At 41.0% G+C, this 57,671-nt stretch carries 41 protein-coding genes and 1 tRNA gene (1 of these 42 only partly in view); 25 read left to right on the plus strand and 17 right to left on the minus strand.

Annotated elements, in window-relative coordinates; translation table 11 throughout:
- Positions 1 to 15: 15 nt before the first annotated feature.
- Both CQ839_RS10930 and CQ839_RS10935 read right to left on the minus strand, forming a co-directional pair.
- On the minus strand, positions 16 to 693 hold the full coding sequence (locus CQ839_RS10930) for a HEAT repeat domain-containing protein (RefSeq protein WP_103668395.1): 678 nt from the start codon (positions 691 to 693) through the stop codon (positions 16 to 18).
- A gap of 15 nt (positions 694 to 708) precedes the next feature.
- Entirely contained in the window at positions 709 to 951 is a 243-nt protein-coding gene (locus tag CQ839_RS10935; RefSeq protein WP_103668314.1) for a hypothetical protein, read from the minus strand.
- A 181-nt stretch (positions 952 to 1,132) separates the two neighbouring features.
- Between CQ839_RS10935 and CQ839_RS10940 the strand changes: the two genes are divergently transcribed.
- The 5 genes from CQ839_RS10940 to CQ839_RS10960 all read left to right on the plus strand — a co-directional run bounded on the left by CQ839_RS10940 (position 1,133) and on the right by CQ839_RS10960 (position 5,788).
- Positions 1,133 to 1,537: a DUF3119 family protein gene (locus tag CQ839_RS10940; RefSeq protein WP_103668315.1), complete on the plus strand. Its 405-nt coding sequence runs from the start codon at positions 1,133 to 1,135 to the stop codon at positions 1,535 to 1,537.
- 155 nt (positions 1,538 to 1,692) lie between these two features.
- Positions 1,693 to 2,967: an FGGY-family carbohydrate kinase gene (locus tag CQ839_RS10945; RefSeq protein WP_103668316.1), complete on the plus strand. Its 1,275-nt coding sequence runs from the start codon at positions 1,693 to 1,695 to the stop codon at positions 2,965 to 2,967.
- 191 nt (positions 2,968 to 3,158) lie between these two features.
- Complete coding sequence (locus CQ839_RS10950) at positions 3,159 to 3,839, plus strand: hypothetical protein (protein WP_103668317.1); 681 nt, start codon at positions 3,159 to 3,161, stop codon at positions 3,837 to 3,839.
- A gap of 157 nt (positions 3,840 to 3,996) precedes the next feature.
- Complete coding sequence (locus CQ839_RS10955; RefSeq protein WP_103668318.1) at positions 3,997 to 4,347, plus strand: DUF1830 domain-containing protein; 351 nt, start codon at positions 3,997 to 3,999, stop codon at positions 4,345 to 4,347.
- Between the two features lie 133 nt (positions 4,348 to 4,480).
- Complete coding sequence (locus tag CQ839_RS10960) at positions 4,481 to 5,788, plus strand: homoserine dehydrogenase (RefSeq protein WP_103668319.1); 1,308 nt, start codon at positions 4,481 to 4,483, stop codon at positions 5,786 to 5,788.
- Between the two features lie 133 nt (positions 5,789 to 5,921).
- Here CQ839_RS10960 and CQ839_RS10965 read toward each other — a convergent pair whose 3' ends face one another.
- Positions 5,922 to 6,725 (minus strand): glycosyltransferase family 2 protein, encoded by an 804-nt coding sequence (locus CQ839_RS10965; RefSeq protein ID WP_103668320.1) that lies wholly within the window; start codon positions 6,723 to 6,725, stop codon positions 5,922 to 5,924.
- Between the two features lie 343 nt (positions 6,726 to 7,068).
- Between CQ839_RS10965 and CQ839_RS10970 the strand changes: the two genes are divergently transcribed.
- The 9 genes from CQ839_RS10970 to CQ839_RS11005 all read left to right on the plus strand — a co-directional run bounded on the left by CQ839_RS10970 (position 7,069) and on the right by CQ839_RS11005 (position 18,622).
- Positions 7,069 to 8,271: a glycosyltransferase family 4 protein gene (locus tag CQ839_RS10970; RefSeq protein ID WP_258040699.1), complete on the plus strand. Its 1,203-nt coding sequence runs from the start codon at positions 7,069 to 7,071 to the stop codon at positions 8,269 to 8,271.
- A gap of 61 nt (positions 8,272 to 8,332) precedes the next feature.
- On the plus strand, positions 8,333 to 9,640 hold the full coding sequence (locus CQ839_RS10975; RefSeq protein WP_103668321.1) for an efflux RND transporter periplasmic adaptor subunit: 1,308 nt from the start codon (positions 8,333 to 8,335) through the stop codon (positions 9,638 to 9,640).
- Positions 9,641 to 9,704: 64 nt separating this feature from the next.
- On the plus strand, positions 9,705 to 10,538 hold the full coding sequence (locus CQ839_RS10980; protein ID WP_103668322.1) for a 2OG-Fe(II) oxygenase: 834 nt from the start codon (positions 9,705 to 9,707) through the stop codon (positions 10,536 to 10,538).
- A gap of 268 nt (positions 10,539 to 10,806) precedes the next feature.
- The gene (locus CQ839_RS10985; RefSeq protein WP_219817771.1) at positions 10,807 to 12,135 is read left to right on the plus strand and encodes a M48 family metallopeptidase; all 1,329 of its coding nucleotides are present in this window, start codon (positions 10,807 to 10,809) and stop codon (positions 12,133 to 12,135) included.
- Positions 12,132 to 15,308 carry a glycosyltransferase family 39 protein gene (locus CQ839_RS10990; RefSeq protein ID WP_103668324.1) on the plus strand — a complete coding sequence of 1,059 codons (3,177 nt, stop codon included), beginning with the start codon at positions 12,132 to 12,134 and terminating at the stop codon, positions 15,306 to 15,308. The genes CQ839_RS10985 and CQ839_RS10990 overlap by 4 nt, the downstream gene beginning before the upstream one ends.
- A gap of 59 nt (positions 15,309 to 15,367) precedes the next feature.
- Complete coding sequence (locus tag CQ839_RS10995; protein ID WP_103668325.1) at positions 15,368 to 16,321, plus strand: lysylphosphatidylglycerol synthase transmembrane domain-containing protein; 954 nt, start codon at positions 15,368 to 15,370, stop codon at positions 16,319 to 16,321.
- A gap of 25 nt (positions 16,322 to 16,346) precedes the next feature.
- The gene (locus CQ839_RS11000; RefSeq protein ID WP_103668326.1) at positions 16,347 to 17,429 is read left to right on the plus strand and encodes a hypothetical protein; all 1,083 of its coding nucleotides are present in this window, start codon (positions 16,347 to 16,349) and stop codon (positions 17,427 to 17,429) included.
- Between the two features lie 21 nt (positions 17,430 to 17,450).
- Entirely contained in the window at positions 17,451 to 17,711 is a 261-nt protein-coding gene (locus tag CQ839_RS24810) for a hypothetical protein (RefSeq protein WP_146048726.1), read from the plus strand.
- 71 nt (positions 17,712 to 17,782) lie between these two features.
- Positions 17,783 to 18,622 (plus strand): glycosyltransferase family A protein, encoded by an 840-nt coding sequence (locus CQ839_RS11005; protein ID WP_103668327.1) that lies wholly within the window; start codon positions 17,783 to 17,785, stop codon positions 18,620 to 18,622.
- A gap of 3 nt (positions 18,623 to 18,625) precedes the next feature.
- Here the strand turns inward: CQ839_RS11005 and CQ839_RS11010 are convergent, their stop codons facing one another.
- From CQ839_RS11010 to CQ839_RS11025, 4 genes are all read right to left on the minus strand, one after another.
- On the minus strand, positions 18,626 to 19,873 hold the full coding sequence (locus CQ839_RS11010; RefSeq protein WP_103668328.1) for a dihydroorotase: 1,248 nt from the start codon (positions 19,871 to 19,873) through the stop codon (positions 18,626 to 18,628).
- A gap of 84 nt (positions 19,874 to 19,957) precedes the next feature.
- Complete coding sequence (locus CQ839_RS11015; RefSeq protein WP_103668329.1) at positions 19,958 to 20,977, minus strand: hypothetical protein; 1,020 nt, start codon at positions 20,975 to 20,977, stop codon at positions 19,958 to 19,960.
- A 155-nt stretch (positions 20,978 to 21,132) separates the two neighbouring features.
- Positions 21,133 to 21,552 (minus strand): large conductance mechanosensitive channel protein MscL, encoded by a 420-nt coding sequence (mscL, locus tag CQ839_RS11020; protein WP_103668330.1) that lies wholly within the window; start codon positions 21,550 to 21,552, stop codon positions 21,133 to 21,135.
- Between the two features lie 175 nt (positions 21,553 to 21,727).
- Positions 21,728 to 22,156: a hypothetical protein gene (locus tag CQ839_RS11025; RefSeq protein ID WP_103668331.1), complete on the minus strand. Its 429-nt coding sequence runs from the start codon at positions 22,154 to 22,156 to the stop codon at positions 21,728 to 21,730.
- Positions 22,157 to 22,601: 445 nt separating this feature from the next.
- On the opposite strand from CQ839_RS11025, the gene CQ839_RS11030 reads away from it, so the two are divergent.
- The gene (locus CQ839_RS11030) at positions 22,602 to 23,417 is read left to right on the plus strand and encodes a mechanosensitive ion channel family protein (protein ID WP_103668332.1); all 816 of its coding nucleotides are present in this window, start codon (positions 22,602 to 22,604) and stop codon (positions 23,415 to 23,417) included.
- A gap of 54 nt (positions 23,418 to 23,471) precedes the next feature.
- Positions 23,472 to 24,377, plus strand: a complete 906-nt coding sequence (locus CQ839_RS11035; RefSeq protein ID WP_103668333.1) for an LD-carboxypeptidase — start codon at positions 23,472 to 23,474, stop codon at positions 24,375 to 24,377.
- A 143-nt stretch (positions 24,378 to 24,520) separates the two neighbouring features.
- On the opposite strand, the gene surE is transcribed toward CQ839_RS11035, so the two are convergent.
- The 3 genes from surE to hisH form a co-directional block, all read right to left on the minus strand.
- Entirely contained in the window at positions 24,521 to 25,297 is a 777-nt protein-coding gene (surE, locus tag CQ839_RS11040; protein WP_103668334.1) for a 5'/3'-nucleotidase SurE, read from the minus strand.
- A gap of 166 nt (positions 25,298 to 25,463) precedes the next feature.
- Positions 25,464 to 25,991: a DUF2808 domain-containing protein gene (locus CQ839_RS11045; RefSeq protein ID WP_103668335.1), complete on the minus strand. Its 528-nt coding sequence runs from the start codon at positions 25,989 to 25,991 to the stop codon at positions 25,464 to 25,466.
- Between the two features lie 26 nt (positions 25,992 to 26,017).
- Positions 26,018 to 26,641, minus strand: a complete 624-nt coding sequence (gene hisH, locus CQ839_RS11050; RefSeq protein ID WP_103668336.1) for an imidazole glycerol phosphate synthase subunit HisH — start codon at positions 26,639 to 26,641, stop codon at positions 26,018 to 26,020.
- 109 nt (positions 26,642 to 26,750) lie between these two features.
- On the opposite strand from hisH, the gene CQ839_RS11055 reads away from it, so the two are divergent.
- The 7 genes from CQ839_RS11055 (at position 26,751) to CQ839_RS11085 (ending at position 51,356) form a co-directional block, all read left to right on the plus strand.
- Positions 26,751 to 27,197: a hypothetical protein gene (locus tag CQ839_RS11055; protein WP_103668337.1), complete on the plus strand. Its 447-nt coding sequence runs from the start codon at positions 26,751 to 26,753 to the stop codon at positions 27,195 to 27,197.
- Between the two features lie 329 nt (positions 27,198 to 27,526).
- Entirely contained in the window at positions 27,527 to 34,609 is a 7,083-nt protein-coding gene (locus CQ839_RS11060) for a PAS domain S-box protein (RefSeq protein WP_146048727.1), read from the plus strand.
- Positions 34,606 to 42,840: a PAS domain S-box protein gene (locus tag CQ839_RS11065; protein WP_103668339.1), complete on the plus strand. Its 8,235-nt coding sequence runs from the start codon at positions 34,606 to 34,608 to the stop codon at positions 42,838 to 42,840. Before CQ839_RS11060 ends, CQ839_RS11065 begins: the two co-directional genes overlap by 4 nt.
- Positions 42,841 to 42,904: 64 nt before the next feature.
- The gene (locus tag CQ839_RS11070) at positions 42,905 to 44,419 is read left to right on the plus strand and encodes a response regulator (RefSeq protein WP_103668340.1); all 1,515 of its coding nucleotides are present in this window, start codon (positions 42,905 to 42,907) and stop codon (positions 44,417 to 44,419) included.
- Positions 44,420 to 44,509: 90 nt separating this feature from the next.
- The gene (locus CQ839_RS11075) at positions 44,510 to 45,700 is read left to right on the plus strand and encodes a hybrid sensor histidine kinase/response regulator (RefSeq protein WP_103668341.1); all 1,191 of its coding nucleotides are present in this window, start codon (positions 44,510 to 44,512) and stop codon (positions 45,698 to 45,700) included.
- Between the two features lie 237 nt (positions 45,701 to 45,937).
- Positions 45,938 to 49,366: a PAS domain S-box protein gene (locus CQ839_RS11080; RefSeq protein ID WP_103668342.1), complete on the plus strand. Its 3,429-nt coding sequence runs from the start codon at positions 45,938 to 45,940 to the stop codon at positions 49,364 to 49,366.
- 247 nt (positions 49,367 to 49,613) lie between these two features.
- Entirely contained in the window at positions 49,614 to 51,356 is a 1,743-nt protein-coding gene (locus tag CQ839_RS11085; RefSeq protein WP_103668343.1) for a bifunctional diguanylate cyclase/phosphodiesterase, read from the plus strand.
- 83 nt (positions 51,357 to 51,439) lie between these two features.
- On the opposite strand, the gene CQ839_RS11090 is transcribed toward CQ839_RS11085, so the two are convergent.
- The 4 genes from CQ839_RS11090 to CQ839_RS11105 all read right to left on the minus strand — a co-directional run bounded on the left by CQ839_RS11090 (position 51,440) and on the right by CQ839_RS11105 (position 54,031).
- Positions 51,440 to 52,510: a response regulator gene (locus CQ839_RS11090; RefSeq protein ID WP_103668344.1), complete on the minus strand. Its 1,071-nt coding sequence runs from the start codon at positions 52,508 to 52,510 to the stop codon at positions 51,440 to 51,442.
- A gap of 357 nt (positions 52,511 to 52,867) precedes the next feature.
- Positions 52,868 to 53,251: a DUF1636 domain-containing protein gene (locus tag CQ839_RS11095; protein ID WP_103668345.1), complete on the minus strand. Its 384-nt coding sequence runs from the start codon at positions 53,249 to 53,251 to the stop codon at positions 52,868 to 52,870.
- 95 nt (positions 53,252 to 53,346) lie between these two features.
- The gene (locus CQ839_RS11100; protein WP_103668346.1) at positions 53,347 to 53,625 is read right to left on the minus strand and encodes a DUF2973 domain-containing protein; all 279 of its coding nucleotides are present in this window, start codon (positions 53,623 to 53,625) and stop codon (positions 53,347 to 53,349) included.
- 88 nt (positions 53,626 to 53,713) lie between these two features.
- On the minus strand, positions 53,714 to 54,031 hold the full coding sequence (locus CQ839_RS11105) for a DUF2605 domain-containing protein (RefSeq protein WP_103668347.1): 318 nt from the start codon (positions 54,029 to 54,031) through the stop codon (positions 53,714 to 53,716).
- Positions 54,032 to 54,143: 112 nt separating this feature from the next.
- On the opposite strand from CQ839_RS11105, the gene mazG reads away from it, so the two are divergent.
- Entirely contained in the window at positions 54,144 to 54,965 is an 822-nt protein-coding gene (gene mazG / locus CQ839_RS11110) for a nucleoside triphosphate pyrophosphohydrolase (protein ID WP_103668348.1), read from the plus strand.
- 27 nt (positions 54,966 to 54,992) lie between these two features.
- Here the strand turns inward: mazG and CQ839_RS11115 are convergent, their stop codons facing one another.
- Positions 54,993 to 55,172 carry a hypothetical protein gene (locus tag CQ839_RS11115; RefSeq protein ID WP_103668349.1) on the minus strand — a complete coding sequence of 60 codons (180 nt, stop codon included), beginning with the start codon at positions 55,170 to 55,172 and terminating at the stop codon, positions 54,993 to 54,995.
- 97 nt (positions 55,173 to 55,269) lie between these two features.
- A tRNA-Leu gene (locus CQ839_RS11120) sits at positions 55,270 to 55,350 on the minus strand.
- A gap of 203 nt (positions 55,351 to 55,553) precedes the next feature.
- On the opposite strand from CQ839_RS11120, the gene CQ839_RS11125 reads away from it, so the two are divergent.
- Positions 55,554 to 56,474: an alpha/beta hydrolase gene (locus tag CQ839_RS11125; RefSeq protein ID WP_103668350.1), complete on the plus strand. Its 921-nt coding sequence runs from the start codon at positions 55,554 to 55,556 to the stop codon at positions 56,472 to 56,474.
- Between the two features lie 76 nt (positions 56,475 to 56,550).
- Here the strand turns inward: CQ839_RS11125 and gatB are convergent, their stop codons facing one another.
- Positions 56,551 to 57,671, minus strand: partial view of an Asp-tRNA(Asn)/Glu-tRNA(Gln) amidotransferase subunit GatB gene (gatB, locus tag CQ839_RS11130; RefSeq protein WP_103668351.1) — the 3' portion only. 352 nt of this gene lie beyond the right edge of the window; only the last 1,121 of its 1,473 coding nucleotides appear in the window; the start codon falls outside the window, past its right edge; it ends in the stop codon at positions 56,551 to 56,553.

The following is a 57,671-nucleotide window of genomic DNA, read 5'->3' on the forward strand; positions in this document are numbered from 1 at the left end:
GCGCTCTTTTTTGTTTTATACAGAGTCTAAGAACGATCGCGTTGCTTCAGCAACTTGGGGCATGGGATCATTGGCAAGCTTTTCTAGAGCAACTTTGGCATCAGAGCCACCAAGCTGTACTAGTGACTGGGCAACTCGATGTCGGATTTGCCAATCGGGATCTTCGATGAGCGGTAACAAGAGTGACACTGATGCGGGATTACCAAGATCTCCCAGAGAACCGATCGCAGCAATTTTAACGAGTTCATTAGGACTTTGTAATGCTTCGGTAAGTAACTCAAACCCTTGAGGATTGCCTAGCTCGCCGATCGCAGCAATGATGCTAAATTGAAACATCCAGTCGTTGGTGGACTCGTAGGCGGTTTTTAGTAGATCAAATGATTGGGTTAGTTGTAGAGAACCAAGTGACGCTGCTGCCGCCGCACGGACATCAATTTCAGGATCGATTGATAGGCGATCGCTTAAAATTTCTAAGGATTTTTCTAAATTAACTGTACCGACTGTGCCAATTTGACTCACTGCATCATATCGGATACGCGCATAGGGATCGATCGCAGCGATCGAGAGTAAAGTAAATCTCTCAGAAATGGGAAGAGAGCGACTAGCATGGAGGGCTTTCATCCGAACACCCATATCATCTGTAGCTAGTTGCTCTCTTAAGGATTCAAACTGAGTTTCTAATGTTTCGCTCACAAGAAAATCTCGCAATTAATACGCTAACGTTTCTAGTGTCTCACGTAAGTAGCTACGCACGAGATCATCAAGAACGCTTTCTTGTACTGCGACAACATCTTTGGGATCGCCTTTGGGGTCTCCGTTTCGAGAACGCTGCCATTTGTCAAATCCTGAACTGGTTGCGATCGCTTGTTTGAGGTGACTCCAGACTTTAGGATCTTTAGCGGCTTCATGCAAAGGGAGATCCAAGTCATTCGCTGTTGAGGATAAGTTCATAGACATTTCCTAAGCTTATATAGAGATTACAGGGGAAAGATAATGTAGCGATTAGTGAAGAGCGAACTAAACTAAAGCACACAATTAACTTGTTAACATTCATCCTATCATTCCAATAAGTTAGCCATAGATTTAAAATTAAATGTATATCTATAGATAGAAATCAATAATTTAAATCATTATGACTACTTCAAACCCTTTTGTTGACCCAAATATTGCATCACAGGCTACAGAATTAAGCCCAAACTATGCAATATCCGTTGTAATTGTGTTGGCAGGATTGCCACTTATATTGGTTCAACCGATTGCTGCGGGTGTAGTTGCAATTTTTGGATTGTTTTTAGTTTATCAAACGTCTACGATTCGATTAGTATTTACCGCAACAGATTTAGATGTTTATCGATCGCAAGAGAAATTCCGTACTTTCCCTTATCAAGAGTGGCAAGATTGGAAGGTTTTTTGGTTTGGGTTTCCGATTTTGTTTTATTTTAAAGAAGTAAAAAGTATTCATTTCTTGCCAGTTTTATTTGATCCACAAATGCTAAAAACTTGTTTAGAAAAATATATTCCTTTAAAAAAATCTTAGTAAAACCCAGAGAATAGGAGTGACCCGAAGCTTCGCTCCTATTCTCTATAGCTATCAAAACCGAATAAGAGAATGGCGACGCTTTGCGCCGCCATTCTCTTATTCGGTTTTGATTTTGTCCTAATACAAGCGGCGACAATTATATTAAGAAATTTATGAACTACTTTGTGGGGATTGACTTTGGGACTTCGGGCGTAAGAGCAATCGCTATTAATATAGATGGCGAAATCTTGGCGATCTCTCGTACTGAATATGACATTCGTGATTACGAAACATGGCAAACAGCACTTTATGAAGTAATTGCTAGTTTGCCAAAGGAAATTAGACAAACTACGAAAAAAATAGTCATTGATGGGACTTCCTCAACTGTTTTAATTTGCGATCGCGATGGGAAAGCGATCGCACCACCAATGATCTATAGCGATGCCTGTGGTCAAGAAGTTATAGATCAAGTGAAAAAAATTGCGCCATCGCAACATTCGGTTTGTAGCTCGACTTCGAGTTTTGCCAAGTTAGTTTCATTGCTTGAGAATGAAGGGCGCAGCCCTTCATTCTCAAGTTTGTATTTGCTGCATCAAGCTGATTGGCTGGGTTATCTGCTACATGGCAAATTGGGCGTGAGTGATTATCACAATGCTCTGAAATTGGGTTACGATTCTAATCTTTTAGACTATCCTGATTGGCTAAAAGATTGGGTGTTAAAAAATCCTGTTGTCATTTTGCCAGAAGTATTTGCGCCTAGTAAAACTGTAGGAATAATTCAGGAAGCGATTGCCTCAAAATTAAATTTGCCCCTTGATTGTGAGATCGGTGCGGGAACAACTGATAGTAATGCTGCTTTTTTAGCTAGTGTTGGGACGATGAAACCAGAGATCGGTACAGCGGTTACTTCGCTAGGCTCGACGATGGTGTTGAAAGTCTTGAGCGATCGCCCGATCAATGATGCCAGTTACGGTATTTATAGTCATCGGTTTGAAACGGATTTCGGGTGTTTATGGTTAGTAGGTGGGGCTTCAAATGTTGGCGGTGCGGTATTGCGACAATTTTTTACGGATCGGCAGTTACAAGATTTGAGCGATCGCATTGATCCGAGTATTTCTAGTTCGCTAGATTATTACCCCTTGCCCAAAAAAGGCGATCGCTTTCCGATTAATGATCCCAACCTCTTACCAAGATTAAAACCACGTCCTGATGATCCTGTAGAGTTTTTGCATGGATTGCTGGAAAGTATGGCAAGAATTGAGGCTCAGGGCTATAAGCTGTTGCAAGAATTAGGGGCTTCACCGATTCAGCAAATTTATACCGCAGGTGGGGGAGCAAAAAATCAGACATGGACAAAAATACGCGATCGCTATTTACAGATCCCCATGCAACGATCTATCCAAACCGAAGCGGCTTATGGTGCTGCTTTATTGGCAAAACCAATTTAGGGGTTTTCAGCACCTCTAGTGCTGAAAACCCCTAAATTGGTTTCATAATAAGTAACTATGCATAATTAAATATAAAACCCCAAAAACTGTACCGCCCGCGCAGCGGGCGGTACAGTTTTTGGTTCTAGTTTTTTAATTATGCCGAGGTATTTTAGATAAGGCGTAGCCGTAACCCATAAATAATAGAGATTATGATTACCCCACTCAAGCGCAAAAATTTTGATGAGCTTATTCCTGCCGTACCCACCTCAGAGCAGTATCAATACTACTGGGGCAATGGACAGAGTGTATTTCGTCGTATAGCTATTTCGATCGCTTGTGTGATTGTGTTCACAATTCTCTATAACCGAGTTCACGAAAATAATCCCAGCAGTTTTGCCGCCTTAATCATGTTTGTATGTGCAGCTTTGGGCGGACTGTATTGGATGTTAGAGCCAATTGCCCTAGCAAGCTTTCGGAATGCCAAGTTGCGTCGTTTTGCCTACTGTGGATTTTGGCAGGCTGAAGTGTTGGATGTGTATGTCTCTCAAGAAGTGCTAGCTCGTGCTGAAAAAGTAGACTCGCGAGGGCGAATGGATGTTAGCTATGACGCAGAAAGTTTTTTAAATATTGAGCTTGGAGATGACACCGAGTTTGTAACAACTTTGCGATTACCGATGAAGCGAGAACTTAAACGGATTAGACCTGAGCAAACAGTGTATATGTTGCTATTTTCTAATGATCGCCGTTTTGGACGGGTTAGTCGGATCACCTCTGATGCTTATATTCCTCAATACAATTTGTGGGTCGGAGATTATCCTTATTTACGTCGGGATACTTTCGTAGATCTGACTAAGTTCATGGTCAAGCGATCGCAAAAAATAGCTAAGTGAATAAACAAACGAAGTTTGTTTATTCACTTGGAATAGCGATCCCAAAGCTTAAGAAACTTGGAATATGTGCGCTAGGTCACTGCTAGTCATGGGACTATCTCTTAATCTGGGATCATTAACTAGCTAAGCTAGCAGCTACTAACAAGTTTTAAAAAATATGTTTAATATTCAATCACGTAAAATCAACTCGAATCACCTAGAAAATCAGCTTAATCAACTAACTTGTATTTATCGTAACGAAAGCGAAATAATGCAAATTATTCGTATAGATCAAGCTAAAGCAGCTTTTTTTGAGAGGGTCGTCCTACCAAATCAATGTATTCAATTCTCTACATCTGCTGATGCTTTGTTAGAAGTGTGTGAAGGTGTAATATCAGGTTCAATTCAGAGTGATACCATTCCTTGCTATCAATTAGCGATCGCTACAGATCTAGATATGAAACAAAATATTACAGTTAATAAAGAATCACATAGAAATTCTCAAGATGCATTTGCCGTAGCTGCTTAATCTTAATCATATAAAACCCAGAAAGTAGAAGGGGGACCCCCTTCTACTTTCTGGGTTTTAAAATTCATCGCGTCCCAAAAAAACTACAATAAAAGCTAATAGAAATCGACAAAAATCAAAACGAATTAAGACTGTGACATATAAAGTTGGACTTCTCGGATTAGGAACAGTTGGCACAGGTGTTGCCAAAATTCTCCAAGACCCTGCGGGTCGCCATCCCCTGCTACCTAATATCGAAATTTCTCGCGTGGGTGTGCGATCGCTAGCCAAGCAGCGTGATGTGGAGATCGATCCCAATATTGTCACAGATGATTTGGAGTCTATCGTTAATGACCCTGCGATCGATATCGTGGTTGAGGTTATTGGCGGGATCGAGCCAGCTAAGAGTTTGATCTTAAATGCGATCGCTAATGGTAAGCATATTGTCACTGCAAACAAAGCTGTAATCGCTAGGCATGGCAACGAAATTTTTTCCGCAGCCAAACAAAAAGGTGTATATGTAATGCTAGAAGCTGCGGCTTGTGGTGGTATTCCTGTAATCCAAGCACTTAAACAAAGTCTTGGTGGCAATCGCATTAGCGAATTAACGGGGATCGTTAATGGCACAACCAATTACATTTTGAGTCGCATGTATTTCGAGGGTGCTGATTTTGATAAAACCCTCGCGGAAGCACAACAGTTAGGCTATGCCGAGGCCGATCCTACTGCTGATGTCGATGGCTATGATGCGGCGGACAAGATGGCAATTTTAGCGAGTCTTGCTTTTGGCGATCGCATTAAACTTGAAGATATTTATCGTGAAGGTATCCGCTCTATTACTAGTGCTGATATTGGCTATGCCAAAGAGTTGGGTTTTACAATTAAGCTCCTAGGTATTGCACGACGCACTGATAGCAATACTGGCGGCAAAGATGACAGCAATCTGGAAATTCGGGTACATCCGACGCTAATTCCCATCCAACATCCGCTTGCAAATATTCATGGTGTAACCAATGCAGTGCGTATTGAAGGAGATCCCATCGGAGAAGTTGTATTCTCTGGTCCTGGTGCAGGTGCAGGTGCGACTGCTAGTGCTGTAGTTGCAGATATTATTAATGTGGTCGCTGCTCTGAAATCTATGCCCAATCACGTCAATCAATTAATGGGCTGTTCCCACGAGCAATACGCTAAAATTGCGCCAATTGAAAATACCGTGACGCAGTTTTATGCAAGGTTGCTAACCCATGATAAGCCAGGGGTGATTGGCGATCTTGGAACTGCTTTTGGTAAGCACTGCGTCAGCTTGAATGCAATTTTGCAAAAAAATACGATCCATGACGGTCTGGCTGAAATCGTGGTAGTAACCCAAAGGGTTAGCGAGTATAACTTCCAGCAAGCGATCGCCTCCATCCGCGAGTTGCCAACCTTACACAGCATTCCTACAGTGCTCCGAGTTCTGTGAGAGACAAAAAAGCCCAAATTTGGAAGGTCACGTCCCTGTGGGGCGTGACCTTCCAAATTTGGGCTTAAAAAAATTTGCGATTAACCCTGAGAAGGAAAATTTGACTTGTCTCCTGAATTTTTCTTCTCAAGAGCTAAGGAAAATTTGACATCTCTCCTGAATTTTTTTTCTCAAGAGCTGTGGAATCAGAACTTGTAATAGAAAGTCGTTTACTAATGAACCAGCGAAACGCTCTAATAAAATCGAGACTAGAGGACAGAAAGCGTTTTTTACCGAACTTAGTATATCCAGAATATCGAGGGAACCAAGGGGTAGGAACCTCAGTAATGTGGTAGCCAAAGCCAGATAAAACAGCCAACAAATAGCGATGCGTAACAACATCCATAGGAAGCGCCGCAACTAATTCTCTAGGTATAAGCTTGATCCAGTTCATATCATGAATTTTTAAGCCAAAGAGAAGACGGCAAGTTGTATTTGCTATCTTAGAAGCTAATTTTTTTCCATCTCCGCGATTTTGTCGCCATCCTGCTACTCCGTGTACTTCCTTAGTACAAGCCTCTAACAATATTGGGATATCCAATTCAGGATTAGACTCTAAATCGGCTTGGCCCCAAAGAATCCAATCATTATTGGTATTAGCGATCGCAGTTTTCCATACACCAGTTACTCCAAGGCGCTTAGGATGAGTAATTACAGTCAAAAAATCATATTTTTGCTGTAACTGAACTAAAATTTTGGGGCTTTCATCAGTACTGCCATCGTCAATAAGGACTACAGGTAACGTAAATCCAAGACGCAAAAAGGCTTTTTCAATTAAATCAAACAGTCTTTCAAGGTTGCCTTCTTCATTTAAAGCAGGTATGACAACTGTTACAGAGCGACTTTCTAAAGGGAGTTGCTGAGGCAAATTAGCTGTAAGCATGGAAGATCCTGACATAAAGTTAGAAGCCTAATTTAATGTTCTGATTTTGCAAAGCGTAATCTATATTATTTGTTCATTATTTTTTATGAAATACTTTATAAAATAGTATTTCATTCTACGTATTTTAGCTTAGGCGAGCTTTAATATGAGATTCCGATAAACTTTTAGCACAGTCTTACCATTTCGGTTTCTCAGCGTCTATGATGCTCCAAATATTGCATAAAGAAAGATTTTTGATGTGCATCTCTTACTACAAATAATTGTTCAAATAAGAATCGATTGAAAACTTTTATGTGATCTTACCCAAGCTTTAAAATCGCAAATAAATCGTCAAAATATTATTTCAAGTATTTTAACTATGTCTATTGATCTTCGTGACAAACACATCCTTGTAATCTCATCGGTTTATCCGACTACATCTGATGGCAATCATGGAGCATTTATCCGTGAAACTGTATTGCAACTGCGATCGCTTGGAATCCGATTTACAATTTTTGCTCCAGCGTACGAAGGGTCTCAGACTCATAATCTAGATGATATTGAAGTTTATCGGTTTCGATACTTTTTTAAACGGTTTGAGAATCTAGTTCGAGACGGTGCACCCACAAAACTACAAAAGCAACCTTTATACATATTAGTTGCCCTTTTATATATTTTGCTTGGGACATGGCAACTGTTTTGGCTATGTAAAAAACAAAAACCTGACTTAATCCATGTTAACTGGCCATTTCCTCATGGTTTAATGGCTTACCCTGTAAGCAAACTACTTAGCATTCCTATGCTTTTTAGCTTTCATGGAGCCGAGCTTCTGCTAGCTAAAAAATTTAGTTTTGTTGGTTCAATCTTGCGCTGGCAAATACCAATGGCTAAGGGCGTAACTGCCAATTCTTCATTTACACAAGCACTAATTCAAAAGCTCTACAGTGGAGATGTTAGTGTCATCCCCTATGGCTTAACAATTGAGCCTAAAACTCCATGCGTGAGAAATCTCGAAGAAGATACCAAACTCTTGTTTGTGGGTCGGCTCGACGAACGTAAAGGGCTTCGCTACCTATTAGAGGCTTTACCGTTAGTTCTTCGCAAATATCCAGTACGTTTGCGCATTGTTGGTAAAGGGATCTTAGAAGATGAGATCAAGCAGCAATGTCAGGAACTAAAACTAGGTGAAATAATTGATTTCTTGGGGTTTGTAAGTAAAGAAGAATTGGCAAATGAGTACGCATCTTGCAATATTTTTGTTTTACCAGCTATTGTAGATAGCAAAGGAGATACTGAAGGCTTAGGTATTGTTATGATTGAAGCATTAGCTCATGAAAAACCTGTAATTGCCAGTGCTGTTGGCGGTATTGTTGATGTTATTCAATCTGGTGTTACAGGATTACTAGTAAATGAAAAAGATCCTGAAGCGCTCTCTCAATCAATTATTGAACTCATTGCTGATCCAGTTCGAGCAAAGGAGCTAGGTCAAAGAGGACTAAAAGATATTCAAGAGCGTTTTGGATGGTCACGTCTCGTTTTGCTATGGCAGGATGTGTTTACAAAAGCCTTGGTAAAAACATAGGTAAAAACATAATTTAGATGATTATAAAAACTAGATTCTATTCATCTTAGTAAGTGTAAATATGGCAATCCCTCGTCCTTTATCTCGTCTTTTGTTAGTACTTCTAGTCATCATTCCACTTGGAATTATTGGCGTTCTAGCAGTTACTATTTTATTGCCAACTTTAAAAAACCCTGAGTCTCGCAGCTATTCATCCGATATTGGTTATCCAGCTCGACAACGTAAAGCAGGCAAACCAATTAAGGTAGAAACAGCATTGGTGAGTCAGCAACCTATAGATGATTCTGTTTCAGCTCCTGGTGAGTCGGTTGCCTTACAGGAGGTTGATCTTCAGCCTCTAGTGTCGGGATCTGTCGCAAAAGTATATGTACAAGAAGGCGATCGCGTAACTAAAGGTCAACCATTAATCGAGCTGAACAAAGAACTTTTTGAAAACATGGTTGATACAGCTCGTAATAATATTGCGATCTCTGAAGTTGGACTTCAAAGCATAGAGCAGACCGCACAAGAGCAGATAGCTTCGTTGGAAGCAAACGTCCAAAGCCTAAGAGGACGAGTGGCGATTTTTGACACGAAGCTTAGCCAATCAGAAACTTTAGTTAAAGAAGGAGCACTCTCAAGGTTTCAACTAGCAGATACTGAGGATCTATATCTGATCCGTAAACGCGATCTCTACACGGCTGAGAGAGAATTGGATCGGACTCGAAATGATCTGGCGCGTCAAGCGGAAAGCCTCCAGCTTAAGTTAAAAAACGATCAACTTGCCTTGCAAAATGCACTCACAAACTTAGAACGCACCGTAATTTATGCCCCAAACAACGGACTAGTGAGCCAAATCAATATTCATAGTGGCGAGGTTGCGAACTTGAATACAAAGCTGATGACTTTAAATCAAGATATTGTCTTTAAGGCTTATGTTGATCAAGCTCGTCTAAATACTGTTAAAGTTGGCGATCGCGCTACAGTAAGATTTGTAGCTTATCCAGGCCAGACTTATACGGGGCAAGTGATCCGACTAAATCCCACAGTTGAAACTAATCCTACTCAGGGCAAAGCTGGAGTTAATCGACAATTTACTTATTCGGTTTGGATTAGAGTCCAAGATTTGGAAATGTCTCCTGGTTTACAAGGGTATGTGCAGTTTGATCAAGGTAGAAACAGTATGGTGATTCCTGAAAGTTCTATCACCCATCTATCTGAGGGTGAAGGTATGGTTATAGTTGCGGAAGGTGGACTGGCTGTAGTTAAAAAAGTTAAGCTAGGAAGAACTTTCGATAGTCAACGCGAAGTTTTAGATGGATTAGCTTTAGGCGATCGCGTTGTTCTTTCTCCAAGGGCTTTAAATCCTGGTGATAAGCTAGAGACTTAGCTTTATATTTTTCAATTTTGTGATCAGTATAAATTTTTTTACAGTTTAGTTTAAGGATACGTAAATGCTAAAAGTCATTAATGAGGAAGTCTGCAAAGATCCTAAAAGTCTAAATAATCAATTCTTGAATGCAATTCCATTCCCTCATATTGTCATAGAAAATTTCTTGCATGAGGATTTGGCAGAAAAGCTAGTTTCACAATTCCCAGAATTGTCAATGATGCATTCCTCTCATCACTATTTTTTTAATCAAAAGCACGAATTGTCATTTTGGTATCAAGTATCTGATTTGTTCTCTCAATTGCATCAAGACTTGCTCTCCGATGAATTCAGGGAATTTATTAGTCAAGTTTCTGGCAAGCAAGTGTTTATGGATGCTGATTACTGTGGCGAACTTCATCAAGCGTGTGATGGCGGATTCTTAGACATGCATGTTGATTTCAATTTGCATCCCAAAAATCAGACTTGGATTCATGAGTTGACTCTCTTGATATATCTCAATAAAGATTGGCAAGATGATTATGGTGGTGAGTTGCTGATGCAGCATCATGACAACCCCAAAGTATACGAAGTTGCTCCAGTATTTAATCGCTGCACGATTATTCTTTCCAACGAAACAACCTTTCATGGCTATCGGAAGTTAAATCTGCCTGAGAATATAACCCGTAAATCAATTTTAGTGAATTTCTATCGAGAAGTTGAACCGAGCCAAATTCCCCCTCGCAGACCAACTGTTTGGGCGACCAAGAAGGTTTCACCGTTGAAAGCCCTACTTGCCAGAATTTATAACCCAATCAGTGCACTTAAGCACAGAATATTTGGGCTGACTACGGCGGGAGATCGCGAAGAAGCAAAAAAAATCAAGGAGCAGATTAAAAAAAATCTGAATATAAGGTAGAAAAAACCTTGAATATGAAGCACCACCTCGGAGACCCACTATTTGGGCAACCAAAAAAGTTTCTCCGCTAAAATCTCTTCTAGCCAAGATTTATAATCCGATTAGTACGCTTAAACATAGGTTGTTCGGTCTAACTACAGCAGGAGATCGCCAAGAGGCAGAGAAAATAAGAGATCGTAATCTAAACAAGTAATTAGAGATTTTTATGAGTTAAATTTGTAGACCAATGAAAATTGTATCGCGATCGCTTAATTGGGCTATAGCTCAAGTGAATAGGCAAAAAATAATTCTTCTTGTCGGTTCTATTGCTTTAATCTTGAGCGCTAGGTCAGCTTGGTATATATTACCTTCAGACACTCTAGAAGCCTTTGGAGCGAGTCTGACAATTGCCAATTACTATAGGATAATACCAATTATATTTGGTTGCCTAGGGCTGATTTTGACTATTGTACAAGTCAAAATAAAATCCCTGCGCTTACTTTTCTGGAGTGGATTACTTATAGTTTTACTCTTTCCCTATTTTCAAGTTACTTGGTCGCCTTCGATTACATTTTTAGCTAATAATTATTTCACTCAGAACGCTAGAGTTGATCGTCATGTAGAAAAGAATTTCTCGGAAATACAAGCTCAATGGAAGCAAAATATATTCTTAGATAAACCAGACACGCCAGAGCCTAGCTTAAATGCTTTAATCGAAAATAGTAGGTTTTTTCAAGTGTCTGGCTTAGAGAAATTCTTTAAGGATGTTCTTGGTTACGATGTCAACTTTTTTGCATACATAAGCCTAAATTGGGCGATCGCAATTCTTGGCTTTTCGATTAGTTTATTTGGACTATATTTGGATAAAAGCCATACAGCCGTCCCACTACTGGCAAAAGACATAGGAAGATTATTGCCGTGGGTATCTATAGTACTTATTTTCTTATCTATATCAATACTAATACCTAATATTATCAATTATCAATTAAATATATCCTATGCAAAAGGAGAATATCGCTTTGTGCAGAGTATGAGCAAAACTCTGGCAACTATATATCCTCCCCTACAAGGTGATAATTTCTTTTGGGAGCGAATGGCAAAAGCTGGTTATTACAACGAGCAACCAGACACAGCTCTAATTGAACTTGCAAAAGGCTTAGAAAGCTATGACCTAAAAGACTGGATTAATGCTGAAACGCATTTCCAAGAATCACTCAATCTTCAACCGAAAAACTTTTTAGTCAGAGGATACCTTGCTTCTGCAATCTTAAATCAGGGCATTAGCGATTTTAACGATTTAGGTAATCGTAACGCAGCAACGGCGACTGTTTCTTTTGAAAGAGTTTTAACGATTTTCCCAAATCATACTGAAGCTCTATATGACTTGATGTTAGTTAGCGCTGTTAATGGTGAGTTTGATAAGTCTGCGGATACTGCCATGAAGATTATAGAAAACCAAAAATATTCACAGCGCCCACGCTCTGCATTATTGGGGCAAGCATATTTACACCTTGCTTGGAAAGAATTTAAAGATAAAGATTATAAAAATGCTTGGCGACGGTATCGACAATCAGTTGATGATAGCGCTTGGAAAGTAGTTATTGAGGAAGATCAATGAAACGATTTGGCAATTCTCTAATATCTTTAGCTCTGGTTCTAACTCTTGGCTGTTTATTAGGGCTGTTAGGTTTTGCAATATGGGATAAAGCTCCTACGCCATTAACTTCAGTGTCATGGTCGCCTACAGCACAGTGGATCACAACTCCACAGCCTAGTTATCGACTATATGCTCGTCATACCTTCAATCTAACGAATAAAGCACAGGCTGCATGGCTGAGATTGAGTGCGGATAATAGTTTTATTCTTTATGTCAATGGTAAACAATTGGGACGGCAATTAGCAACGACAAATAGTTCTTTGTCTTTTGCAGCTCGCAATACCTTAGCCAATCAGAATATAAATGATAGTGAACACTATGATGTTCGTCTTGAAAATCGATTCATAGGATATCATCACCACTGGAAACAAACGTTTTATGTAGATTTATCTGAGGTTTTGAGTACTGGTGAAAATGTAATTGCCTTAGAAGTTCAAAAGCAGCGACAGGATGCTCGTGTGGTTGTTGAAGGATATATTTATCCTGTGAAGGGAGCAAATCCTCTAAGTATTACAACTGGTGAATCGCAATGGAAAGTATCTTCTCTCGCAGAAAACGAGCAAAACATTTCTTGGTTTGAGCCAAATTTTTCTGATGAAAACTGGATAGAACCCAAGTTAGCAGGTGCTATTAAAGAAAAAACTTTTAGTAGATTGAGTCAGAATATTTTCGAGCGTGTTCTCGAAGGATCTTGGATCACGGGAACCGAGAGTAAAAAGGAAGAACTTTGGTTCAATGGAATTTGGGATGTTCCACAATCTCAAGGACGCTCATTTATTCGATTTTCTGGTGATGGAGAATATTTGCTGTTGCTAAATGGGCAGATGGTTAGTACCTACAGGAGTGATGATAATAAAAAGCTGCACCTATTTGAAGTTACTAATTTGATGCATAAAGGTCAAAATATTCTGAGTGCTAGGTTAGCAAGATCTCTAAATATTAATTCAAATGATTCTCCAAGAATCCCTTTAGGCTTTTTTTTAGATGGTTGGAGAGAAAATATGAATGGCGAAGTTGTTGATACGATCGCCACTAATTCAAGTTGGCAAACATCTTCAACACCACGGTTTGATGAATCTTCTCCCAGAGCGATCGCCTTTAGGCTTCCAGATCCTCAAGAATTTAATCGCCTATTTGAAGGTAATGCCTATTTACTAAACTATCCTGACTTTTTACTCCATAGTTCCTTTTGGCAAATATTGGGCATGGGAGCAGCTATTGTTAATGCCTTGCTAATTGGGCGATTGGGCTTTAATTCATCAGGCATGTTCAACTCATTAATTGCTGGAGCAGGGGTAATGCTGCCAGGCACTTTATTTCTAATCGGCATGGGATTGCTGAAACACCGCTATGCTGAGTCAGAGATGGGGATACTATTTGCCCATCCTTCGGTCAATGTTCTTATATTGCTTATATTTATTAGCATTCAAGTCATCACTTTATTAGGTGGCATCTGGAGCAACTCACAATATTCAAATGCTAACCGTAATAGCTTTCAAATTTCACTATGGGCTAAAAAATTTGCTGACTCTTCTCTCGAAAATTGGAGTTGGTTATTCACTAAATTACAATTATCTCGTTGGGGACAATGGATTTGGCTAACAATGATTGTTGGCATTGGTTTTGGACTCAGAGCGTATGATTTGGCTGCGACCGCAAGAGACTCTGATGAAAACACTTCTCTTGATGCAATTAGAGGAATTCTCAATACAGGCGCACCTGTTGCTACTTCAGGGATTTGGTATACTCGTGGTCCCCTCTATCACTACTCTGTCGCACTCTGGCTCAAGATATTTGGCTACTCTTCTGAAAACGCGCGATTTACATCCGTTATTTTTGGGACAATTACACTGGTTTTAGTCTTTTTCTTAGCACGAAAGTTTACTGGAAAAATATGGCTAGCACTTCTGATTACAGCAATTTTGGCGATCGACCCTTGGGAATTAGCAATTTCGCGCAACACAAGATTTTACCAGTTCTTACAAATGAATGTCATGCTTGCCTTCTTGTTTTTTGCAAAGGGTTTTATTTTTAAGGAAGGTAAAATTTATCAGTCTCTATTTTTTGTTTCGACAATGGCTTTTTTGCTTACTCAAGAAGGTTATTTGACACTTTTACCCTGTTTCCTAATCGGATTTCTCTGCTTTTACAGACCATTTTCTCTGAAGAAGGATTGGTCAATTGTTATGAGTACTGCCATCGTAATCTTAATATTTGGGTTTAATTTAATCTTCTTTCTTATTCGTTGCTTGACTCCACCAGTCGGGATATCAAGTGGATCCTCTGTACAGGTTAAACTTCAGCTAGGAGATATTACTGGCTTTGCGGAAGGTCTGTTAGTTGGTAATAGCAGAATCAATGTCATCTATAGTTTGTTTTTCTTATTGGGATTCGTTTACTTCCTAATCAAAAGAAACACCAAATTAATCTTCCTATTTAGTAGTATCTTCCTTTTCTTATTTTCAATTACAATTTTAGTAGTTCAGATTTCTCCCCGTTATACTTTTGCAATTTATCCACTTTTTGTAACTTTATCAGTTTATAGTGCGTTTTGTATTTTAGGAAGTCTAGGGGAAATACTGGAAAATGGAATTAACAAATTATTGCCTTTAAGAGCGATCGCGTTGTTTTGTGTTGCTCTGTTATTTATTGGTAATTTGGAGCCTGGTAGGTTACTAGCGGGTTATCAAGATGCTCTAGCCAGAGAAAATCCAAAATTATTTGACTATATTAAAGACCATTTACAACCCAATGATGTTGTAGTCGCTAACTTACCTGCTGCTGCCGCTGTTTCACTTGGTAAACTTGATTATTTCCTACCATCTCAAGGCATTTTAAGCCTTGATGGATTTTACTTAAATCAGGGGCAAATGATTGATCGGTGGGCAGGTGGTAAGGTAGTTAACAGCGTCGATCAATTTTCCGAAGTCTTAAATAAGTCAAATCGTGTCTGGATTCAGCTAGATGATAACCCTCAACCTCAAGATCCAAACCAAAGAGAACTATATGACTATGTTCGGACGCTAGGAAAATCTGTGTTTGAACCTTATGGGGCTCGCTTACGTCTGTGGCAAAAAGCAGACGGTATGCTGCCAAGAGAAGCCAACGATGGTAAAGACTTAGGGAATTATTGAATTTACCCAATTTTTTATTCAATTTTTTACTCAACTTTTAAAGCCGCTAGAAGCCATCTATGAAAGATAAGTTACCAATTCTGTTAAAAACAACGGTCAGTTTCGGACTACTCGCTTTTATTTTTACGCGCATTGATCTCAACCAAGTGTTGAGCCGTCTGCAAAATCTTTCTTTTCCTTTTGTTCTTTTTGCTTTGCTCTTCTATACTGGCTGTCAATGGCTTAGCTGCCTAAGATGGCAAGTCGTGCTTAAGTCTGCTGGGTACCATATACCAATTCGCTATTTACTGAGTAGTTATTTTGCGGGGATGTTTGTCAGTATCTTTTTGCCTAGTTCTGTTGGGGGAGATGTTTATCGTGTTTATCGGATTACCAAAGCGATCGACGCACCAGAAGCAGCTTTCGCATCAGTTTTCCTAGAAAGATTTACTGGGTTAGCAGCCGTTTTTGCGCTTGCTCTTGTCGGTATTCCCCCAGCACTAAAAATTATTGGTAGTTGGGATATTGTTGTGCTTTTCCTTTTCTGTTCTGGCATCATTTGGGGCGGTTTTCTTTTGATTGCTAGTCCTTTGCTGCTGCGTTGGAGCAGACCTTGGTTATTGAAAATAAGGCTTGGTGGTTTGTGCGATCGCCTTGACAAAGTTCAGCTTGTCGTTATTCAATACCTTAAACATCGACAATCCCTTGGACTAGCGATCGCAATTTCCTTTGTTGTTCAGTTATCCATAATTTTTTATCAATATCTCCTTGCTCAACAATTACAAATCCCCATCTCATATTTAGCACTTTTAGTATTTACACCCATTTCTATAGTGGTGACCTTGATGCCGATTTCTTTGGGCGGATTAGGAATTCAAGAAGGTTTATGGGCTTATCTATTTACTAGAATTGGATTAACAGCTGAGCAGGCTGTCCTTTTATCTCTCACTTTCACAGTACTAGGATGGATTCTTGCGCTTCCTGGAGCCATAATTTTGTTTCTAGATTCTAAAGGCTTAAAACCCACAAAATAATAGGAATAATAGGAGCAAAAAATAGATGATGATCAAATATTTATTGGCAATGATTTCAATATTGACTTCTTTTCTCTTCTCACCAGAAAAATTCTTCTGGTATTCTTTGGGAAATAACACACCATTTGCTGAAGCTCAAACTCCTGCTGGTTCGCAGTGGAGTGTCCTCACAAAAGCCGATCCCAACTTTTTGGCTTTCTTAGTAAAAGCTGTTGTTGTTGACAGTAAGAATGGTGCGATCGGCCGAAATCGCGATGGCTTTATGACTGTAGGTTTTCAGCGTTACTCCAGTCGATTTATTGCCTATGGCATCTTGACAAAAAATGTCCAATTAGTTGATCTTGGAATCAAAATCATAGAGTACCCTCTATCTTTTCAGAAAACTGATGGAAGCTTTGAGGATTATTCTCCTGAGAGTAAAGGCAAGAGTTCTGCTAGTAGTGTGGCGTTTTACTTAAATGATTTAGGTGAAAGTTTATTGCTGTGTCAAAAGTCTAAATGGTTTCAAGAAAGCAAGGAAACTAGCTATCTACGCACAAAAATCATCGAAATGAAACCGACTATCTCCAAATCTCTAACTTGGTTGATGTCACAAGAATCTGAACTCATCAAAGGAGACGGAAATGGAAGAGCTACCAATCGTCTGTGGAAGGATGCCAATGCCTTTTATCTGACAGGTAGAGTGTTAGATCGTATAGATGCAGTAAGACTAGGTGAAAAATTTGCCATGATGTCATTGCAACAACAGAACGCTGAAGGCGCATTTTTAGAGCAATATGGTTTTGACAGTAGCTACCAAGGTGTTTCTATTGAACAAGCTGTGCTGTTTTATACAAATTTGAGTTCTCAAGCTAATCAAAGACCGATTGTGTGGGATGCTATTAAACGAGCTGTTGCACTCGAATTAAAATCCATTCTATCTAGTGGCGAAGTTAATACAAAGGGCAATACAAGGGTTACTGTGGGGGGAGAAACCTACTTTGGCAAGGAGAAAACAGTAGATTACTTGGCATTGGTGGATGGGCTAAGTTACTATTATCATCTAACTCAAGACCAAAGTATCAAAGATACCCTAGATCGAGTATTTGTTTTTTATTCCAAAAAGTAATTCCTTTCTGGATATATTTTCATGTTTTCTTCTATCAAAATTCGTGAAAACCTCGCAGCACAGTCTTTATTGAATGTATTTATTATATTTAATATTAGTTCTCAAAATGTAAGGGGGTATTCTGAGATTCATACTCCTTTGCTAGGTTATTATACCAATTCTCGAAAGTGCTACTACACTGTCGAGAATTGGTGTAATAACCTAGATGCCAAGATTCATACATTATTTGTCTGTCTTAGTAAGGATGACGATCGCTATAAATCACAAGACTATATTGATTGAACATGATCAGTATTGATCTGATACATCTCGAATAGTGAAAATTTAAAACCTGTGAATTGAGAGAGCATTATATGGAATTCCCATTGGTATCAGTTATCGTTCCAACTTATAACTCTGCTGATTTTTTGGAGCCATGCCTGAAATCTATTCTTGAACAGGGCTATGAAAAAACTGAACTAATTGTTGTAGATAATAACTCAAATGACAATACTAAAATGATTGCAAAAAAATACACTGAGCATGTCTATAACAAAGGTAATGAAAGAAGTGCTCAAAGAAATTTTGGTGTCCATCAATCGAATGGTGAGTACGTTTTGATGATTGATAGCGATATGGTATTGACTAAGGGGGTTGTACAAGCCTGTGTTGAGGTTGTCCAGAAAGATTTACAACTTAAGGCATTAATTATTCCCGAAGAATCATTTGGTGAAGGTGTCTGGGCTAAATGTAAGAAACTAGAAAGATCCTTTTATAGTGGTGTTGATTGGCAAGAAGCGTCAAGATTTTTTGATAAGAATGCGTATCTTGAAGCTGGCGGCTATGACGAGGCTATGACGGGATGGGAAGACTATGATCTACCTAATCGCATTGAGTCAAAGCATGGCACTGGGAGTATTGGTCGTGTTAAAACGTTAATTTATCATAACGAGCGTAAACTGAATTTGTTCGCATCCTGCCGCAAAAAGTTTTACTACGCAAAAACCTTAGATCTATATATTCATAAGGATACAAACAAAGATAGACTGCATAAACAAACTTCAATTATTCGTAGATACGGAGTTTTCTTTGCAAACCCTTCCAAGCTTTTCAAGAACCCACTTTTAGGAATTGGTATGTTATTTATGAAAACATGTGAGTTTGCCGCTGGAGCTTCTGGTTATGTGGTCGGAAAATTTTCATCCAAGCAATGATTCTCATAAAATTTTGCCGATGAGCGATCGCCCTATATAGTAGCTATTTCTCGATTGAGATGCGATCGCACTATCTTTAGCTAGCCATTCTAAGCTTGGATCGAAAAGAGTTGATCGTTTTGGTAGAGTCAGTCCCAAGATTTTAGCTGGGTTAACACTAAGGGCTTGCCAAAGCTCACTAGCTGTTAATAATCCTGTAACCACTAAGTTTTGCCAGAGGACGGGGAGAGCAAACTCTAAGCCGATCGCACCTGCGGGTGCAACCTCAAAAGGCACGACTTTTTCTTCGTAAGCGCAGGGAGTATGGTCGATCGCAATACTATCAATTGCTCCTGATTTAATACCTGCAATCAACGCAAGGCGATCTCTTTCGCTGCCGAGGGGAGGCATCAAGCGGAGATTTGGGTCATAGGTTTCTAAATCGCGATCGCAGTGACAGAGATGTAACCAAGTTGTGCTGGCGGTTACAGGTAATCCATCATTTTTGGCTTGAGCAATTAGTTCCACACTCTGATCGGTGGAGAGCCGCATGAAATGGGTGGGTGCTTTGGTAAGGCGGACTAACTCAATTAAGGCGGCAAGAGCTACGGTCTCGGCGGCGGCAGGATAACCTGTCATGCCATATTGTAGCGACCATTTCCCTTCTCGAATTACGCCACTACCTGCGAGGTCAGGGTTTTGAGGAAATAGGGCAATTGGTTTACCAAGCGGTTTGATATATTCCATAGCGCGGCGAACCAGCAGTAAATTAGCGATCGGTTTGCTATCAGTAAAACCAATTACGGATTCGGCTAGCTCGGCAATATCGGTGAGTTGTTTCCCTTCTAAGCCCTTGGTGATTGCGCCCCATGGTTGCAGAATATCTCCATGTTTTTGCTGCACATTGCGCCAAAATTCTAGGGCGGCAATATCGTCGATTGCGGGTTGGGTATTGGGCAAAACGCCAATCGTAGTAAATCCCCCATTTTTAGCCGCTTGCACTAGCTCAGATATCGTTTCTCTAGATTCATGCCCTGGTTCGCTACTTTTACTATAAAGATCAATCATCCCAGTTCCTAAGATCACACCTGAACGCTCATCAATATTTATTGCCTGAGGAATTTGGGATTGATCAAAGTTAGTGTGGATTTGGCGATCGCCATCAACAAAAACATCGGCAAAAGTTTCCACAATCTTTGCGGATGAATCTGCATCAAGAATACGTACTTGCTTAAATAGAACTGGATAAGCAATGGAATTTTCTAAAGACATGTTTGACAAGTAAAAAGGAAAAAGGAAAAAGGAAAAAAGCAATTATTTCTTTTTTTCCTTTTTCCTTTTTACTTTACAACGGTTTTACTGAACAATATTTAGCGATCGCTGATTTTGGTAGTAGCTCCGCCATTGCCATTTGCCTTGTGTATCGACAGTGGGGGTAAACACACGCACATCAAGCGAATTTAAGCCAATTTCTTGGACGATAATTTCAGGGTAGCGATCGCCATTGATCTCTTGGATGCCATAAAGGGCATAACTGCTAACGCTATCATTGATGTAGGAAAGCGCTCTAGTATGGGTCAAAATCGGCTCTGATGTCCAATCTCCGTTTGCCGATTTCCGTAACATTACTAACATGCTGTACTCTTGGCGCTCAAGGGCGGAGCGGGATAGAAACTCTTTCCACACTTGGGGATCGAATCCTGCTGGACGAATTGGATTGTCGAGGCGTAAACCTGCAATGATTTCAGGCTGATTGTCACCATCGATATCTGCACATACTAACGAGGCGATCGCTACTTGCGAGGTTGATGCTTGATTTGCACCAAGTTTTAGAAATAAATTACGCGATTTTTCCAGTATAAGGGGTTGAATTTTGCTGGGGCAGTTAAAAAAGTAGGTGCGATCGCTTGCCGTATTAATGTGATCGCTAGCCACAATTGTTAAATTGGGCTGACGCAAAATGGCAGGATCAAGGATCTTTGTCGGTTGATTTTTATCACTTTCGGCTGGTGCTTGCACTTTAAAACTTGCGATCGCGCCAAAAGCATCTGAGCCACGCACTGCACTCACTTGGAACATTCCAAGGGGTTTGCCAAACTGCATCAATGCAAATTTACTACCCACAGGGATCGATTGAATTACCCGATCTAAACTGCCGAACTGCTCCACCAAATCCGAAGGGACAATACCTTCGATCGTTTTGCCATCGGGAGAAGATTGGATAAACAAGAAAATAGGTATAGGTTTTTTGTCAGCTTCAGGTTTTTTGTCATTATTGGGGCTAACGCAAGCATTGAGACCAATAGCAATTCCTAAAATTACGAGAGATGTAGCTATAGAGCAGTGAATTTTGTTTTTGGATTGTCTAAATGGCATGATATGCAAGCAGTCTAGAGGTATCTGTCTCAAAAATATAAGTGTGTGCAAAGCATACACTTATATTTTATGTAAATAGATGTAATTAATTACAAGCCCAAATCTGTAAGGTTTCGTCCCTGCGGGGCAAAACCTTACAGATTTGAGAATTTATTTTATTTGGATTCCATCACTTCGGCTAAGCGTTCGACAGCTAATGTCAGGCGTTCTTGAGGATCAGGCTTGACTTCCGCAGCTTCTTCACGAACTTCTTTGCGCTTCATTGCCTCAAAAGAACGAATGAGTAGGAAGATCACAAAAGCGATAACGAGAAAGTTAATCACAGAGGCAAGAAACACACCATATTTAATTCCATTGATTTGCAACAGAGCAAGATCCTTAACATTTGCAGCTTGGAGTGCTGGATTCAGCAGCAAAGGGGTGATGATGTCCTCGATCAAAGAAGTGACAATTTTGCCAAAAGCGCCGCCAATGACTACAGCAACTGCCAAATCAATCACATTACCCTTCATGATAAAGTCCTGAAAGTCTTTCATAAAACCTCCAGCAGCACGTCTACTGTTTTGCAAAGCCATAAAATATTCTCCTTAAACTAAGTATGGTCTTAACGAGCGGCGTTTCGCACCGCCCATTACTTATAACTCTTTGCGCTCAAAAATAACCCAATAAATTTTTTAAAGGTATTTGCAAATACCTTTAAAAAATTTATTGTGGTTATTTTGAGCGTCGATTGTTATAAAGAAATAGATTTTAATTATCAGTCTTTTGATCACGTTTTACAGATCGAGATTCGTTACGTTCAGAAAAAATCTTTAACGATGGTAAGGCGATCGCTTGATGACGATACAAGCGATACATCAAATACATACAGAGCGCGAAATAGCCCGAACTTAAGGTTGCTTTCATTAGTTCGGCGGTAACCTGCAAAGTTTCACCCTCCGTTGGTACGCCGCCCATTGCCCCATAGGCGATCGCCCAAGTCAGCATCAAGGCGATCGCCACTTGGCTAACATCGCGGACTTTACGGCTGCTTCTTTGACGAATCAAGGCTAACGCCGATGGAATCAGTCCAAATACTGGCATTAAACAAAAAAACATTTCAATTCGTTCTTTGGTCGAATCTCGAGATATTTGTTCTGGTTTCTCGATTAGGCGATCGCGCTTAGAATAACGGCTCATAAATTTACCTTTGCTTCTGTGACGATGTTAGCTCTCATATATCGCTTTGCGTTTAAACCCAAACAAATAAATTTATTGGGGTCTTCTGATCGTAAAGCAAGGAACCACAAGAAATTTTGCAAAACGTCGCTTTGCAACGTTTTGCAAAATTTCTTGGTTCGAGTTTAATCGCAAAGCGAAGTAAAAGCGTGGCAGATAATTTTATAAAAATTAACAAACTAAAAAACTCTATGAGATTTACGCCACCATAAGTCAAAATCTATAACGGTCAGTCAGATATGGCAGTTTTCATTGTGCCGTAGGCACAATGAAAACTCAAAAACCTTACTGGGATTAATTTTTTATTTTCAAATGAGATCATACTCATTTGAAAATAAAAAATTAATGGAAATTGGCGTGAAATTTACAGCTTCGTTAATTTTAAAGGGAGAAAGTCTTTACTTCTATGGATGCAGCAACTATTCAAACTTTTATTGCTACTAACTTAAATCTGCTGGCTGGAGCAGCTTTTAAAGTTATTGCCGCGATAATCCTCTGGTTTATTGGGCGCAAACTGATCGATTTTTCGATCTCCATCACCTCCAGCACGCTAAAAAAACAACGTATTGATGCAACACTGATCAGCTATCTGACTTCTAGCCTTTCAGTGTTATTAAACATCATTCTAGTTGTAGCTATTCTTGGATACTTTGGTGTTGAAACAACCTCCTTTGCTGCGCTTTTAGCGGCGGCTGGTATAGCGATCGGTGCTGCATGGAGCGGCTTATTAGCTAACTTCGCCGCTGGGGTATTCCTGATCGTCTTGCGTCCATTTCAAGTTGGTGATTTTATCTCCGCTGGTGGTATCACAGGCACGGTTGTAGAAATTGGCTTATTTGTAACAACCATTGATACACCTGACAATGTGCGTACATTTGTTGGTAACAACAAACTTTTCTCTGACAATATTCAAAACTATTCCACCAATCCTTACCGTCGCGTTGATCTTCAAGCACAACTAGATCATTCTGTTAACTCCAATGAAGCAGTGCGAGTTCTCCAAGAACGGATTCGCAATATTCCCAATGTAGTTAGCAATCCTGCTCCTGTAATTGAAATTATTGACTTCACCCCAATGGGGCCAGTGCTTGCAGTACGTCCTTTCTGCAACAATGCTCACTATTGGCAGGTCTACTTTGACACCAATCGAATTATTCGTGAAAGCTTTAGTGAGTCAGGGTTTCCTGTTCCTCAACAACACTTCCAAATTCGTCAGTCTTAAACCCCAAAAGCCTCGCTAAGCGAGGCTTTTGGGCAATCACTATATTTCCGAATTATGCAGCCAACTAAATTTCCATCGATTATTACGCCTTCGCAAAAAGTCCGCGTCATTGCTCCTAGTGGTGCATTACGTGAAAGGGAACGCTTTGAACAAGGTCTAAAAATCTGGCGCGATCGCGGTTATGAATTGACTATACCTGAAGATCTTAGTCAGCCTTGGGGCTATTTAGCTGGGACTGACGAGCACCGCTGTCAGCAATTTGTTGAGGCTTGGAATGATCCTGACTGTGTAGCGATCGCCTGTGCGAGAGGTGGCTATGGCTCAATGCGGTTACTCGAAAAACTTGATTGGCAAGAACTTAGCGATCGCCCTAAATGGTTAATTGGCTTTTCTGATATTACGGCTTTACTCTGGGGCTTGGCAAAACAGAAGGGGATTGGCGGCTTACATGCTCCAGTTATCACGACATTAGGCAATGAACCAGAGCGATCGCAACAGCAATTATTTGATTGGCTGGAAGGAAAAGTTGATGCGATCGCATTATCAGGGGAAGGATGGGGCAATGGTCAAGCTACAGGTGTTCTCTTACCTGCAAACTTAACTCTCGCGACGCATATTATCGGTACAGATATTTGCCCTGATCTAGAGAATGTAATTTTAGCGATCGAGGATGTATCCGAGGCTCCTTATCGGGTTGATCGCATGTTAACCCATTGGCGTTGGTCGGGACATTTGCAAAAATTAAAAGGGATTGCGATTGGGCGTTTTAGTCAATCGGAAGTTTCTACTCCTAGTTTTACAATGGAAGAAGTATGGCGCGATCGGCTAACTGATTTAGGAATTCCGATTGTGATGCATTTGCCCTTTGGTCATGATGGAGAAAATGCACCCTTATCCGTTGGTTGTATTGCTAAAATTGATGCCGATCATGGGACTTTATCTTTTACGCGATCACATTAACCCTGCACTCAAGCCCTGCACTCAAGTGCGGGCTAAAAGCTAAAACCCGTTGAAACGGGTTAAATTTCTCTAGTCGGTTTCAACCGTCTTTAGCTTTTAGCCAAGAACTTGAGTTCTTGGTCTATTTACGCTTTGTACGCAGATTATAGAGCCGTTAATTTTTCTGTCCATGTTTGCAAAAATGGCATCGCGGAAGAGAAAGTCAAATCATACTTAAGTGGCGTAATCGTCACGTAATTATCTCTAATCGCTTGAATATCTGTATCTGCTTCCGCTTCTTCTTCAACTACTACACCAGATAACCAGTAGTATGTCTTCCCACGCGGATCGATACGCTTCTCAAATAGATCCTTATAGCGACGAATCCCTAAACGAGTGACTACAGCTCCGCAAATATCTGCTTCGGGAATTGCGGGGATATTTACATTAAGTAGAATCGCTTCTTCGAGAGGATAAGCTGCGATCATCTTGACTAATTTTTTGGCAAAATTGGCAGCAGCACTATAGTCTGGATGTGAAAAACTAGCCAAACTAAAGGCAATACTTGGCACACCTTCTAGTACTCCCTCCATCGCAGCCGATACCGTACCAGAGTACAAAACATCCGTTCCTAAATTAGCGCCGCGATTAATACCCGATAATACTAGATCTGGGCGATCGATTAATAATGCATCAAGGGCTAATTTCACCGTATCCGAAGGCGTACCCGAACATGCCCAAGCTTCAATTCCCGCAGGATAAACGCCAGAAATTTGATCAACTCGCAAAGGCTCTTGCAAAGTTAGGGCATGTCCTGTTGCCGATCGCTCACGATCTGGACAGACAACTGTAATCCGATGCTCAGTGTCACTAAGGGCCTCGGCTAGCGCTCTTACCCCCGCTGCATAAATGCCATCGTCATTACTAATAAGAATATTCATTTTCAAATATGAAATTTACAGCAATTTGCAATCAAAATAACCGCAAGAGTTTAGTTAAAAGTGCTGCAAGGCAGCACTTTTAACTAAACTCTTGGTTTTGGTTTCAGCGCTTTGCGCTATAAGCCGCCCAAAACTATAAAGGCTCGCAACGCGAGCCTTTATAGTTTTAATCGAGAGTGATCACCCATGAGCCAAAATATTGAGGTACGGGGATGTCAGCACGCATGACTCTGCCGTCAAACTGATAGAAACCGCTATAGTCGGGATTTCTGACGTTGGATAGCACGGCTCGAATTGCTGTTTTGGATGGAATTGGCTCTTTGGGGATAATCGTAATGCGGCGAGTTTCTTTATCCCAAGTTGCCGATTCAATCTCTAAGTCTTTGCCCCCACGGCATTGATCGGTTACGCGCAGTTTCATGTCTGATGTATCAAAGCTGCCATTAAAATGATCAGGGTAGGTAATGATCACTTCGGAAACTTTGAATTTCTGTGGCTTTACTTCTAAATAATAACGATCGCTACGACCACTGCCGCCATTGTCAAGACAATAGTCAAGTGCACTATCTTTGATTCCGCCAAAAAGAATAAATCCTGCATTGGATTGGGCGCGAACTACAGATGGCGAAACTACAGCACAAGCTACAGCTAGACAGGAAACAATACCCAGTTTTTTGATCATTTGGATCTTCATAAATCTCACAAGACAATACTATTATGCTACGCACTGATCATTCTGACGAAATTTGATAGTAAATGTATCCCGTCATTGGATGATTTTTCGGGATGAAATTGTACAGCCATCACATTATCTTTGGCGATCGCTACTGTAACTGTTTGGCTACCATGTGTTGTTGTCGCTGCTGTCACAGAGCTATCAACGGGTGCGGTGAAATATGAATGTACAAAATACATCCAAGGACTAGCGCCCAAGTCTTGCCAAAGCGCACAATTACTTTGCCTTAGTTCTAGCTGGTTCCAGCCCATATGCGGGATTGTCAAATTAGGCTCATGACTAAATCGTTTGACTTGACCTTTGATGATACCTAAGCCAGCTTCTTGTCCCTCTTCGCTGCTTTCAAATAGGATTTGCATCCCTAAGCAAATTCCTAAAAATGGCTTGCCCGATGCGATCGCATCATGTATTGGCTGTTCTAGCTTAGTCGCTCGCAATTTTTGCATCGCAGGATCAAATGCTCCTACCCCTGGCAAAACAATAGCATCGGCATCAGCCAACTCTTGCGGATCATTGGTGACGATTGGGGTTGCGCCTGCCATCTCTAGACCTTTGCAGGCTGAGTGTAGGTTGCCCATGTCGTAGTCGATCACTGCCACAACTGGCATGATATTACTCCTGTTTAATAGCCTTGCAATGGGGAACTTTAAACCCCTTTATCCTTTCTAAAGCGATTATAATGGCTGAAGTCCTGAAAAATACATCATGAGGTTTAGGATGGCTGACAGGCGAATTGTTAATCATGTTTTATTAGTGCTAAGTATTGGCGCGATCGCTCCCTTAGCGATCGCTAAGCAGGCTGCTGCCGAGGAGAAAATCAGTATCCCTCAAGCACCCGTTGAGCCAAGTCTCTGGTGGAAAACTCAACGGTTACAGGAAGGTTGGGTGGAAAATATTGAGATCGATGCAGAATCAAGACAGGCGATCGTCACGATTAATACAACTAGATGGACAGCTTCTGATTATTTGCAGAGATTTAGTTTTCTATTTAAGCTAGGCACTGAAGCCCAAAAGCAAAATTTTAATGTGTTGTTGCACAATCGCCGCGATCAGAAGATTGCTGAGTACAGCACTATAGAGGAGCGTTGGCGAATTGACCCAAAATCTTTAGGTGCAGAGCCTTTTCGGGTAAATTCTCCAGGAGTTTTTCAGCAACAGTTTTAATAAAAATAGGACTTACGCAAAAGGACGAAATGTAGGGGCAATTCATGAATTGCCCCTACGGTAAAATGTGGGTTTTAAGACTTTTTTGCGTAAGACCTAACAAACATAGAAAATCACAACAATTTTCTATAATTACTTGTGCAAAATAAATTACAAAGCCCTTAAAGTTTTGCCCTGCTGGGCGCAACTTTAAGGGCTTTGGGTATGGTTATTTACAGCGCAAAGCACTGTAACTTTCAAAATATCCTAGCCATTTTTAGGATTGCTGTAATAGGTTTAGCCTCTCTACAAAACTCTGGTTGTAATATATACAAGAAGGGAGATGTAGGATGTGTAAATCAATTATGGCTAGTAGCGATCGCTTTCCTACAATCAACGGCTACCAACTAGATCAGCAAATTTATGCTGGTAGCAGAACAATTGTCTATCGAGGCATATGCATAGCTGATAGTCAGTCTGTGGTGCTGAAAATGCCAAGAAGAGATCGCCCCACACCTCAAGATCTGCTGCGATTGCGGAACCACTACACGATCGCCAAAAAACTGAATTTTGCAGGAATAGTCCAGACCATATCTTTAGAAAACTATGGTAATGGATTGGTTCTAGTCATGCCCGATGAGGGATATATCGCTCTCTCAGATTATATTTTAGCTAATCCTCTCAGCCAAATCGAGGTTTTGGCGATCGCGCTCCAACTTGCGACGATTCTTGAAGAAATCTATCGCCATCGCGTAATTCATAAAGATATCAAACCCAGCAACATCCTAATTGACCTAAATACTAAGCAGATCAAACTAACAGATTTTGGACTGGCGACATTACTACCCCAAGAAACTCAAGAGATCGTTGGCAGCAATGTCTTAGAAGGGACACTCGCATATATGTCTCCTGAACAAACAGGACGAATGAATCGGGGGGTAGACTATCGCTGCGACTTTTACTCACTAGGAGTAACTTTATTTGAACTATTGACGGGTCAATTGCCATTTAAGTCAGATGATCCCTTAGAAATCGTGCATTGTCATCTTGCTAAGCCAGCACCACTAGTAAGCGAGTTCAATCCAGAGATCCCAGAGGCGATCGCCCAAATTGTCTTTAAACTAATGGCAAAAAATGCCGAGGATCGTTACCAAAACGCATTGGGGTTAAAGCATGATCTCGAAGCCTGTCTGAATCAGCTTAACCAAACAGGAACCATTTCAGAGTTTGCTATCGGCACAAGAGATCTTAGCGATCGCTTCACCATCCCCGAAAAACTCTATGGTCGAAAAAGAGAGGTTGATCAACTGTTGGAGGCATTCGATCGAGTTGCCACAGGCAGTACCGAAATGATGTTAGTCGCAGGTTTTTCCGGGATTGGCAAAACTACCATAATCAATGAAGTTCATAAACCTATTACTAAGCAAAGAGGCTATTTCATTAAGGGTAAATATGATCAATTTCAGCGGAATATTCCTTTTTCTGCTTTTGTTCAAGCTTTCCGAGATTTGATGGGGCAATTGCTCTCAGAAAGTGATGCTCAACTGCAAACATGGAAAGCTAAAATTCTGGAAGTGGTGGGTGATAATGGGCAAGTTTTAATTGATGTGATTCCCGAACTGGAACTGTTTATTGGCAAACAACCACCAGCCCCAGAACTATCAGGAACTGCCGCCCAAAATCGCTTCAATCTGTTAATGCAGTACTTTATCAAAGTATTTACCAGCCAAGAGCATCCTTTAGTGATGTTTATTGATGACTTGCAGTGGTCAGATTCTGCCTCTCAGAACTTACTGAAATTGTTGATGCAGGATACTAAGCATTTGTTGTTTTTGGGTGCTTATCGAGACAATGAGGTTTCACCAGTTCATCCATTTATATTGACAGTAAATGAAATCATCAAAGCCGAAGCTATAGTGCATACAATGACACTACAAGCATTAAGTTTGGAAGATACAAATCAATTAGTGGCTGATACATTGAATTGTGAATTGCCCCTAGCTCAACCATTAACAAAATTGGTGTACCAAAAAACCCAAGGAAATCCTTTTTTTGCGACTCAATTCCTTAAATCATTACATCAAGATCAGCTAATTAAATTTGATGTTAATTTAGGATATTGGCAATGTGATATAGCTGAAGTAAAAGCCCAAGCATTTACAGATGATGTTGTGGATTTTATGAATTCACAATTGCAAAAACTACCACCTATAACGCAGCACATATTGCAGTTGGCAGCTTGTATTGGCAACTCTTTTGATTTAGATACTTTAGCTATGGTTTCAGAGCAAACAGTCACGGAAACATCAGATGCTTTGTGGGAAACATTGCAAGAAGGATTGATTTTACCGACTAATGATGTTTATAAATTTTATATCGGGAAAGAAGGTCAAGTATTCACACAAAAAAATCAAGAAAGCGTTAGATATAAGTTTCTGCACGATCGTGTCCAACAGGCTGCTTATTTACTAATTTCAGAAGACAAAAAGCAGGAAACCCATTACCAGATTGGACAATCGCTATTGCGTCATACATCCCCAGAAAAACAGAAAGAAAATATTTTTGATATCGTTAGTCATTTGAATATAGCCAGAGAGTTAATTACTACCAAATCACAAAGATGTGAATTAGCGCAGCTGAACCTTGTTGCTGGAGAAAAAGCCCTTACTGCCACGGCTTATAGTGCGGCTGCTAAATATTTTCATAATGGAATTAAGGCTCTAGATGTTGATAGTTGGCAATGTGAATATCAGCTGACACTATCTCTTTATAAATCTGCAATTAAGGCGGAATATCTGAATATTAACTTTGCCGAGGCTCAAACTTTAGCAGATTTTACTTTAGAACATACAACTAGCCTACTCGATCGAGTCCAAATTTATGAGCTGCAAATGCAAATGTATATGGCTCAGTCAGAAATGCCAAAAGCACTGGCTGTAGGAGTTTTGGCTCTGGAGATGCTGGGCGTAGACTTAAACAATTCTCTTGTCTCTTCAGCAATTCAACTACCAAAACTATCCTCTATAGAATCATTACCATTTATGCAAGATGCTCATCAACTTGCAATTATGCGGATCCTGATGGCAATTTTTGCGCCAGCCTATACAACCCAACCAGAATTACTATCGCCGATCGTCTTAACGATGATTGACCTCAGTTTAAGGCAGGGACATTCCTCGCTGACTGCCTTTGCCTATGTATTTTATGGGATATTTTTGTGTGGTTTTGAGAAAGATTTAGATAAAGGATATTACTCAGGTTTACTAGCCTTAAAAGTCCTAGAAAGATTTTCTGCTAGAGAGTTGGAGTGTAAAGTTAATAATTTATTTAATGTTTTTATCAGACCGTGGAAAGAACCTCTTATGGATACCATCGAACCACTAGAAAGAGCTAGTCAAGATGGTTTTGAAATGGGAGATATTGAGTATGCTAGTTATGCAACTGCCCATTGCTGTACTTATCGCTTTCTGGCTGGAGAAACCTTAGAAGAGGTACAACAAAAGCAAAATATTGCCCTTGAGATTTTGCAGCCAATTAAACAAGAGCACTCTCTTGGCAACGCTCAAATTTGGCAACAACTTGTTTCTAATTTGTTGGGAGATGTCACGGAGCTAAGGCAATTGTCAGGGGAATATTTTGATGAAACTGAACTTCTATCTGTTTATTGTGCAGGGAACGATCGCTCCCTACCGTTTACAGCCTACTTGGCTAAATCTATTCTCAACTATTTATTTGCAGATTATTTGATGGCAGTGACATCAGCACTCAAGGCAGCAGACTATGCTGAGGCTGCGATTGGGATAACCGTGGGGATTCACAACTTCTATTATTCTCTTGCCCTATTAGCCCAGTGCCTTGATTTACAAGCATCAGAAAACAGAAGTACCTCAACTATTCATCAACAATGTCAATCCCTGCTAGACCAAGTAGAAATCAATCAAAAAATCATGGAAGTATGGGTTGGTCACGCTCCGAAAAACTTTGCCCATAAATTTGATTTGGTAGCAGCAGAAAAATGTCGAGTATTAGGACAAAAAGCTGAGGCTATGGAGCTATATGACAAGGCGATCGCTGGAGCAAAAAACCACCAATATATCCAAGAACAAGCCCTAGCTAACGAATTAGCCGCTAAATTCTTTCTTGCTTGGGGCAAAGAGAAAGTCGCTCAAGTCTATATGCAAGAGGCGTATTATGGCTATGTAAGCTGGGGCGCAATCGCCAAAGTCACCGACCTCGAAAATCGCTATCCCCAACTTCTCGCGCCTATTCTTCGAGACTCTCTTGGCTCTTTCCAGAAAAAAACTACAAGTTCCTCTGGTAGCACCTCTGAAGCAATCGATTTAGCGACTCTACTAAAAGCATCTCAAGCAATTTCAGAAGAGATAGAGCTTTCAAAGCTCTTAGAGGCGCTCCTAAATATTGCCAATATTAATTCTGGAGCCGATAAATGCGTTTTATTGTTGCAATCAGAACCAGAGTTGCAAATTGCTGCTCTCGTGGAATCTGGACAACCTTCGCAAATCTTGCCCTCTCCCATATCCTTAGAACATAGTGAGGATATGGCGATTTCTATCGTCAATCAGGTCAAACATAGTTTAGAACCCATAGTTTTGAGTGATGCACGACAAGATTCCCGATTTGCAAGCGATCGCTACATCCTCAAATATCGACCTAAAAGCGTTTTGTGTATGCCTATTCTGAAACAAGGCAAGTTAATCGGGATTTTATATCTAGAAAATAGCTTGACCATAGGAGCATTTACCAGCGATCGCCTTGAAGTGCTAAACCTAATTTGTTCTCAAGCTGCAATTTCCTTGGAAAATGCCCAACTCTATCAAACACTGTATGAGAGTGAAAATAAATTCAGAAGGCTAGTGGAAGGAGCCAATGACATGATCTGGGCTGCAAATTCCGACGGCATATTTACCTATCTCTCTCCCCAATTTCAGACCATGTTTGGGTTTCCCATTGATGAATGGGTAGGACAATTCCTTGCGAGTTTGATTCATCCTGATGACTTGGGAAAAACTGCTGCGGCAGCTAAACTTTCCTTAGAGAGATTAGAAAATATAGCTGGTTTAGAGTTTCGCCACTTATGTCAAGACGGTAGTTATCTATGGGTAATGGTGAATATAACACCCGTCACAGATAATGCAGGTAAAGCGATCGGGCTACAAGGCATTTTGCGGGATATCAGCGATCGCAAAAACCTAGAAAGAGAACAAGCCCGTTTGTTGGGAATTCTTGAAGCATCATCAGACTATATTGGTACTGCCAGTCCAGATGGTGAAATTACTTGGGCAAACCAAAGATTACGCCAATTTTTAAACCTTGAGCAAAACGAATCATTGGCAGGTTATCAAATACAAGATTGTCATCCTCAATGGGTTCCGAATCTACTTTATCAAGAAGCAATCCCTCAAGCAATTCAACAAGGTTATTGGACTGGAGAAACAGCATTATTGACTCCAGAAGGACAAGACATTCCTGTATCACAAGTTTTGATGGTACATAAAGCCCAAACAGGCGAACTGGAATACCTCTCAACGATTATGCGTGATATCAGTGTGCAAAAAAGAACAGAGGCAGCTTTACAAGCATCCGAATCAGAACTACGCAGCTTATTTATGGGGATGGATGATGTTGTCTTTGTGGTAGATCGAACTGGAACATATCTCAAGGTCGCCCCAACGAATGCAGACAAGCTTTACTTATCTCCTGATATACTCATTGGCAAAAGTATTCAAGAGATTTTCCCGCCCGAACAATCTGCGCAATTTCTATCAGTAATTTGGAACACTCTCGACAAGCAGCAAACTCAAGAGCTTGAATATAGCTTATTGATCCAAGATATGGAATTTTGGTTTAGTGCAAGATGTTCTCCCTTGACTGAGCAATCTGTCATTTGGGTGGCTCGCGATATCAACGATCGCAAAAAAGCTGAAGAGGATATGCGAGATAGCGCAGAACGCCTGCGTCTTGCACTAATGGCTGCGAATCAGGGACTATACGACCTCAATCTGCAAACTGGCGAAGCGATCGTCAGCCCTGAATATGCCACTATGCTGGGGTACGAGCCAGCCGAATTTCATGAAACAAACGCCAAGTGGATCGAACGGCTGCACCCAGACGATCTAGAGAGAGTTGCAGGTACTTATCGGGCATATGTGAATGGAGAAATTGCCAATTACATCGTAGAATTTCGACAACGCACTAAAAACGGTGACTGGAAATGGATTCTCTCCCTAGGCAAAGTTGTCGAACGGGACGAGCTTGGGCAACCCTTACGGATGTTGGGAACTCATACAGACATCAGCGATCGCAAAGCTGCGGAAGCACTGCTCCAACAACAAGCCCAACAACTCGAAGAATATGCCCAGACCTTAGAACAGAGAGTAGAAGAGCGCACCCAAGAACTTTCGCAGGCATTATCCAATCTCCAATCTACGCAAGCAGAACTGATTCATTCCGAAAAGATGGCAGTACTAGGGCAACTCACTGCCAGCGTCGCCCACGAGATCAATACACCACTAGGGGTGATTCGCGCAGCAACAGGCAATATTGTCTCGGCAAGCAATGTCTCTCTTCAGCAATTGCCCCAACTCATGCAAAGCTTGACTTCTCAACAACAAGTAGAGTTTATAGCTCTGGTGAATGTAGCAATTCAGAAACCCTACTCCCTATGTACCAAAGAAGAGCGACAACTGAGGCAACAACTGCAAAGCGAGCTAGCCATCCAAGGTATTGCTGATGCTAGTAGCATCGCGAATCAACTCAGTCAGATGCAACTGGGTTCGGATCTGCACCTGTATCAATCGATTCTGCAATCCCCGAACTGTTATGACATTTTGCAGGTAGCTCACAAGCTGGTATTGCAACATCAAAGCACCAGCAGTATTCAACAGGAAGTAGACCGTGCCGCAAAGATCGTGTTTGCGCTCAAAACCTATACTCACCGTAGCAAAGCTGGCGAGAAAAGTCTTGCCCAAATTAGCGATGGCATTGAGGTAGCTCTAACGCTCTATCAAAGCCGACTGAAACAAGGCATTGAGGTGATCCGTAAATATCAAGAAGTTCCCGATATTTTCTGCGACCCAGATGAACTCACGCAAGTCTGGATAAATTTAATTGACAATGCGATCTATGCGATCGGTCAGCAAGGTACATTAGAAATTTCTATCGCACAGCAAGGAGAATTTGTAGTTGTAGAACTCACTAATTCGGGCGATGAAATTCCCATTAAGATACAGTCACATATTTTTGATCCATTTTTCACGACTAAGCCTAGGGGAGAAGGTAGTGGACTAGGCTTAGATATTGTGAGGCAAATTGTCCAAAGACAGGGAGGAGAGATCCGAATGCAGAGTCAGCCTAATAACACTACTTTCATAGTGCTGTTGCCCTTACCGATGGTCACTCGAGGACAGCTATGATCCAGACAACTGTAAACATTGGCGATCGCTTTCCTACAATCAACGGCTACCAACTAGATCAGCAAATTTATGCTGGTAATAGAACATTTGTCTATCGAGGCATACGCTTAGCCGATGGGTTGCCCGTTGTGTTGAAAACGTTGACAAGCGATCGCCCTACACCTCAAGATCTGCTGCGATTGCGGAACCACTTCACGATCGCCAAAAAACTGAATTTTGCAGGAATAGTCCAGACCATATCTTTAGAAAACTATGGTAATGGATTGGTTCTAGTCATGCCCGATGAGGGATATATCGCTCTCTCAGATTATATTTTAGCTAATCCTCTCAGCCAAATCGAGGTTTTGGCGATCGCGCTCCAAATTGCGACGATTCTAGATGAACTGTATCTTCAGCGAGTGATCCACAAAGATATCAAACCCAGCAATATCCTAATTCATCCCATTACTAAGCAGATTAAGGTAACTGATTTTGGTTTAGCGACATTACTACCCCACGAGACGCAGACGCTAATTAGTGCAAATATTTTAGAAGGAACCCTCGCATACATGTCTCCCGAACAGACTGGACGGATGAATCGGGGGATTGACTATCGCAGTGACTTTTATGCTCTAGGTGTGACTTTATTTGAACTATTCACAGGACAATTGCCATTTCGTTCAGACGATCCCTTGGAAATAGTACATTGTCATATTGCTAAATTAGCACCATTAGTAAGTGAATTCAAGTCAGAGATCCCAGATACAATCACACAAATCGTCGCCAAGCTGATGGCAAAGAATGCCGAAGATCGCTATCAGAGTGCGTTGGGATTAAAGTATGACCTAGAAATCTGCCTAAATCAACTTAAACAGACAGGAATCATTATACCGTTTGAGATTGCGACAAGAGATATTAGCGATCGCTTCACTATTCCCGAAAAACTGTACGGACGAGAGACAGAAGTAGCCAGTCTCCTGTCCACATTTGACCGAGTATCACAAGGCAGTAGCGAAATGATGCTAGTGGCAGGTTTCTCAGGTATCGGTAAAACCTCTGTAGTAAACGAAGTTCACAAACCAATTGTCAGACAACATGGCCATTTTATTAAGGGCAAGTTCGATCAGTTTCAGCGCAATATTCCCTTTAGTGCTTTTGTGCAGGCTTTCCGCGACTTGATGGGGCAGTTACAATCAGAGTCAGATCTACAGCTACAAACATGGAGAGATCGCATTCTCGAAGTGACTGGTGAAAATGGACAGATTTTGATCGAGGTGATTCCTGAACTAGAAAATATTATTGGCAATCAACTACCAGCGCCAGAGCTATCAGGCAATGCCTCTCAAAATCGCTTCAATCTATTGATTCGGAAGTTTGTTCAAGTCTTTACCACTGCCGAAAATCCCTTAGTTTTATTTCTGGATGATTTGCAATGGGCAGATCTAGCTTCCTTAAAATTATTGCAACTATTGATGCAGGATACGGGACATCTATTGGTGTTGGGTGCTTATCGCGATAACGAGGTCTCACCTGTGCATCCGTTGATGTTGACAGTGGATGAGATCGTTAAGGCGGGAGCAACGGTAAATACGATTTCCTTACCACCTTTGAAGCAAGAGGATCTAAATCAGTTGGTGGCAGACTCCTTGATTTGCGATTTGTCCATTGCACAGTTGTTAACCGAATTGGTTTATGAAAAGACTAAAGGTTATCCTTTCTTTGCTAGGCAGTTCCTCAAAGCGTTATATGAGGATGGTTTGATTACCTTTAATTGGAATGGGCGGTCTTGGCAATGGGATTTTTCTCAAATAGCTTTTGCCATTAGCGATGATGTGGTGGAGTTTCTGGCACGGCAATTGCAGAAGTTGCCTATAGAAACACAGGATATCCTCAAAATAGCAGCTTGTATTAGTGCACAGTTTGATTTGCAGACCTTAGCGATCGCTTTCCAACAATCCCTAGAAAATACCGCAAAAGCATTATGGAAAGCATTACAGGAAGGTTTAATTATTCCAACGACTGAAGCCTATAAGTTCTTTACCCAATCTGATACGAGTTCTATTTTGCAAACTGATGTGAATGCAACTTATAAATTCCTGCACGATCGCATTCAACAGGCAGCCTATTCACTGATTCCCGAATCTCAAAAAGAGTTAGTACATCTCGATATTGGTAGACTGCTGCTAAATCGTACATCTAGCGAAGAGCAGGAGTTGCAACTGTTCCATATTGTTAATCATCTTAACCGTGGCATATCGCTCATTGATGATAGAAAAGAAAGGGAATCTTTAGTTTATCTCAACTGGCGGGCTGCCAAAAAAGCGCGAACCTCCTCAGCTTACGAAGCAGCGACAAGCTATCTAAATATGGGATTGGAGCTTTTAGATGCTCAATGTTGGCAAAATCAGTACAGTCTGACACTAAGTTTACATCAACTGGCTGCTGAGATTGCATATCTGTCTGGGGAATATACTCAGATGGAAATTCTGATTGCGAGAGCATTACAACAGACTAAAAATCAGTTGGATCGGGCAAAATTATATGAGATTCAGATTTTAGCTCTAGTAGCTAAAAATCAAGCCCATGAAGCAATCTCCTATGCTCGTCAGATTTTGACTAACTTTGGTGTTCAACTTCCTAAGAAAACATCCAAACTGCGAACGATCATCGGATTTTTTACAACGGTCTATCTGATGATTGGCACTAGTCCTGAGGATTTGCTATCACTGCCTGCTATGTCAAATCCCTATAAATTAGCAATTTGCAATCTCTTTAATGCCATTGGTGCGGCAGCCCAAAGCAGTTTATCCGAGATTCTTCCATTTATGACTTTTAAGGGCATTTCTCTATATCTCCGTTATGGTAATGTTCCTAAATCATCGATGGCATATACAGTCTATGCTTTTTTACTCTGTGAGAAGCTTGGACAAGTAGATAAAGGGTATGCCATCGGAAAAGCCGCGATCGCTCTATGTCACCAAACCGCATCCAAGGAAGCCTTGGCTCCTACTTTATTTCTCTGGACTCGTTTTATTTCTTATCGTAAGGAGCACCTAAAAAGTTCATTACCACTACTGATGGAAGCATATCAAGTGAGTTTGGAGGTGGGTGATAATGAGTATGCTGCTTATAGTCTCTGTGTATATTTCACGCAATCCTATTGGATTAGCCCTAGTCTTGTGGATTTGCAAAGGGACGCGATCGCTAGTCTCCCTACTTTGCAGAAACTTCAGCAAACTTCGATGACAGATATGCATAATCTTAACTGCCAGATTTTGGAAAACCTCATAACTAAACCCGACGATGTTTGTCAAATTACTGGACGTTTTTTTGATGAGACTGCGATATCTAAAAGCGATCGCCAACTGCAAGTTTATGCAAGCTTACGCAAACTTCAGCTTGCTTTTTTGTTCTATCGATACCCGTTAGCTATGGAACAAATTACGATCATCGAAGCCCTGATCGGCATAATTGATGGAACCTTTGTTAAAACGCTTTTCTATTTTTATGATGCTCTCATCAGATTAGCGCAGTATCCCTACCTATCAAAAAAGCAACAAAGGGCTTACCTAACTAAAGTACGCGCTACTCAAAAGTATCTCGCGAGATTCGCTAAATCTGCTCAGATGAATTATCAACACAAGGTCGTATTGATAGAAGCCGAATATCTGCGCGTTTTAGGAAAATTAAGTCAAGCGAGAGATTTGTATGATCGCGCGATCGCTGGAGCCAAAGAAAATGGCTACGTCCAAGAAGAAGCCCTCGCCAATGAACTCGCTGCGAAGTTCTATCTCGATTGGGGAAAAGAGAAAATCGCTCAAGTATACATGATTGACGCATATTATGGTTATATGCGTTGGGGAGCAACAGCCAAAGTTACCGACATAGAAAATCGTTATCCCCAACTGCTCACGCCTATTCTTCAGAAAGCTACTCCCCTTGGTTCTATCAATACAAGATCTAGTAACTCCTCTAATAGCAACTCTGAAGCAATAGATCTAGCGACACTTCTCAAAGCCTCTCAAGCAATTTCTGAAGAAGTTGAACTTGACAAGCTTTTGATAACGCTCTTAAATATTGTGATCGCTAATGCTGGTGGAGATAAATGTGTCATACTGCTGCTAGTTGCACAGGAATTACAAGTCGAGGCTCTAGCGAAATATGGACAGACATCGCAAATCCTGTCATCACCGATATCTCTAGAATCAAGCGAAGATGTGGCGGTTGGTTTGGTAAATCAGGTCAAGCGCAGTTTAGAGCCATTAGTTGTGAATGATGCGCGTGTAGATGCTCAATTTGCAGGCGATCGCTACATTATCCAACATCAGCCCAAAAGCATTCTATGTACACCCATTCTCAAGCAAGGGCAGTTAGTGGGGATTTTATATCTAGAAAATAGTTTGACCGTGGGAGCGTTTACAAGCGATCGCATTGAAGTCTTAAATCTAATTTGCTCTCAAGCCGCGATTTCCATCGAAAATGCCCGACTCTATCAAACCCTCCAACAGAGTGAAAATAAGTTTCGAGCCTTTGTGGAAAATGTCAACGATATCATTTATGCGATTACTCCAGAGGGAGCCTTTAGCTATCTGTCTCCACAGTTTAAAGACATGCTGGGCTACGATGTCAGCGAATTTTTGAATCAGTCTTATGACGGATTAATCCATCCAGATGATATCTCCGCCATAATTGCCTCGCACCAAAAACTCTTTGAAACTGGGCAGAAACAATCTGGGCTGGAGTTTCGGTTAAAACATAAGAATAGTGAATGGGTATGGATGACTTGTAATAATGCCCCGATCTTTGATGACCAAGGTCGTGTAATTGGGTTGCGTGGAATTGCGCGAGATGTTAGCGAAAGAAAGCGACTGGAAGCCGAGCATCATCAGACCGAAGTCGCTCTGGCTGAGAGTGAGAGAAAATTCAGAAGGCTAGTGGAAAGAGCCAACGACATGATTTGGTCTGCACGGGCAGACAGCACCTTGACTTATCTCTCTCCCCAATTTCAGACCATGTTTGGACTATCTCCGTCTGAGTGGGTAGGACAATCCTTTGCGAAACTGATTCATCCCGACGACTTAGAAAGGGCTATTGCACCTGCTAGATTGGCACTGGAGCAAGATGAGAATCAGCAAAACATAGAGTTTCGGCATTTATGTCGAGACGGTAGCTATCTATGGGTAACACTGAACATGACCTCCATCAAAGATGATGAAGGCAATGCGATCGGACTACAAGGTATTGTGAGAGATATCAGCGATCGCAAACAGACAGAAACCATCTTGAGGCATTATGAGCGGATGATCTCATCCTCTCCAGATGGGATGGCTCTAGTTGACCGAAACTATACCTATCGATTGGTCAATCAAATCTATTTAGATCGTAATGGTCAGAAATTGGAAGATATTATTGGACACTCGATTCCTGATTTCAATGGTGAAGATACGTTCCAAAATTTGATTAAACCAAGGTTAGATCGATGTCTTGCGGGTGAAACGATTCGATATGAGGATTGGTTTCACTACAAAAAATTAGGTGATCGCTTTATTCGAGTTACCTATTCTCCATATTTTGAGGAGAACGGTGTGATCGTAGGCGTAGTCGTTAATACCCGAGACGATACAGAGCGTCGAAGGGTAGAGATATCTCAAAAACAAAATGAAGAAATGTTTCGCGCCACTTTTGAGCAAGCTGCTGTGGGAATGGCACAGGCAAACTTAAATGGACAATTTGTTAAACTCAACCAGAAATTTTGCGATATTATTGGCTACACTGAAGCCGAGCTAATCAATAAATCCTTTGAGGAAATTACATACCTTGATGACATTGCGATAGACAAGGCAAATATTAGGAAACTGCTGGCAGAAGAGAGTAAGTCATTTTCCATAGAAAAGCGATACATTCACAAAGATAGTCGCATTATTTGGATAAACCTTAATGTATCGCTAATATATAACTTGAATGGAGAGCCAGAATACTTTATTGGGGTCGTTCAAGATATTAGCGATCGCAAACAAGCAGAACAAAGCCTCCAAGCTGAGAGAATGCGGTTGCAAATTGCCCTAGAAGCTTCCGAAATGGGTACTTGGGAGTCCAATATGGATACAGGCTATTGGTCAGAACGGACAGAAGCGATTTTTGGCTTTGCCCCTGGTACATTCTCTGGAGATCGCGAGGCTTTTCTGAAACTGGTTTATGCCGAAGACCAAGCGCGAGTATTTAGCGCCCTTGCTCATAGTTTTACCACCCAATCCCCCTACAAAGTCGAATATCGAATTAACCACCCTCATGGAGAAATCCGTTGGGTGGCTGTGAATGGGAAAGTAGCTCAAAATGAAGATGGCACTGGCGGGCGTATCATTGGCGTAGCAGTTGATATTACCGAGCGCAAACAAGCCGAGGAAGCTATTCGCTTAAACCAAGAACAATTGCAACTAGCTCTTGAAGGCTCAGGCGATGGCTTGTGGGATTGGAATATTGTGACTGGTGAAGCCTACATGAGTCCCCGATGGCTGGGAATGTTGGGCTACGAGGTTGGCGAACTTCCAGATCGTGTCGATACTTGGAGTCAATTATTCCATCCTAACGATCTACCTACAGTGATGGACTTACTCAATGCCCACCTGCAAGACAACACAGTTCCCTATCGGGTTGAATATCGAGCCCTTTCTAAAACTGGAGAGTGGAAATGGATGGCGAACTACGGCAAAGTAGTTGCCTTTGATGCCGATGGCAAGCCTTTACGGATGGTTGGTTTGCAGAGAGATATCAGCGATCGCAAACAAGCCGAACTTATGTTACAGCGGCAGCTAACCGCCGTTGAGGCATCATTGGATGGCATTGCCATTCTCAAAAACGACAATTACATTTACTTAAATGAAGCCCACGCCCAAATCTTTGGTTACGACTCACCCGCAGAGTTGATCACCAAAACTTGGCGCGATATGTATATGCCTGAAGAGGTTCGCAAGTTTGAACAAGATATATTTCCGATCTTGATGGAGCAAAAACACTGGCGTGGCGAAGCGATCGCAAAGCGTAAAGATGGCACAACCTTTGATGAAGAACTGTCACTGATCATTTCAGGGAATGGCGATCTGATCTGCGTTTGTCGCGATATCAGCGATCGCAAAGCCAATGAAGCACTGCTCCAACATCAAGCACAACAACTCGAAGAGTATACCCAGACCCTAGAACTGAGAGTGGAAAAACGAACCCTAGAACTTTCGCAGGCATTATCCAATCTCCAATCTACACAAGCAGGACTGATTCAATCCGAAAAGATGGCAGCATTAGGTCAACTTACCGCCAGCGTCGCCCACGAGATCAATACGCCTCTAGGTGTGATTCGCGCGGCCACAGGTAATATCGTCGCAGCAAGCAGTATATCTCTTCAGCAATTGCCTCAACTCATGCAAAGTCTGACTTCTCAACAACAGGAGGAGTTCCTGAGTTTGGTGAATGCCGCCCTTCAGAAGGTTCAGCCTCTATCTACCAAAGATGAGCGGCAAATGCGGCGACAACTACAAAGCGAACTAACAGCACAAGGTATTACCGAAGCCGCCAGCATTGCGACTCAACTCAGTCAGATGCAACTGTCTTCTCATCTTGAGCTTTATCAATCCATTCTGCAAGCCCCAAACTGTTATGACATTTTACAGGTGGCATACAAGCTAGTATTGCAACATCAAAGCACCCATAGCATTCAGCAGGAAGTAGACCGCGCTGCTAAGATCGTATTTGCTCTCAAATCCTATAGCCATCAAAGTCAAAATAATGATGAGAAGATTCTTGCCCAAATCAGCGATGGTATTGAAGTCGCCCTGACGCTTTATCATAATCGCCTCAAACATGGAATTGAGGTGATCCGCAATTACCAAGATGTTCCTGATGTTCTCTGCGACCCAGATGCACTAACTCAGGTATGGGTAAATTTGATTGACAACTCCATCTATGCTATGGGACAACAGGGCAGGCTAGAAATTACTGTAACGCAGGAACATGAGTATGTGGTTGTGACGATCACAGATTCTGGCGGTGGAATTTCTTCAGAAACGCAAGCAAACATTTTCGAGCCGTTTGTAACGACTAAACCGAGAGGAGAAGGCAGTGGATTAGGATTAGATATTGTCCGACAGATCGTGCGAAAGCATAATGGCGACATCCAATTTCGGAGTCAACCTAGCCAAACTACTTTCATCGTTCTGATACCAATCATTAAATCGCAAGTTTTATCCAAACAAAGTATCTAACAATAACGATATCCCTATAATTTATCTCTGGCAACCTTCATCTGATTTTAAAAAGCCTCTATCTATGTTCTTCCCTAATTCCGAAATAATTTTGATTGTTGATGATACACCGATTAACTTAGATGTTATTTCCGATGTACTGATTGATGCTGGATTTGAGGTAGCATTCGCTACTAATGGCAAAATGATGTTAGAGCAACTGCAATGGCAATTACCAGACCTGATCTTACTTGATGTTGAGATGCCGATTATGAACGGATTTGAAATCTGTCAAAAATTAAAAGAAATTGATGTCGTAAGGGAGATTCCAGTGATCTTCATGACGGCTCTAGCGGATGCTAAAAGTAAAGCTAAGGGATTTGAACTAGGAGCTGTCGATTACATTACTAAGCCGTTTCAAGAGGCTGAAGTACTGGCAAGAGTCGCAACCCATCTACAATTAAGACGTTTCACCAAAAGCCTAGAACAGCAAGTCGCTGAGCGCACATCTGGATTAGAACAAGCCAGTCAACAACTTGAGAAATATTCCCAAACCTTAGAACAAATGGTAGAAGATCGTACGCAGGAGCTCTCCAAAGCATTAGCGACTCTCCAAGCCACCCAATCCGAGCTGATTCATTCCGAAAAAATGGCTGTATTGGGACAACTCACCGCTAGTATTGCTCACGAGATCAACACGCCTCTAGCTGTAATTCGCGCTGCTACAGGCAATATCGCCACGGCAAGCAGTACCTCCCTTCAGCAATTGCCTCAACTCATGCAAAGTTTATCTCCCCAGCAACAGGAAGAATTTTTGAAATTGGTGAATACATCTCTTCAGCAGACTCAGACTTTATCTACTAAAGAAGAGCGGCATCTGCGGCGACAACTGCAAAGCGAACTAACAGCCCAAGGCATTGCTGAAGCAGATAGTATTGCGATGCAACTCAGTCAGATGCAATTGAGGGTAGATCTACATCTTTATCAATCCATTCTGCAAGCCCCGAACTGTTGCGACATTTTACAGGTGGCATATAAATTGTTAATGCAGCGACAAAGTACCCTTAGCATTCAGCAGGAAGTAGATCGCGCCGCTAAGATCGTGTTCGCGCTCAAAACTTATAGCCATCAAAGTCAAAATAACGAGAAGAGTTTTGTCCAAATTAGCGATGGGATTGAGATAGCTCTGACGCTCTATCAAAGTCGATTGAAACAGGGCATTGAAGTTATCCGCAAATACGACCCAGTACCCAATCTTTTTTGTGATCCAGATGAACTCACACAAGTGTGGGTAAATTTAATTGACAATGCCATCTACTCGATTGGACAGCAAGGCACTTTAGAGATTTCTATATCGCAGCAATCAAAATATGTAGTTGTAGAAATAACAGATTCTGGTAATGGCATTCCGATAGAGATGCAGGAAAAAATTTTCGAGCCGTTTGTGACAAGTAAACCGAGGGGGGAAGGTAGCGGTTTAGGATTAGATATTGTCCGACAGATCTTGCAAAAACACGATGGTGATATTCAAGTTAGAAGTCAGATCGGTCGAGCCACATTTTCGGTTATAATTCCTTTAACTGAAGACAGGGAGTCCTGATCCCCAATTAATCATACTCATGATTTAGATTAAAGAACTGCTGCATTTTTAATTACCTTATTTTATCAACTCCGACTTTAGAGATCCCTGATGAATAACCTCACTATTATTTGTGTTGACGATGAGCGTAATGTTCTTCTGATGCTTAGAAACCAGTTAATGCGTTTTTTCCCAGATTACAAAATTGAAATTGCAGAAAGTGGAGCTGAAGCATTAGAAGTTATTGAGGAGATTTTGTCTAATGGGTTTGATGTTGCTTTAGTAGTTGCTGATCAGATCATGCCAAAGATGAAAGGGGATGAGTTTTTGATCGAACTCCATACTCGATATCCTGAGATTCTCAAGGTGATGCTGACAGGTCAAGCCAATGTTGAAGATATTGGTAATGTAGTCAATCGAGGTAATCTCTATCGTTTTATATCTAAGCCATGGAACGAAACGGATTTGCAACTAACTGTATCGGAAGCCTTGCGGAAATTTCAGCAAGAGAAACAAATTATCAAGCATCAGTTAGCCCTAGAGCAAACTAATCTGGAGTTGATAGCGTTGAATAGGGATCTCGAAAGTGCTAATGTAGAACTCGCAAGGGTTTCCAAGCTCAAAGATGAGTTCCTCTCCATGATGAGCCATGAACTACGTACACCATTCACCTCTATCTTAGGGGTATCAGAATGTTTGCTTGATGAAGTTTATGGCACAATTAATCCGAGTCAAAAGAAAGCGATCGCCATTATCGAAAGTAGCAGTAATCATCTACTGAAATTGATTAATGATATTTTAGATATCTCAAAACTTATAGCAGGTATACTAAAGCTCAGTATCACATCTGTAGTGATTGCGGATTTGTGTGATTCAAGTATAGAGGCTGTGAAACAACAGGCTCTTAAAAAACAGATTCAAATTACGACAAACTTGGCTCCAGATATAAAATCTATTGAAGTTGATCCGCTACGGATGAGACAAGTATTGATCAACTTACTCGATAATGCGGTCAAATTTACCCCCAATGGCGGTAGGGTGAGTTTGGATGTTTTGAAAATTAACTCTTGGATTTGTTTCTCAATTACTGATTCTGGGCTTGGCATTGCCACTAGCGATCAAAGTAAGCTATTTCAGCCATTTGTTCAACTTGACAGTGGTCTCAACCGTAGCTACGAAGGGACAGGAATAGGACTTGCCATAGTGAAGCAAATCATCGAACTCCACAACGGTTATGTTGATTGCAGTAGTGAGATTGGTCAGGGCACTTGCTTTACTGTTCGCCTACCATCTATGTCTTGATATACTATCAATAATAATGTTGTGTGCTGAAGTAACAAACACAATTTTTATAAAAAGTTAATAAATTGCGATATTTTTTGTGATCAATCTTGCAATCTTTGGGCTTGATCGCACTAAAGAATATTTCTAAGCAATCCGATGCAAAGGGGTTGAGCTTTTACCCACACTTGATTGCAGTTCTACTGCGTAAGTCCTAAATTTATTAACTATCGTCAATTCTGACTTTGGAGACAAGCGATGAGCAACCCAACAATTCTTTGTGTTGACGATGAACGCAATGTTCTTTTTGCCCTTAGAACCCAATTAATGCGATACTTCCCTGACTTTGCGATTGAAATTGCCGAAAGTGCAGAAGAAGCTTTAGAGGTTGTTGAGGATATTCTAGACAACGGGCATGATCTGCCACTTGTGATTGCAGATCAAATTATGCCTAGCATGAAAGGCGATCAGTTTTTGATTAACCTGCACGATCGCCATCCTAAAATACTCAAAGTTATGCTAACAGGGCAAGCGCGTGCCGAAGATGTGGGCAATATTGTCAATCGTGGCAGTCTCTATCGGTTTATGTCAAAACCATGGAATGAGCAAGATCTCCAACTAACTGTATCTGAGGCTTTACGAAGTTATCAGCAAGATCGCACAATCGAGCAACAATACTTAGACCTCAAACAAGCTAAATGCGAATTAGAAGTGTTAAATACCAGTTTGGAAAAGCAGGTACAAGAACGCACCCTACAAATACAGATCAGCGAAGAACGATATCGAATAATTTCTGAAATTAGCCCCGTTGGGATTTTTTGCAACGATACTAAAGGCGTTTGCACATATGCAAATGCCAAAACCCTAGAAATTACTGGACTAACTTTAGATGAAAATTTAGGTGATGGCTGGGGTAAAAACTTACACCCTGACGATCGCGATTGGATGTATGCCGCTTGGAATAACTTTGTCGAACAGGTAAATCTAGGGAATGATCCTGAATATTGTCTTGAACATCGATATCTTTTTTCTGATGGTTCTGTTAAGTGGGGGATTGTTCAAGCCGTTCCCGAACGCAATATAAATGGTGATGTTGTTGGATTTGTCGGTTCATTATCTGATATTAGCGATCGCAAAAAAAATGAAGAAGCTCTAAGGCTCAGCGAAGCCAAACAGCGTGCTTTGATAGAAGCTTTACCTGATTTAGTTATGCGGGTTAACCGAGAAGGGATATATCTTGATTTCTACGCGACTAACGCTTTCAATGTGATTGGTAAAACTGGAGACTTTGTAGGTGATCATGTGAAAGACACCCTACCACCTGATTTGGGAGCAAGACGCATGCAAGCGATTCATAATGCTTTAGCAACCAAAGAAATGCAAGTCTATGAGCAGGAGATTATGGTTGGGGGCATCTTACAAATTGAAGAATTTCGGTTGGTAGCTTGTGGTGAAGATGAAACTCTGATCATAGGGCGGGATATCAGCGATCGCAAAATTGCTGAAAAAGCCTTACAGGAAAGTGAATCCCATAAAGCTGCCTTAATTAGAGCTTTGCCCGATCTACTCATGCGAATCCGTAAAGATGGAACCTATCTAGAATTCCATAGTACGGAGAGCTTTAAAATCTTTGGGAAGCCTGAAGACTTTGTTGGGTCTAATCTAAATAAGGATTTACCTCCTAATGTAGCTGAACAAAGAATGCAGATGATCAATGCGGCTCTTGAAACTGGGAGTATTCAACTTTACGATCAAGAGATATTGGTGGATGGCAAGACTCAAACCGAAGAAGTGAGAATTGTCCCTTATACAGAAGATGAAGTTTTGCTTTTAGTTAGAGATGTTAGCGATCGCAAGCAATCAGAATTAGCACTTCAAAGTTTGATGGAAGGTACTGCCTCGGTTACTGGCAAAGAATTTTTCCCAGAATTAGTTAAGCATATTGCGATCGCCCTTGATGTTTCCCACGTCCTCATTTCCAAGGTGTCTGGAGAAAACCTAGAAACTATGGCATGGTATGCCGACGATCAGGTTCAGCCTAATCTTACCTATCCAATTGCTCATACTCCCAGCGGAACAGCTTTTCAAGCTGGAATCTACAACTGTTCTTCTGGAGTAAAACAACTATTCCCTCTTGATGAGGATTTAGTAAAAATGGATGTAGATAATTATATAGGAATGGCATTACAAAATTCTGCGGGTGAAAAGATCGGGGTGATTTGTGTCCTAAATCGCGAACCATTAGCAAATCCAAAACGGGCGGAACTATTACTGCGTATCTTTGGAGCGAGGGCATCTGCCGAACTAGAGAGAATGCAGGTATTTGAAGATTTACAAATATTGAATACAGAGCTAGAGCAACGTGTACAAGAACGAACACAGGAGCTATTAAAAGCTCGTAACTTTTTAGAATCAATTATTGAAAATTTACCAGTGGCTCTATTCGTCAAAAATGGCAAAGAAGAAAGATTTGGCGAATTTTTGCTGTGGAATAATACTTGTGAAAGTCTGTTTGGTTTGACCAAAGAGCAAGCAATTGGTAGGGTGCTCTATGATATTTTCCCTAAAGAGCAATCTCATTTCTTTAATGAGAAAGATCGTTCATCATTTGCGCTCGGTAAAATTGAAGATATTCCTGAAGAACCAATTGACAGTTTGACTTTAGGTCGCAGAATTCTGCATACCGTTAAAGTGCCTATATTCGATGAGCATAGTAACCCTGATTATTTGATCTGCATTTCTGAGGATATTAGCGATCGCAAAACCGCAGAACTAGAACGCGATCAGCTTCTCCAAGAATTATCTCAACTAAATAAAAGCCTCGAACTCCGAGTCAAAGAACGAACTGCCGCACTTGTAAACGCCCAAGAGCGGATTATTGCTCAAGAAAAACTTGCCGCACTTGGTACGCTCACGGCTGGTATTGCCCATGAGCTGCGTAACCCACTTAACTTTGTTACAAACTACGCACTCGGCTCAATTGAACTCAGCCAAGAATTGCTGGAGACAATTCAGCCTTTGTTCCCTTCTTTAGATCTCGACACCTCAGATTTGGTCGAGTCATTGATCTCAGACCTCCAAGAAAATTCCACGACTATTCGCGCTCATAGTCGAAGAGCCGAAAATATCATCGCTAATATGATGCAACATGCCCGTACTGATGATGCAAAGATGATGCCGCATCCGACTCAAATTAATGATTTACTTGACCAATCCTTAAAACTGGCGTATCACAGTAAGAAAATGCAAGATAGTGACTTTAACATCACGATTCAGACTGACTATACTGCCGATTTAGATTTAGTAGATCTAGTTACTGGATCTATGAGTCGGGCTTTCATTAATCTCATTGATAATGCTTGTGATGCTATGCGTTACCAAAAGAATCTTTTAAACTTATCTAAAGATACAGAAAAATATCTGCCTACCCTCCACCTTTCGACGCGCAGTCTAGGCGATCGCGTCGAGATTCGGATTCGTGACAATGGTTGTGGCATTCCTCAAGATATCCAAGTAAAGATCTTAGATCCTTTCTTTACAACTAAACCGCCGGGAGAGGGTACTGGGCTAGGTCTTTCTCTCACTCACGATATAATTGTCAAGCAACATAAAGGCACTTTAGCTATTAATACTGATACTAGCCAATTTACTGAAATAATTGTTACGATACCTAACAGATATACTTGAAAAATTTAATATACTAACTGATGTTACATGGAATGTCTTCCTGCGGTAGCTTTTGTACTCGGCTGGCACTGGGGAGCAGCCCCAACGGATTTTATTTTTGGATAGGGGTCAATTCCCTCATGGTTGACCTACTTCGCGATTCAGCAAGAGGTTTATTATGTACGTTCCCCGTCCCATTAGTTACTAACCCAATATTAGAAAGATTTATATATATTGATATTCAGGATACCTACTCCAAAAAGTAACTATGAAAGAAGAGACAAATTTAGTACTAGTAGTTGATGATGAGTTTGAAATCCAACGTCTTTTTAAGCAAATATTTAGAAAAAGAATTCGGAATGGGGAGCTTAGTTTTCAGTTTGCTCAAAATGGATTAGAAGCACTAGAGATTCTACGGGAATCGAATTCGATTGACATGATCTTGACTGATATCCAGATGCCGAAGATGGATGGATTAACCTTGTTGACAAACTTAGCAGAGTTTGAGGGGCCTCTGAAAGCCGTGGTTATTTCCGCTTTTGGGGACATGAAGAACATTCGCGCAGCCATGAATCGTGGGGCTTTTGACTTTTTGATAAAGCCCATTGATTTTGAAGACTTAGAAATTACAATTAACAAAACGCTAGCATTTGTTCATGATTTGAGAGATCAAAAGCAAAAACTTCAATCAACTCTAGATCGACTCCATAGCTTAGTATTTTACGACCAACTGACTGGCTTAAGCAATCGCTATGGACTGCTGCAAAAAATCGCTCAAAGTATTGAATTAAAAAGAACGGAAGGCATTTCTTTCGCAGTATTAAAGCTAGATGTAGAACGCTATCCTATAATTAAGTCGGGTTTTGGACATAAGCTTAGCGATCGCCTCTTAGTTGAAATTGCTTATCGCTTGGGGAACTGGAATATTCCATCTAAAGTCGTCGCTCGATTGGAAAGTAATGAATTTGCGATATTGCTAAAGGATGTTAAAGATTTATCCACTATTAAAGATTATATTCAACAGCTTCATCAACTTTTCAATATTCCAGTTCAACTTGAGGAGATTACGATATCATCAAAAACGCATATAGGGGCGGTCACAAGCGACTTAGAAGATAAACAGCCAGAAGGCTTTTTGAGGGCGGCTGACACTGCCTTCGACTACGCAAGGCATGATCGAGAACGTACGATTTTCTTTAATGATAGTATGCAACGGAAGGCTATCCATCGATTGAACCTTGAAATTAATTTACAAGAAGCGATAGAATCCAAGCAAATACTAGTGCATTATCAGCCAATTTTTTCATTGCACAATGGGAAAATTATAAGCTTTGAAGCTTTGGCTCGGTGGCAGACTCCAAGTCAAAGATGGATCTCACCGCTAGAGTTCATTCCATTAGCAGAAGAAACAGGACTGATTGTTCCATTAGGTCGTGACCTCTTATCAGAAGCTTGTTCACAGCTTGGGCGATGGAAAGCTCAATTCCCTGATGTTTGTCCAGACAGCATTAGCGTTAATCTATCGAGCTTACAATTGATTGATCCATCGCTGTTAGAGGATATTGATCGCAGTCTAAGCTCCGCAGGCTTAACTGGAGAAAGCTTGAATTTAGAAATTACTGAGAGTGTGTTAATGAAAAACATCGATACTGCGATCGATGTTTTAGCCCAACTTCGGAAACGATCAATCGGTCTATCAATTGATGACTTTGGTACGGGCTATTCTTCTCTCTCTTATCTTCAATCTCTACCAATCACAGCCTTGAAAATTGATCGCTCTTTTATTAAAGAGATTGACACTAATTCAAATAGTTTGGAAATCACTTCAATGATTATTAACCTATCTAAACAGTTGAAACTAAAAGTAGTTGCCGAAGGCATAGACAAAGAATCACATACTAATGTTTTGAGATCGCTTTCCTGTGACTATGGGCAGGGATTTTTGTTCTCTCCACCAGTTGATGTAGCTGCCGCAACTAATCTGATAGCTGCTCAAGGTTTAAGGCTATAACGGTTTACCAATGAGGGTTTGCAAAGCAAACCCTTATACTAATTACCAAAAATATGACTACAATTTCGGTAATTACAGTACCCTTATCGTTTGCTATATTTTTCTACCGTTGTCAATAACTCCTTTTCCCCAAAGGGTTTGGTCAGATATTCAGTAGCTCCAACCATCCGCGCTTTGACGCGATCTATAAAGCCATCCTTTCCAGTGAGCATAATAATTGGAACCTTCGCAAACGCGCTGGACTTACGGAGCATTCCACATAACTCATATCCATCAATCTCTGGCATACTGATATCACACAAAATCAGATCAGGATTATGTTGAAAAATTAAGCTTAAAGCTTTAATAGGGCTAGATACTGCCATAACTTGGAAGCCGTTATTATGCAGAATATATTCAACAGCACGACAAATTGTCACACTGTCATCAACGCATAAAATTCTGGGTGATTTTACTTTTACTTGCGGCGGTACACTCATAGCTAATGGAGTAATTGCAACTTGCCCAAAGGAGATTGCATCGTATATCAATTTACCTATTTGGCTAATATCTCGTTCTGTATATCGCGATAACTGACGGATTGTCGTTTTGCCATCAATCCAAGTATTCAAAAGCGGTAAAGCTTCCTGAGTAAGCAATATGGGACATTGATCGATCGATTGTAAAACTGGATAAAATCTCTTCCATTGCTGAAGCTGTTGGGAATATCCAGAAGCAATCTGTGAAAACTTGAATTTTGTTAACTTTGGCGTAAGTGCTGCGCTAATTTCAAAAACAAATGTGCCTTGATAGAGACCAATAATGTCAAACAGCACCTCTCTGATTGTGCTTTCGAGTATCGATTTAGCCTGATCAGGTGTGAGGATTTTGGCTTCAAGGAGCGCCCAAATTTGACCATACTCTAAAACATTAATCCCCAGCTTTGAGCTAGATAAATGATCCAGCGCATGATCTAAACCTAATCCATGCAAATAATCGCGCAAACGAGTCAAGTTACTATCAGTGTCGGTAGCGTAGATCAATTCTCCGTTATCAAAAAATAAAAACCAGAATTGCCCTGTGTTTGATTCAATCAACAACTCTCCAGTTCGTTGCCCAAACTCGATTAGGTGGATAATTGTATGTACGTCAATTTCTCTGAGCGTGCCTTGCATGAGGTGTTACAAATTTGAGTTTTGTCTTTAATATGTAGAAAGATTTGTCCACATTACCAGAATTTCTTTTGTTATAGCTGTCGCCAAGTGTATCAGGATATAAAACCCAAAAGAGAGTTGCGGAGCTAAACGCCGCAACTCTCTTTTGGGTTTTGATTTTGTCCTAACATGACTGGCAATACATATACCTTGATTTTACAGCGCTTTGCGCTTAAACCTGAATCAATAAAAATTTAAAAGTCTTGCTTTACAAGAATTTTAAATTTTTTATGTTCGTTTGCTCGAAAATTGCTCTAAGGCATTTTAGTAGCAATTCCTATTATAAAAATCATAAAAAAGATTGCTTGGTGCTCTTTTTTATAAAGGTGGTATACGAGCAATTACGCCACTTTTCAGCGGTTCGGGGCGTTCTTTCCATGACAGCATTCCATCAGAGCGATCGCAATATATTTCTGCGCAGGACAAAATAGCTGATGCAGTTGTCGGCATATTTTCAACATCACTGGGCAAGTCCCCAAATAAGTAGGAATATTTACCTTCGGAAGCAAAGGTAACAACACAGGCATGGCTACAAGCGCTCATGCAGGAAACAGCACGAATCTCAAACTGCGATCGCGATTCCCAACTTTGATGTAATTGAGAAAGCTCTTTTAGTAATTTTTCACCACCACTAACACCTACCTTTTTGCCATTTTGCCAAGTGCTGGCACAGGTAGTACAAACTAATAAACTGTGGGTCATTCGTATCTCAATAAAAACAGTTATAGCTATATAAAACCCATTCATAGAGTTGCGGCGCAAAGCGCCGCAACTCTATGAATGGGTTTTATGTTTGATTATTTATCGCCGCTAGGTGATGAGTTGTATAAAGCATCAAGTCTTGAACGAGCATCATCAACGTTAATTGATTTAATTACCATTAATGGTTCATCGATATATTTGCCATCCTTATCCCATAATTCAGGATGGGCATATTGAGGAGCTACTCGACGACTACGATTGTCTTGATAGCCTCTTGAATCATTTTGGGAAAGTGCAATCATGCTACGAATGAGATTACTGATCGCGAAGATGGAGAGGATCGTAAATGCGAGTATATAAAGGATCTGTACCATGTCTACTTTCCTTGAAAATATGTAAATTACGTGAATTAATGTTTAAAGTGAAAAATCAGGGACTAAAATTAAAATCAAAGTTAAAGTTTTAAATTACTTGATTACGATAGTAGCGCATCCCTACGGCTTGACACTCCATAAGTAGCTGATGCCAAGGTCTCATCGTTGTCATGTCTACGCCAACTTGATGTCCTGTAACGCTAAACAAGGCTTTTGCCGCCGCAACTTCTTTGAGCGCATTCTCAACCCGTTCTAGTAGATTTTGCTGATCTGATTCTTCTATGAAGTTTAAGCGCTCATTGGCGAGTAATTTCTGAGAGCGGTTAAACCAATATGTGAAATCTTCTAGTAATGGTTCTAGAAGTTGTCTGAGCATTTCAGGATCAGGACTAGCGGTATTACTCATGGGCGGAACTCCAGCATCAAACTTGATGCTGTATATAGTGTGTTAAAAGCAATATTTTTTTATACATAGTATTATAGCATTTCGTTACTTTTCTTAATATTAAACAAATGTTATGTCTTTAGAACCAACTGTTAATTCTTCGGCTAACTTGATCGCAATGCAGCATTTAATCGATGTGGTGGCAAAGTTGCGATCGCCAGATGGTGGCTGTCCTTGGGATTTAAAGCAAACACCCGAAAGTTTGATCCCCTATGTGATTGAGGAAGCCTATGAGGTAGTGGATGCAATCCAGAGTGGTGATAGTAAGGCGATCGCAGAAGAGTTGGGGGATCTGCTAATGCAAGTGGTTTTGCAGTCGCAAATAGCTAGTGAAACTAATCAATTTGCGATCGCAGAAGTTGCAGAAGGGATCGCTCAAAAGCTGATCCGCCGACATCCCCATGTATTTGGTGATGTTAAGACTGAAAATATGGATGAAATTCATCAAAACTGGGAGAGAATTAAGGCTGAAGAAAAGGGTGAAGACTTAGCGACGACCCAAAGACTGAGCTACAAACTCAAACGCTATGCGCGATCGCTGCCGCCCTTAACGGCTGGCATGAAAATATCTCAAAAAGCTGCTGCGAATGGTTTTGAGTGGGAAAATGCCGATGGTGTCTGGGCGAAATTTCATGAGGAGTTGGATGAACTGCGTCATGCTCTAGAGCACGAATCAAAGGAAAATCAACAGGCGGAGCTAGGAGATTTACTATTCACCTTAATTAATGTGGCGCGTTGGTATGATCTCGATCCATCGGGGGCTCTGCAATCAACCAACCATAAATTTATTCAGCGCCTTGAGGTGATTGAGACCTTAAGCGATCGCCCAATTGATAGCTTCACTGCCGAGGAGCTAGACAATCTCTGGAAACAGGCAAAAGAGAAACTCAAATAAAAAAAGCCTCGCTAAGCGAGGCTTTTTTTATTTGTCAGCAGGAGCATTTGGAGGCAGAAAACGAGAATCAGAAATTTCGATCAACTTATCGATTGATGTTTCGGCTAAAAGTTTGCGAGCTTTAGCTAGATATTCTAAGTTGGGGCATTGATCTCCGAGAACACAGCCATTGGTGCATTCTTCTTGGCAATTGACTTGGCGAGGCATGAGTTTTGGAGTAGTTTGTAAACTAAAATTCAAGGTTACTACAATGTTATCGAAAAATAAAAAAGCAGCGCCTAACGCTGCTTTTTTATTTTTAATATGCGGTCAGAGAGACTCGAACTCTCACAGCTTTCGCCACCACCACCTCAAGATGGCGTGTCTACCATTCCACCATGACCGCAATTGCTTTTTTAGTGCTTAACTATATTACAGCAATAGTGCAAACATGCAATAGATTTTGAATATATAAAAACCAAAAACCTGTACCGCCCGCGCAGCGGGCGGTACAGGTTTTTGGTTTTTATACTTGATTTTTAAAAAATCCAATATGCTATTTTGATCGTAAATTGCTGTAAATAACAAAACACAAAGCCTCAAACTTTAATGTCTGAATCATCTCTAGAATCATTGCAACATGAACAGATCCAAAAACGATCGCCTAAGCGTTGGGTTCGCCCTGTCACGATCGCAGGGATTGTAATCGCCAGTTTTTACAGTTCTGTTTGTGCTGTACTGTGGTTTGGGCAAACGAGGTTAGTCTTTTCACCAGTTAAGGAAATTACGACTACACCTGCTGAGTTTAATGCCACGTATGAGGATGTCTTGATTCCTGTCCAGAATGTAGATGGAAAAACTGAAAATATTCATGGCTGGTGGTTACCCAATGCTAAGCAAGAAGCAAAAAGTAATTTCGGCGATTCTAAAGTTATCTTGTATTTGCATGGCAAGGGTAAAAATATTAGTGCAAATGCAAAACATGCTAATCGCTTAATGCGGATGGGTTTCTCAGTTCTAGTAATTGACTATCGCGGCTATGGCAGAAGTGAAGGCGCATTCCCTACAGAATCATCGGTTTACACAGATGCTCAGACAGCTTGGGATTATCTAATCCAAAAAGGCTATAAACCAAATCAGATTATGATTTATGGGCATTCTTTAGGTGGTGCGATCGCGATCGATCTTGCTGCGAAGCATCCCGATGCATGGGGAATGATTGTCGATGCTTCATTCACTTCGATGAGTGACATGGCTCAACTCGATCCTAAATATCGCATTTTTCCGATTGATTTGTTAATTCATCAACGTTTTGATTCGATCACTAAGGTGCGATCGCTAGCAGTGCCTGTGCTTTATATTCATGGAACTGCTGATGATCTTATCCCCTCAGCCATGTCTCAGCGATTGTATGAAGCAACATCGACAAAAAAACAAATCGTTCTCATTCCCAATGCTGGGCACAATAACACCGCCTCTACTAATGAACCACTATATCTAAACTCCATTCGCAGTTTTTTTAAGCTATAGCAAGTAATTTTATTTGTGTAAGCACTAGATAATGATTTAAGAGAAACAGGAAGGCGCGAAGCGCCTTCCTGTTTCTCTATTCTGCTAGTTTGTCAGCAATCAATTTATTGGTTGATTGTGGTTCAGCTCGTCCTTGGGTTTTCTTCATGGTTTGACCGACAAAGAATCCTAAGAGCTTAGTTTTACCAGCCTTGTACTGTTCCACTTCCTTAGGATTAGCTGCAATAATCTCATCAATGATTTTCTCAAGTTCCGCACCAGCGAGGACAGTTAACCCTTTAGATGCAACTAAATCCTTAACAGATCCGCCTTTGAGGATGAGCTCAGGCAAGATATCTTTAGCGATTTTGCTGCTGATTGTTCCATCGGTGATTAGTCTGATCATCTCCCCTAAAACTGTAGGAGTGAGTGCAATATCAGCAATCTTGAGCTTGTTCTCATTGAGATAGGCTGTAACGTCACCCATTACCCAATTAAAGACTTGCTTTGGTTCCGCACCAGTGAGAATCGTGGCATCAAAGAATTCGGCAATGCTGCGATCGTCGGCAATCAGAGCCGCATCGTAGGGAGTCAGCCCAAATTCATCGCGGTAACGTTGACGGTGGGCGGATGGTAGTGTGGGAAGTTCTGAACGATATTGCGCTAACGTAGTCAGTGGAACTTCGATCGCCATCAGGTCAGGTTCTGGGAAATAGCGATAGTCGCTCGCACCTTCTTTGGAACGCATACTGATTGTGCGTTGAGTGTTTTCTTCCCACAGGCGAGTTTCTTGTTTGATGACTTCACTACCAGTTTCGATCGCATTCACTTGGCGATTAATTTCAAAATCAATTGCTCTTTGAATCGCATTGAAGGAGTTCATATTTTTGATTTCCACTTTCGTGCCGAACTTCTCACGCCCAACAGGACGGACAGAGATATTCACATCACAACGTAGTGATCCTTCTTGCATGTTGCCATCGCAAACACCGAGATAGCGCATAATTCGCCTTAGTTCTTGAGCGTAGGCAGCCGCCTCTGCACCCGATCGCATATCTGGTTCAGAGACGATTTCACATAAAGCCACACCTGTACGATTGAAATCTACTAGTGAGTGACTAGAACCTGAAAGGCGATCGCTACCTGCATGTACCAATTTGCCTGCATCTTCTTCCATATGCAATCGGGTAATACCAATCCGCTTGGTGCTACCATCTT

This window comes from Pseudanabaena sp. BC1403 (genome assembly GCF_002914585.1).
GTDB lineage: Bacteria > Cyanobacteriota > Cyanobacteriia > Pseudanabaenales > Pseudanabaenaceae > Pseudanabaena.

Coding starts and splice junctions, on each gene's coding strand:
- surE (WP_103668334.1), bottom strand. CDS start 25,297: ATGAATATTCTTATTAGTAATGACGATGGCATTTATGCAGCGGGGGTA.
- CQ839_RS11075 (WP_103668341.1), top strand. CDS start 44,510: ATGAATAACCTCACTATTATTTGTGTTGACGATGAGCGTAATGTTCTT.
- CQ839_RS10940 (WP_103668315.1), top strand. CDS start 1,133: ATGACTACTTCAAACCCTTTTGTTGACCCAAATATTGCATCACAGGCT.
- CQ839_RS11055 (WP_103668337.1), top strand. CDS start 26,751: ATGGCTGACAGGCGAATTGTTAATCATGTTTTATTAGTGCTAAGTATT.
- CQ839_RS11070 (WP_103668340.1), top strand. CDS start 42,905: ATGTTCTTCCCTAATTCCGAAATAATTTTGATTGTTGATGATACACCG.
- CQ839_RS11025 (WP_103668331.1), bottom strand. CDS start 22,156: ATGAGCCGTTATTCTAAGCGCGATCGCCTAATCGAGAAACCAGAACAA.
- CQ839_RS10965 (WP_103668320.1), bottom strand. CDS start 6,725: ATGTCAGGATCTTCCATGCTTACAGCTAATTTGCCTCAGCAACTCCCT.
- CQ839_RS11015 (WP_103668329.1), bottom strand. CDS start 20,977: ATGCCATTTAGACAATCCAAAAACAAAATTCACTGCTCTATAGCTACA.
- CQ839_RS10975 (WP_103668321.1), top strand. CDS start 8,333: ATGGCAATCCCTCGTCCTTTATCTCGTCTTTTGTTAGTACTTCTAGTC.
- CQ839_RS11100 (WP_103668346.1), bottom strand. CDS start 53,625: ATGGTACAGATCCTTTATATACTCGCATTTACGATCCTCTCCATCTTC.
- CQ839_RS11125 (WP_103668350.1), top strand. CDS start 55,554: ATGTCTGAATCATCTCTAGAATCATTGCAACATGAACAGATCCAAAAA.
- mazG (WP_103668348.1), top strand. CDS start 54,144: ATGTCTTTAGAACCAACTGTTAATTCTTCGGCTAACTTGATCGCAATG.
- CQ839_RS11045 (WP_103668335.1), bottom strand. CDS start 25,991: ATGAAGATCCAAATGATCAAAAAACTGGGTATTGTTTCCTGTCTAGCT.
- hisH (WP_103668336.1), bottom strand. CDS start 26,641: ATGCCAGTTGTGGCAGTGATCGACTACGACATGGGCAACCTACACTCA.
- CQ839_RS11105 (WP_103668347.1), bottom strand. CDS start 54,031: ATGAGTAATACCGCTAGTCCTGATCCTGAAATGCTCAGACAACTTCTA.
- CQ839_RS10945 (WP_103668316.1), top strand. CDS start 1,693: ATGAACTACTTTGTGGGGATTGACTTTGGGACTTCGGGCGTAAGAGCA.
- mscL (WP_103668330.1), bottom strand. CDS start 21,552: ATGGCTTTGCAAAACAGTAGACGTGCTGCTGGAGGTTTTATGAAAGAC.
- CQ839_RS10990 (WP_103668324.1), top strand. CDS start 12,132: ATGAAACGATTTGGCAATTCTCTAATATCTTTAGCTCTGGTTCTAACT.
- CQ839_RS10935 (WP_103668314.1), bottom strand. CDS start 951: ATGAACTTATCCTCAACAGCGAATGACTTGGATCTCCCTTTGCATGAA.
- CQ839_RS10980 (WP_103668322.1), top strand. CDS start 9,705: ATGCTAAAAGTCATTAATGAGGAAGTCTGCAAAGATCCTAAAAGTCTA.
- CQ839_RS11005 (WP_103668327.1), top strand. CDS start 17,783: ATGGAATTCCCATTGGTATCAGTTATCGTTCCAACTTATAACTCTGCT.
- CQ839_RS10995 (WP_103668325.1), top strand. CDS start 15,368: ATGAAAGATAAGTTACCAATTCTGTTAAAAACAACGGTCAGTTTCGGA.
- CQ839_RS10955 (WP_103668318.1), top strand. CDS start 3,997: ATGTTTAATATTCAATCACGTAAAATCAACTCGAATCACCTAGAAAAT.
- CQ839_RS24810 (WP_146048726.1), top strand. CDS start 17,451: ATGTTTTCTTCTATCAAAATTCGTGAAAACCTCGCAGCACAGTCTTTA.
- CQ839_RS10970 (WP_258040699.1), top strand. CDS start 7,069: ATGTCTATTGATCTTCGTGACAAACACATCCTTGTAATCTCATCGGTT.
- CQ839_RS11090 (WP_103668344.1), bottom strand. CDS start 52,510: ATGCAAGGCACGCTCAGAGAAATTGACGTACATACAATTATCCACCTA.
- CQ839_RS10950 (WP_103668317.1), top strand. CDS start 3,159: ATGATTACCCCACTCAAGCGCAAAAATTTTGATGAGCTTATTCCTGCC.
- CQ839_RS11060 (WP_146048727.1), top strand. CDS start 27,527: ATGTGTAAATCAATTATGGCTAGTAGCGATCGCTTTCCTACAATCAAC.
- CQ839_RS11000 (WP_103668326.1), top strand. CDS start 16,347: ATGATGATCAAATATTTATTGGCAATGATTTCAATATTGACTTCTTTT.
- CQ839_RS11115 (WP_103668349.1), bottom strand. CDS start 55,172: ATGCCTCGCCAAGTCAATTGCCAAGAAGAATGCACCAATGGCTGTGTT.
- CQ839_RS11030 (WP_103668332.1), top strand. CDS start 22,602: ATGGATGCAGCAACTATTCAAACTTTTATTGCTACTAACTTAAATCTG.
- CQ839_RS11095 (WP_103668345.1), bottom strand. CDS start 53,251: ATGACCCACAGTTTATTAGTTTGTACTACCTGTGCCAGCACTTGGCAA.
- CQ839_RS11085 (WP_103668343.1), top strand. CDS start 49,614: ATGAAAGAAGAGACAAATTTAGTACTAGTAGTTGATGATGAGTTTGAA.
- CQ839_RS11035 (WP_103668333.1), top strand. CDS start 23,472: ATGCAGCCAACTAAATTTCCATCGATTATTACGCCTTCGCAAAAAGTC.
- CQ839_RS11065 (WP_103668339.1), top strand. CDS start 34,606: ATGATCCAGACAACTGTAAACATTGGCGATCGCTTTCCTACAATCAAC.
- CQ839_RS11010 (WP_103668328.1), bottom strand. CDS start 19,873: ATGTCTTTAGAAAATTCCATTGCTTATCCAGTTCTATTTAAGCAAGTA.
- CQ839_RS11080 (WP_103668342.1), top strand. CDS start 45,938: ATGAGCAACCCAACAATTCTTTGTGTTGACGATGAACGCAATGTTCTT.